Source organism: Bradyrhizobium sp. 61 (assembly GCF_023073075.1).
Lineage (GTDB): Bacteria > Pseudomonadota > Alphaproteobacteria > Rhizobiales > Xanthobacteraceae > Bradyrhizobium > Bradyrhizobium barranii.
On sequence record NZ_JADPIU010000054.1, the window covers coordinates 55785 to 103728 of the forward strand.

At 58.5% G+C, this 47944-nt stretch carries 39 protein-coding genes and 3 pseudogenes; 18 read left to right on the forward strand and 24 right to left on the reverse strand.

Annotated features, from left to right (window positions below):
* Positions 1–661: 661 nt before the first annotated feature.
* Positions 662–925 (reverse strand): hypothetical protein, encoded by a 264-nt coding sequence (locus IVB46_RS19575; RefSeq protein ID WP_247313970.1) that lies wholly within the window; start codon positions 923–925, stop codon positions 662–664.
* A 57-nt stretch (positions 926–982) separates the two neighbouring features.
* Positions 983–1471, reverse strand: a complete 489-nt coding sequence (locus IVB46_RS19580; RefSeq protein ID WP_247313968.1) for a DUF305 domain-containing protein — start codon at positions 1469–1471, stop codon at positions 983–985.
* 333 nt (positions 1472–1804) lie between these two features.
* On the opposite strand from IVB46_RS19580, the gene poxB reads away from it, so the two are divergent.
* From poxB to IVB46_RS19605, 5 genes are all read left to right on the forward strand, one after another.
* Positions 1805–3538 carry a ubiquinone-dependent pyruvate dehydrogenase gene (gene poxB, locus IVB46_RS19585; RefSeq protein WP_247313965.1) on the forward strand — a complete coding sequence of 578 codons (1734 nt, stop codon included), beginning with the start codon at positions 1805–1807 and terminating at the stop codon, positions 3536–3538.
* 25 nt (positions 3539–3563) lie between these two features.
* Positions 3564–4172 (forward strand): FUSC family protein, encoded by a 609-nt coding sequence (locus IVB46_RS19590; RefSeq protein WP_247313964.1) that lies wholly within the window; start codon positions 3564–3566, stop codon positions 4170–4172.
* Between the two features lie 32 nt (positions 4173–4204).
* Complete coding sequence (locus IVB46_RS19595) at positions 4205–5866, forward strand: NAD-dependent malic enzyme (RefSeq protein ID WP_346016136.1); 1662 nt, start codon at positions 4205–4207, stop codon at positions 5864–5866.
* Positions 5867–6045: 179 nt separating this feature from the next.
* On the forward strand, positions 6046–6723 hold the full coding sequence (locus IVB46_RS19600; protein WP_247313960.1) for a response regulator transcription factor: 678 nt from the start codon (positions 6046–6048) through the stop codon (positions 6721–6723).
* A gap of 85 nt (positions 6724–6808) precedes the next feature.
* Positions 6809–8083: an ATP-binding protein gene (locus tag IVB46_RS19605; protein ID WP_247343305.1), complete on the forward strand. Its 1275-nt coding sequence runs from the start codon at positions 6809–6811 to the stop codon at positions 8081–8083.
* Between the two features lie 307 nt (positions 8084–8390).
* On the opposite strand, the gene IVB46_RS19610 is transcribed toward IVB46_RS19605, so the two are convergent.
* Complete coding sequence (locus tag IVB46_RS19610; protein WP_247313956.1) at positions 8391–8891, reverse strand: hypothetical protein; 501 nt, start codon at positions 8889–8891, stop codon at positions 8391–8393.
* A gap of 45 nt (positions 8892–8936) precedes the next feature.
* Here IVB46_RS19610 and IVB46_RS19615 point away from each other — a divergent pair, with 45 nt between their 5' ends.
* From IVB46_RS19615 to IVB46_RS19645, 7 genes and pseudogenes are all read left to right on the forward strand, one after another.
* Positions 8937–10106, forward strand: coding sequence for an efflux RND transporter periplasmic adaptor subunit (locus IVB46_RS19615; RefSeq protein ID WP_247343308.1), 1170 nt, complete (start codon positions 8937–8939; stop codon positions 10104–10106).
* The gene (locus tag IVB46_RS19620; RefSeq protein WP_247313952.1) at positions 10103–13204 is read left to right on the forward strand and encodes an efflux RND transporter permease subunit; all 3102 of its coding nucleotides are present in this window, start codon (positions 10103–10105) and stop codon (positions 13202–13204) included. The genes IVB46_RS19615 and IVB46_RS19620 overlap by 4 nt, the downstream gene beginning before the upstream one ends.
* 213 nt (positions 13205–13417) lie before the next feature.
* On the forward strand, positions 13418–14356 hold the full coding sequence (gene rpoH / locus IVB46_RS19625; RefSeq protein WP_247343328.1) for an RNA polymerase sigma factor RpoH: 939 nt from the start codon (positions 13418–13420) through the stop codon (positions 14354–14356).
* Entirely contained in the window at positions 14344–15774 is a 1431-nt protein-coding gene (locus IVB46_RS19630; RefSeq protein ID WP_247313950.1) for a cytochrome ubiquinol oxidase subunit I, read from the forward strand. The genes rpoH and IVB46_RS19630 overlap by 13 nt, the downstream gene beginning before the upstream one ends.
* A gap of 10 nt (positions 15775–15784) precedes the next feature.
* Positions 15785–16792 (forward strand): cytochrome d ubiquinol oxidase subunit II, encoded by a 1008-nt coding sequence (gene cydB, locus IVB46_RS19635; protein WP_247313948.1) that lies wholly within the window; start codon positions 15785–15787, stop codon positions 16790–16792.
* Positions 16792–16932: a DUF2474 domain-containing protein gene (locus tag IVB46_RS19640; RefSeq protein ID WP_247343311.1), complete on the forward strand. Its 141-nt coding sequence runs from the start codon at positions 16792–16794 to the stop codon at positions 16930–16932. Before cydB ends, IVB46_RS19640 begins: the two co-directional genes overlap by 1 nt.
* A gap of 256 nt (positions 16933–17188) precedes the next feature.
* Positions 17189–18036: pseudogene (locus IVB46_RS19645) on the forward strand (HlyD family secretion protein); the annotation flags it as partial.
* On the opposite strand, the gene IVB46_RS19650 reads toward IVB46_RS19645, so the two are convergent.
* From IVB46_RS19650 to IVB46_RS19690, 9 genes are all read right to left on the reverse strand, one after another.
* The gene (locus tag IVB46_RS19650) at positions 18036–18347 is read right to left on the reverse strand and encodes a hypothetical protein (protein WP_247313946.1); all 312 of its coding nucleotides are present in this window, start codon (positions 18345–18347) and stop codon (positions 18036–18038) included. The pseudogene IVB46_RS19645 and the gene IVB46_RS19650 sit on opposite strands and share 1 nt — an antisense overlap.
* Positions 18348–18642: 295 nt before the next feature.
* A complete protein-coding gene (locus IVB46_RS19655; protein ID WP_247313944.1) occupies positions 18643–19320 on the reverse strand; it encodes a TetR/AcrR family transcriptional regulator in 678 nt (225 codons plus the stop codon).
* A gap of 294 nt (positions 19321–19614) precedes the next feature.
* Positions 19615–20121, reverse strand: coding sequence for a thiamine pyrophosphate-dependent enzyme (locus IVB46_RS19660; RefSeq protein WP_247343315.1), 507 nt, complete (start codon positions 20119–20121; stop codon positions 19615–19617).
* A 418-nt stretch (positions 20122–20539) separates the two neighbouring features.
* Positions 20540–20848 (reverse strand): EthD family reductase, encoded by a 309-nt coding sequence (locus tag IVB46_RS19665; RefSeq protein ID WP_247313941.1) that lies wholly within the window; start codon positions 20846–20848, stop codon positions 20540–20542.
* Between the two features lie 73 nt (positions 20849–20921).
* Positions 20922–22376, reverse strand: coding sequence for an aldehyde dehydrogenase (locus tag IVB46_RS19670; protein WP_247313939.1), 1455 nt, complete (start codon positions 22374–22376; stop codon positions 20922–20924).
* Between the two features lie 54 nt (positions 22377–22430).
* Complete coding sequence (locus IVB46_RS19675) at positions 22431–23282, reverse strand: alpha/beta hydrolase (RefSeq protein WP_247313937.1); 852 nt, start codon at positions 23280–23282, stop codon at positions 22431–22433.
* A 102-nt stretch (positions 23283–23384) separates the two neighbouring features.
* Positions 23385–23954, reverse strand: a complete 570-nt coding sequence (locus tag IVB46_RS19680) for a cupin domain-containing protein (protein WP_247313936.1) — start codon at positions 23952–23954, stop codon at positions 23385–23387.
* A 373-nt stretch (positions 23955–24327) separates the two neighbouring features.
* Positions 24328–25434, reverse strand: a complete 1107-nt coding sequence (locus tag IVB46_RS19685; protein WP_247313934.1) for an amidohydrolase family protein — start codon at positions 25432–25434, stop codon at positions 24328–24330.
* 659 nt (positions 25435–26093) lie between these two features.
* Positions 26094–26732 carry a TetR/AcrR family transcriptional regulator gene (locus IVB46_RS19690; protein ID WP_256468614.1) on the reverse strand — a complete coding sequence of 213 codons (639 nt, stop codon included), beginning with the start codon at positions 26730–26732 and terminating at the stop codon, positions 26094–26096.
* Between the two features lie 1344 nt (positions 26733–28076).
* Between IVB46_RS19690 and IVB46_RS19695 the strand changes: the two genes are divergently transcribed.
* Positions 28077–28328: a transposase domain-containing protein gene (locus tag IVB46_RS19695; RefSeq protein ID WP_247313929.1), complete on the forward strand. Its 252-nt coding sequence runs from the start codon at positions 28077–28079 to the stop codon at positions 28326–28328.
* Positions 28329–28349: 21 nt separating this feature from the next.
* Here the strand turns inward: IVB46_RS19695 and IVB46_RS19700 are convergent.
* The 8 genes and pseudogenes from IVB46_RS19700 to IVB46_RS19735 form a co-directional block, all read right to left on the reverse strand.
* Positions 28350–28828: pseudogene (locus tag IVB46_RS19700) on the reverse strand (IS66 family transposase zinc-finger binding domain-containing protein); the annotation flags it as partial.
* A 45-nt stretch (positions 28829–28873) separates the two neighbouring features.
* A complete protein-coding gene (gene tnpB / locus IVB46_RS19705) occupies positions 28874–29221 on the reverse strand; it encodes an IS66 family insertion sequence element accessory protein TnpB (protein ID WP_247309692.1) in 348 nt (115 codons plus the stop codon).
* Entirely contained in the window at positions 29218–29619 is a 402-nt protein-coding gene (locus tag IVB46_RS19710; protein WP_247309689.1) for a transposase, read from the reverse strand. The genes tnpB and IVB46_RS19710 overlap by 4 nt, the downstream gene beginning before the upstream one ends.
* Positions 29620–29782: 163 nt before the next feature.
* Complete coding sequence (locus IVB46_RS19715) at positions 29783–30067, reverse strand: LysR family transcriptional regulator (protein WP_247343318.1); 285 nt, start codon at positions 30065–30067, stop codon at positions 29783–29785.
* 309 nt (positions 30068–30376) lie between these two features.
* The gene (locus tag IVB46_RS19720) at positions 30377–31429 is read right to left on the reverse strand and encodes an NADP-dependent oxidoreductase (protein ID WP_247303315.1); all 1053 of its coding nucleotides are present in this window, start codon (positions 31427–31429) and stop codon (positions 30377–30379) included.
* 64 nt (positions 31430–31493) lie between these two features.
* Positions 31494–33097: pseudogene (locus tag IVB46_RS19725) on the reverse strand (acyl-CoA synthetase).
* Positions 33098–33131: 34 nt separating this feature from the next.
* Positions 33132–34364: an ABC transporter substrate-binding protein gene (locus IVB46_RS19730; RefSeq protein WP_247303311.1), complete on the reverse strand. Its 1233-nt coding sequence runs from the start codon at positions 34362–34364 to the stop codon at positions 33132–33134.
* A 148-nt stretch (positions 34365–34512) separates the two neighbouring features.
* The gene (locus IVB46_RS19735; RefSeq protein ID WP_247343321.1) at positions 34513–35619 is read right to left on the reverse strand and encodes a homogentisate 1,2-dioxygenase; all 1107 of its coding nucleotides are present in this window, start codon (positions 35617–35619) and stop codon (positions 34513–34515) included.
* Positions 35620–35746: 127 nt separating this feature from the next.
* Between IVB46_RS19735 and IVB46_RS19740 the strand changes: the two genes are divergently transcribed.
* From IVB46_RS19740 to IVB46_RS19760, 5 genes are all read left to right on the forward strand, one after another.
* On the forward strand, positions 35747–36436 hold the full coding sequence (locus IVB46_RS19740) for a TetR/AcrR family transcriptional regulator (protein WP_247303308.1): 690 nt from the start codon (positions 35747–35749) through the stop codon (positions 36434–36436).
* A gap of 358 nt (positions 36437–36794) precedes the next feature.
* On the forward strand, positions 36795–37310 hold the full coding sequence (locus tag IVB46_RS19745; RefSeq protein WP_247303306.1) for a cupin domain-containing protein: 516 nt from the start codon (positions 36795–36797) through the stop codon (positions 37308–37310).
* Between the two features lie 50 nt (positions 37311–37360).
* Positions 37361–38356, forward strand: a complete 996-nt coding sequence (locus IVB46_RS19750; RefSeq protein ID WP_247303304.1) for an NAD(P)H-binding protein — start codon at positions 37361–37363, stop codon at positions 38354–38356.
* 38 nt (positions 38357–38394) lie between these two features.
* Positions 38395–40167, forward strand: coding sequence for an FAD-dependent monooxygenase (locus IVB46_RS19755; RefSeq protein WP_247303302.1), 1773 nt, complete (start codon positions 38395–38397; stop codon positions 40165–40167).
* A gap of 1307 nt (positions 40168–41474) precedes the next feature.
* Entirely contained in the window at positions 41475–42716 is a 1242-nt protein-coding gene (locus IVB46_RS19760; RefSeq protein WP_247303300.1) for an MFS transporter, read from the forward strand.
* A 641-nt stretch (positions 42717–43357) separates the two neighbouring features.
* Here IVB46_RS19760 and IVB46_RS19765 read toward each other — a convergent pair.
* The 4 genes from IVB46_RS19765 to IVB46_RS19780 all read right to left on the reverse strand — a co-directional run bounded on the left by IVB46_RS19765 (position 43358) and on the right by IVB46_RS19780 (position 47796).
* Complete coding sequence (locus IVB46_RS19765; RefSeq protein ID WP_346016133.1) at positions 43358–44251, reverse strand: NAD(P)-dependent oxidoreductase; 894 nt, start codon at positions 44249–44251, stop codon at positions 43358–43360.
* 167 nt (positions 44252–44418) lie between these two features.
* A complete protein-coding gene (locus IVB46_RS19770; RefSeq protein ID WP_247303118.1) occupies positions 44419–45036 on the reverse strand; it encodes a VOC family protein in 618 nt (205 codons plus the stop codon).
* A gap of 268 nt (positions 45037–45304) precedes the next feature.
* A complete protein-coding gene (locus IVB46_RS19775; protein WP_247343325.1) occupies positions 45305–46978 on the reverse strand; it encodes an FAD-dependent monooxygenase in 1674 nt (557 codons plus the stop codon).
* A gap of 512 nt (positions 46979–47490) precedes the next feature.
* Positions 47491–47796, reverse strand: a complete 306-nt coding sequence (locus IVB46_RS19780) for a DUF1993 family protein (protein WP_247303122.1) — start codon at positions 47794–47796, stop codon at positions 47491–47493.
* Positions 47797–47944 lie beyond the last annotated feature (148 nt).

Sequence of the window (47944 nt, forward strand, 5' to 3'; positions counted from 1 at the left end):
GCGCCGCGGCAGCCTATTTCGGGCATCGCGCCATTCATCGCGAGCGCCGTTACTCAAACACAGATCTTCTTTAGCTTTTTCGGTGATGCACGTTCGCCGGCGCTCACGTTTCATTGTGCCGAGACGCTCACAGCGGTGGGTGCGATGATGCTGCGCGGGGGCTTCACCGTTTTCCATCGCCGCATAGGTTTCGCAAACGGCTGGGGGCTGCGACGCCAAGGCGGCTTCCGGGGTGGGCGCGCCTCCGTTCGGGACGTCGGCGTTCGGATGGTAGAAGGCGAAAGCGCCCGGCTCTTGAATTGCCGCCCTGTGCGAAGACAGGTGTTGCTGCCGCCCCGAACAAAAGGACGGCTGCGGTGAGAGTTTTGAATAAGGTCATGATGATGTTCTCCGATCGCGACCGAAGCGAGGGTTCGTGGAGAGCACCCGAAGCTCAGTCACGCTCCGGTCAACGCGCGCATTGTCGGGCGACACGAACTTCTTGCTTTCGGTCGCATCCGAACTCTTCGGATGCTTCGAGCCGGATGTAGGATGGCAGCGGCACGGACCCATTAAATTGCCATTCACAAAGCTCACTTCAGCTTGAGACGACCACGTCAGCCGAATTGTCCTTAAAGAGCGCCCTGAGCAACGAGATGATTTGGCGCGGCACCCGGCAAGGTCAGCAACGGAAGATATTGAGACTTCTATCGAGTTCTCTGTCCAATCCCTGTTGCTTGGCATTGAAACTCGTAATACTTGTCTGCTCGGCCTCATCTGCGGACGAACCAGGTGAAAACTGCGGCGCATGAGGTTGCAAGTGGCCGATCGGGGCATTGCCAAACGCGGTGATCCCGCGATCTCCAGGAGGACTACCGAGCGCTGCTTCTCCGCTCCAGATCAACGCGGCGCTGAGACCCGCGACGATGATGAGACTGGATCGCATTCGATTTGCTCCATCAACACTATCGGAAACATCTGGAGGCGGGCGCCTCTGGCAGTGTCAGTTCAGTTTCGTTGTATTTGTCGCAGCCGACGAGCGCTTCGAATCTGACTCCGCGCTGGGTTGCGGCGCCGGCGGTTCGCCGGACTGCGTGGCCGGCGCTTCTCCGACTGCATGACGCATCACCGCAATCTCATGCTGCTGTTGCGTGATGATGTTCTCCGCAAGGCGCCTGAGCTCATCGTTGTGACCGTATTTGAGCTCGGCGCGCGCCATGTCGATCGCACCTTGATGGAGAGGTATCATAATCACCACGAAATCTCGATCGATATCCCCCGTCGGCTTGACGAGCATCTCCCTGGTAATGTTGCTCATCGCCAGATCATTCTCGAACATGAACCGTTGTTCGTTGACGTCGGAGGCTGCTGCGTCGACAAGTTGAGAACTTGCTGTATCCCGTGCGAAGGCAAACGAGGTCGCCGATACGGCTAACGCCGCCGCCAACGAGATGACTCGCGTACGAACAAATGAGCGCGACAACAGAGCCATATTGACCTCCAACGGAATCGATTGCGCAGGTGGATTGCTGCCGCAGCGAAGCGGCGATTTCCTTCGAACTGGTGGGGCTAGGTGACGTTCTCAACTAAAAATAAAGTTAGGATTGAATAACCATCTTGCGAGCAGATATCTCTTTGTCCTGAACCCAGATTGCTTTCCTGAGTACGTTTTGGCCCGCGCGCTGCTTAGCCTTAGATCCAAGCGTGGCGGCCTATCCAAAACATCCTGAATTCTGACAAATAATATATTGGGAAAGTACCCACTCCATTCCTAGGTCCAAGCTCAGAAACGACGACGTGATGTCGTCACTTGAAGGAGCGGACCATGCCGACTACCGTCGCTGATCAATTCGCCGAGACGCTGGCGGCGTCAGGCGTAAAACGAATTTACGGAATCGTTGGCGACAGCCTGAACGGATTGACCGACGCAATCCGCTGCCAGGGCAAGATTGAATGGGTGCACGTGCGCCACGAGGAAGTCGCCGCTTTTGCGGCCGGTGCCGAGGCGCATCTTACCGAAAGTATCGCGGTTTGTGCCGGGAGCTGCGGACCCGGCAACCTGCATCTCATCAATGGTCTCTTCGACTGCCACCGCTCGCGCGTGCCGGTGCTGGCGATCGCGGCTCATATTCCCTCGGCCGAAATCGGTTTCGGCTATTTCCAGGAGACCCATCCGGAGAACCTATTTCGCGAATGCAGCCATTACTGCGAGCTCGTCTCCAATGCGAACCAGATGCCGCGCGCTGTAGAGATCGGGATCCGTGAAGCCCTGGGCAAGCGCGGGGTTTCCGTTATCGTGATCCCCGGTGACGTCGCGCTTCAGCCTGCGGCAGAGACGACCAAAGTCCCCCAGCTCGATCTCGTGCCGCGGCAGCCCACGGTGGTGCCCAGGCCCGATGACATCCGGGCGCTGGCGGACCTTCTAAACGGTGCAAAGCGCGTCACGCTGCTTTGCGGCTCGGGCTGCGCCAAAGCCCATGACGAACTGATCGCGCTCGGCGAGAGGCTGAAATCGCCGATGGTACACACCATGCGCGGTAAGGAGCACGTCGAATGGAACAATCCCTATGACGTCGGAATGACCGGACTCATCGGCTTCGCTTCGGGCTATTACGCGATGAATGATTGCGATGCGCTGCTGCTGCTCGGCGCCGATTTCCCCTATCGTCAGTTTTACCCGCAAGGCGGGGCGCGCATCGCTCAAATCGATATTCGCGCTGAGAATCTCGGTCGCCGCACGCCGATCGAACTCGGTCTGGTCGGCGACGTCGGCACGACTTTGCGCGCCCTGCTTCCGCTGCTTGAGGACAAGGAGGACCGCCGTCATCTCGATCGGTCGCTGACGCATTATACCAAGAGCCGCACCTCGCTCGATGAGCTTGCGACCGGCACGCCCGGGCGCACGCCGGTGCATCCGCAGCAAATCGCGAAGGCGCTGAGCGATCTGGCCGCTGAGGATGCTATTTTCACCTGCGACGTCGGCCTGCCAACGGTTTGGGCGGCGCGCTATCTCACGATGAACGGCAAGCGGCGCTTGTTGGGATCGTTCTGGCATGGCTCAATGGCCAACGCGATGGCGCAGGCGATTGGCGCGCAGGCAGCCTTTCCAAAACGCCAGGTTATTTCGCTGTCGGGCGACGGCGGTTTCACCATGCTGATGGGCGACTTTCTGACCCTGGCCCAGCTCGGCATGCCGGTAAAGGTCGTCGTCTTCAATAATGGCTCGCTCGGCTTTATTGAGCTTGAGCAGAAATCGACCGGCATCCTCGACTTTGGGACGGAGCTGAAAAATCCCAGCTTCGCCGCGATGGCCGAAGCGGCCGGCATAGTTGGCCTCCGGATCGAAGATCCAGCCGATGTCGAGCCCACCCTCCGTGCTGCTCTTGCGCATAACGGGCCGGTCCTGGTGGATGCCGTGGTGAACCGCCAGGAATTGGCGATCCCGCCCAAGATCACGACCGAAATGGCGAAGGGCTTCACCCTCTACATGGTCAAGGCGGTGCTCAGCGGCCGAACGGATGAGGTCGTCGAGCTCGCACGTACTAACCTGTGGCGATGATTGCTTCGAAAAGAGGAGACCGGCTATGGCCGTCTCGATACGGTTTCTCGCCGTGGGAACACGGGTGTTTGACCGATGGTTCAGCAGCGCCGGCGCCTTAACGCAGGGTGCCATTTGTGCGGCCGACCGAAGTCGCTTCGTCATCCGCTGCGCGACGGCCGCCTCACTCGCGTACGAATTGGCGAGGCTTGTCGGACTGCAACATCCGGTCTGGGCACCGATCTCGGCCCTGATCGTCTCCCAGGAAAGCGTGACGGCAACGCTTGACTCGATTCATGGGCGCTTCGTCGGCACGTTCATCGGACTTGCCGTTGCGCTGCTGGTCAACTCAGTCGGCCGGAGAATCGGAATTCCATTGGGATTACAGATCGGCATCGGCGTCGCCTTGTGCGCGAGCGCGGCAATGGGTCGGCCGCTGATCCGGGTTTGCCTATGGACCTGCCCTCTCATCCTCGTGACAGCGGCCACCGGTCCTGCCCCGGCACTTGTTGCGGTGATGAGGGCATCGGAAGTGGTGCTGGGCGCCGTGGTTGGCGGCGTGACGCACATCGTGGAGGAGAGAATCGGATCCGCTGCCAAAGCACACACGCCCGGCAAGCCAGAAACAGAGCCTGACGAGGGATCCGATCCCTGAATTCTGCGCATTGGCCCTCGGCTCCCCTCTTCATTTCTTCAAGCAACTCAACGAAGGTTAACGTCATGTCTTTGGAAATCGCGAATACCGGTTACGAGCTTCTCCGCAACCCGCATTTGAACAGGGGTACGGCCTTCACACTCGCCGACCGGCGCGAGCATTGTCTGGAAGGACTACTGCCGCCTGTGCCGAGCACGCTTGAGCTGCAGGTCGCGCGTATTCATTCCGAACTCGCAAGCCTAGATGACGACCTGCAGAAATACCTTCTGCTGTCCGACCTGCAGTCTCGGAACGAGACTTTGTACTATGCCGTGCTGATGTCGGATCCGGCAAGCTTCATGCCGGTCGTCTATACGCCGACGGTCGGAGAGGCCTGCCAGAAGTTCGACCACATCTTCAGGGCATCAAGAGGCGTCTATCTCCCCATCACCGCCCGGGGTCGGTTGAAGCGACTGCTTGCCAATTGGCCGGAGAAGGATGTCCGCTTTATCGTTGTAACCGACGGCGAGCGCATCCTGGGTCTCGGAGATCTCGGAGTCGGCGGCATGGGCATCCCGGTTGGCAAGCTCGCGCTTTACACTGCCTGCGCCGGCGTCCCGCCGCAATATTGCCTGCCGGTGACGCTCGACGTCGGCACCAACAACCAGGATTTGCTTGATGACCCGCTTTACCTTGGGCTGCGTCAGCACCGTATACGCGGCGAAGACTACACGGCTTTCGTCGATGAATTCGTGGAGGCTGTACGGGCTCTCTATCCGAGGTGCTGCATCCAATGGGAGGATTTCGCGAACATCAACGCCGTCCCGCTACTTAAACGCTATCGCAACTCAATTTGTACCTTCAACGATGACATCCAGGGCACGGCAGCGGTTGCCCTTGCCGGCATCTACGCAGCACTGCGCATATCCGGGCGGCCCCTTCGAGAACAGCGCTTTCTATTTCTTGGCGCCGGCTCGGCGGCAACGGGGATTGCCGAACTGATCAGCCAGGCGATGGTGTGTGAGGGCATGACCATCGCCGAGGCTCGATCCCGCAATGGGCTGTTCGACGTCAACGGTCTTCTGGTCACAGCACGCAGCGATCTCGCTGATTTCCAGAAGCCGTTCGCCTTGGATCATGCGCCGATCTCGAGCTTCGCCGAGGCGGTGACGGCGGCGCGGCCGACTGGCATCATCGGCGTCAGCACCATGCCGAAACTGTTCAATCAGCAGGTCATCGAAACCATGGCCGCGATCAATGAACGGCCAATCATCTTCCCCTTTTCCAACCCGACCTCACGCTCGGAATGCACGGCGGAAGAAGCCTACCGCTGGAGCAACGGTCGAGCGATTTTCGCGAGCGGCAGCCCTTTTCCACCGGTCGACATTGACCGAAAGACCTTCATGCCGAGCCAAGGCAATAATGTCTACATCTTCCCTGCAGTTGGCATGGCCATATTCGCAACCGAAGCGACCCGCGTTAACGATGAAATGTTCGTCGTGGCAGCGAAGGCCGTCGCAGAGCAAGTGACCGATGAGAACCTCGCAACCGGGCTGATCTATCCGCCGCGCGGCCAGATCTTCGCCGCCTCCCTTCACGTCGCGACGCGTATCGCCGAGTACATTTTCGAAAACAATCTTACGCGAAGAGAGCGTCCCAAGGACGTCGGCGCGTTGGTCCGTTCGCAAGTCTATCGGCCGGTCTATGCGGCTTGAAGTTAGGAGCTGCGGCAGGCTAAAAGCCAAATTCCCAGATTAAACGGGAATTTAATGGTGGCCTGCCATGTGGTAGAAGTACTTCGTCTTGTAGCGAATGCCTGCGAGAAGCCTGAGGCAGGATGGCTCCTGCCTCCCGACGGCAAGGCAATACGCTTTAGAGCGCCAGGAAACCTGCGATGCCGAAGGTGCTGCTAATCGAGGATCATAACGAGACGGCCAGCCAGATCATGGCTGAGCTGGAAAATCGCGGATTCGACGTCGATTGGGCGGCTACGGGTGTCGAGGGTCTCGATAAGGCGCGCGCATGCGAAGCCGACGTGATGATCGTAGACCGGCTTTTGCCTGGCATTGATGGCCTGACCATCATTGAGGTTGCCCGTCAGGAGCACGTTCAGACTCCTGTTCTGGTTCTGAGCGCTCTTGGTGCGGTGGATGACAGGGTGCGCGGATTGCGGGCCGGCGGCGACGATTATCTTACGAAGCCGTTCGCGATCGTCGAGCTGATTGCAAGGATCGAAGCTCTGCTCCGCAGGCCCGGCGACAGCCGCGAAACCCTGTTGCACGTGGGCCCACTGGAACTCGACCTCCTTCAACGGACTGCCAAACGCGACAAGCGGTCCCTCGAGTTGCTTCCGCGCGAGTTTCGTCTACTCGAATACATGATGCGTCGGGAGGACCAGTTGCTCACGCGAGCAATGTTGTTCGAGGAAGTCTGGAACTACAAGTTCGTGCCCCAGAGCAATCTGGTCGATGTGCATATCGGGCGTCTGCGTCGAAAGATTGACGCCCCTGGTGAGCCGCCGATGATTCTAAACATTCGTGGAGAAGGTTTTATTTTGCGTGCGCCTTCCTGAGTTTGCCCGTACGAGAACTTTCCGCTGGACACTCCTTCGCGGCGTCGTCGTTGCAGCGGGCGCGTTCGCAATCTGCGTGGGATTGATGATCGGCTTTATCTATTGGCCGAACTCGACCTACGTGATCGACAGCGTGGACCGGCTGATTACCGATCGCGCCGACGTGTTCTCGGCTCTTCCATCGGAGCAGCGGCTACAGGCGCTTCAGTGGCATATCGACCAGGATCCTCGTCGTGTAAAGCTCGTTGGCTTGTTCGATTCGCATGGCAATCGGATCATGGGAAATATCGAGAGCCTTCCGCGTAGTCTTCAGGTAGGCGCTCCTCCGCGCGAAACATCAATCGTGCGAATTGATGCCCTTGGACGCGCGAACGAGAGCGTTCGCGCGACAGCTCGCCGGCTTGCCGACGGTCAAATACTGATCGTCGGGCGGAATGTCGATGAGGTAGCGCAGATGGGAACTTCGGTGGAACGAGTCCTGGCGTGGGGCATCATTCCGGCCTTGTGCCTCGGGCTTGCAGTCGGGGCCTATATGAGCATCAGGACGCAACGGCGGATCGACGAAGTAAACCAGCTGGTTCAGCGAATCGTGGCGGGTGAATTGTGCGAACGCCTGCCGGTGCAAGGCACCGATGCCCCCTTCGACGAACTCGCAACGCTCATCAACGGAATGCTGGACGAGATTGAAGTTCTCCTCCGGAGCGTCGCGGGCGTCGGAGATGATATTGCCCACGACTTACGAACTCCGCTAACCAACGTCAGGATGACGCTCGAACGTGGCCGGCACAATGCGACCAGTTTTGATCAACTGCAGGCGTCAGTGGATCAGGCGATCATGGGCCTTGACCAATCGTTGACGATGATTACGGCGCTACTCCGTATCGCCGAGATTGAGCACAGCCGTCGGCTCGTTGGCTTCCGCGATGTCGAGCTGGCGGAGCTCGTACGCGACGTCGCCGAGCTTTATGAGCCAATCGCCAAAGACAAGGGCGTGGCTTTGACGGTGGAAGCCAAGGAGGAAATCGTCACGCGGGGAGACCGTGACCTCCTGTTCGAGGCGGTGGCGAATCTGGTCGATAACGCCGTGAAGTTCACCCCCGAGTGCGGCCAGATCGAACTTAAGCTGAGCCTGACTGAGGACGGCGGCACCGTACGCGTTAGCGATACCGGGCGCGGAATCCCGGCAAGCGAACGCGATCTCGTCACCCGGCGTTTCTATCGGTCAGACAAGAGCCGCGGAGAGCCCGGACTGGGATTGGGTCTCAGCCTGGTTACCGCAATTGTAAAGCTGCACGGCTTTCGCTTCACCCTTTCTCCCGCGCCGGGCGGCCCGGGCTGCGTTGCGCAAATCGCGTTCTGATTGACTGCGCGGCAATGGGGGCCGGCCGGCATTCCTATTTAGATGCTTGCTTCTTTCCAGCGCGACATCGGCTCTCGTTGCTTAGCGACGGTGGCTTGTTACCTAACCGTCGTCCGGTTCCATAAATTCGAATTTAGACTCGTGCCGGGCCCATTTAATGGCCTCGGAGGACAAGGCCGGTATGTTTGATACGAAGAATACGGTCGGCCACGTCGTCTCTCGGAATTCAAGAATCAGCGGGAGTTTCCATGCGAACAGGATTGGTGATAGTGGCGCTCGCGATGCTCGGGAGTTGCGCTGTTCAGGCTCAAACCTCCATCAGCCCCTCGGCGATGGGAGCGACTTCTCCACTCGGTGTGTTGGGCACGAGCGGAACTACTGTCTCTGGGATCCCGCTTGGATCAACAGAGATCGATCCGGGCGGCCTTAGCCCAGCACCTACTCCGTCCTGCGGCGCCAGTGGCTCGACCGGTTCGCAGTCCTCTGGAACGAACAATACGACATCAATGACAGCTGCCGGCACGACCTTCGACGGCGGTGGATTGGATATGAGCTCCGGCTGCACTTCGTCGTCCGCGGGCGCGACTGGTTCGTCAACACCGGGAGCGAGTTCGAGCGGGTCGGTCATTGGAAGCTCGATCCCGCTCGGCGCCACAGAGACAGGTAGCACCGGCGTGAGCCCGTTGGTTACGGTCCCGCTGCCCAGCGCCTCCACAATGACGTACGGCTCGACCATACCGGGGACGACGTCGCCATGTTTGAGCTCGACGACGAGTGACTCCTCTTCGACCGCGGGCACCAGCGCCAACGCGGTTACATCGGCATCCGGCTGCTAAAGGAATCGGAGGGGCGCATGCGCAAACTATGGATCGCACTTGTCGTCGGCTTGATTGGTGCCGGCGGCGCCGCTTTCGCCGCGCGACAATTCCGTCAACCAGCGACAACGCAGCTGAGCGCCATCCCGCAACCGGTGCCGGTCGTTGCGGCAACGGTGCTCAGCCACGACGTGCCGATCTACCTGCGTGGCGTCGGTACGGTGATTGCCCACAACAACGTAATCATACGCAGCCAGATCACCGGACAGCTCGTCAAGATCAGCTTCAAGCAAGGCCAGACCGTCAAAAAAGGTGACATACTCGCCGAGATCGACCCGCGCCCGTACCAGGCGCAGCTTGATCAGGCGATCGCAAATCGCGACCGGGATCAGGCACAGGTCGTCAATGCCCAGGCTAACCTGAACCGATACGAACCACTTGCTCAAAACGGCTGGGCAAGTACCCAGCTGGTCGATACCACAAAGGCTCAGCTGGCCCAGCTTCAGGCGATGGTGAAGTCAGATGAGGGAGTTATTGCGCAGGCAAGAACGAACCTAAGCTACACGCAATTGACTTCGCCGATCGATGGCGTAACCGGCATTCGCCAGGTCGACAACGGAAACATCATCCATCCAACTGACGCAAATGGCCTCGTCGATGTCACGCAAATCCAGCCGATCTCGCTGATCTTCTCGCTCCCGCAGACGGATTTCGTAGAAATCCAGCGCCAGATGACGAACCGGCCGCTCAAGGTGCTTGCCTACAGCCAGGACGACAGTACTGAACTCGATGAAGGCAAACTTGACCTAATCGACAACCAAATCGTCCAGACGACCGGGACGATAAGGCTGCGGGCGGAATTTCCGAACGCCAAGCGCTTGCTCTGGCCAGGCGAACTTGTCAACGCACGGCTGCTTCTCGAAACCCGCCACAACGGGCTGACAATCCCGGCCTTCGCAATCCAGCAGGGACCGCAGGGCTCCTTTGTCTGGGTCATCGGACCCGACGATTCCGTGGCAACGCGTTCCGTCAAGGTTGCCTCGATCAGCGATGGCGACGCGCTGATCGATTCGGGCCTTCAGGCCAACGAGAGGGTCGTGGTTGACGGTCAATATCGTCTTCAGGCCGGTACACATGTGACGGAGCTGGTCGGCGCGGCTGCGCAAGGAGCCAATCTGCAGAGCTCCGTCGAGCAGGAAATCCCATGAACATTTCCGCACCATTCATTCAGCGGCCAATCGCGACCGCGCTGCTCATGATAGCCCTCCTGCTCAGTGGGCTTGTCACCTACCGACTGCTTCCTGTCGCTTCTCTGCCGAACGTCAATTTTCCGACGATTCAGGTACAGGCACAGCTGTCGGGCGCCGATCCGCAAACCATGGCGTCCTCCGTCGCAACGCCGCTTGAGCAGCAATTCTCGCAGATTCCCGGAGTGATCCAGCTCACCTCCGCAAGCGTGCTCGGGGCCACCCAACTTACCGTGCAATTTGACCTTAGCCGCGACATAGACAGCGCTGCTACCGACGTTCTTGCGGCGATCAATGCCGCAAGTCCGTATCTGCCCCAAGGCATTCCCTACCCACCGACGATCCGGAAAGTAAACCCCGCGGACACGCCGATCCTGGTGCTTGGCCTGACATCCGAAACCTTGCCGCTGACGACCGTCGATGCCTATGCCGAGAACATTCTATTGCCGAAGATTTCGCAAATCGCAGGCGTGGGCATCGTAGGCATCGGCGGCCAGCAGAAACCCGCCATCCGTGTTCAAGTGGATCCCCAGGCGCTCGCCAATCGCGGCATCGGCCTGGAAGACGTCCGTAACGTCCTTACGCAAGCAAATGTCGATCAGCCAAAAGGCACGCTGACCGGTCCGCGGCAAAGCTTTACGCTCGGCACCAACGATCAGCTACTCAAGCCCGACGCCTACAAGGATCTCATCGTCGCCTACCGGAACGGCTCGCCGGTATTTATACGTGACATCGGCAACGTCATTGAGGCAGCAGAGAACAATCTGGTTGCCGGCTGGTTCAACAAGAAGCGCGCGATCATCCTGTCTGTTCAACGTCAGCCCGGCGCCAACGTCATCGCGACGGTCGACCGCATCAAATCGCTGTTGCCGCAGCTGCAGGCATCGCTCCCGCCCGCAATCAAGGTGAACGTCATCTCTGATCGGACGCAGACGATCCGTGCGTCGGTTGCCGACGTGCAATTAACTCTGCTGCTGACGGTTGCGCTGGTCGTAATGGTGATCTTCGTATTCCTGCGCAATTTCTGGGCAACCATCATCCCGGCCGTCACCGTGCCGCTCTCGCTGATTGGCACCTTCGCGGTGCTCTATGAAATGGGCTACAGTCTCGACAACCTGTCCCTGATGGCGCTTTCGATCGCGATTGGCTTCGTGGTGGATGACGCCGTCGTCGAAATCGAGAACATCACACGCCATATCGAGGAGGGTCTCTCGCCGTACGACGCGGCGATGAAAGGGTCCGGCGAGATCGGCTTCACTGTGATGGCGATCACGTTCTCGCTCATCGCCGTGTTCATTCCGCTGTTCCTAATGGGCGGCTATGTCGGATTGCTGTTCCGCGAGTTCGCGATGACGGTAAGCGTTTCTCTCGTTATCTCGCTGGTGATCTCGCGGACGCTCACGCCGATGATGTGCGCATACCTCCTCAAGCCGGAGAGCCATGAGCACGGCTGGCTTTACAGATTATCCGAACGCGGCTTCGATGGCCTGCTCTCAGTGTATGAGCGCGGACTAAAGGTAGCGCTGCGGCATCGCCTCATCACGCTGATGACGCTGTTTTTCGCCATTGGCCTCACCGGCTATCTCTATACGGTGATTCCAAAGGGCTTTTTTCCGCAGCAGGATACCGGCATGATCGCGGGGATTGCGGAAGCTGCACAGGACATCTCTTATCCGGCAATGGTTGAGCGCATGCAAGCTGTGATCGACACCGTTCTGAAGGATCCCGCCATCGCCTCTGTCGGCGCCCAGATCGGAGGCACCACCACTCTCAACCAGGGACGGATGTTTATTGCACTCAAGCCTCAGGACCAGCGCAAGGCAAACGCGAACCAGGTGATCGCCCGACTCCGCACCAAGCTTGCGGCCGTGCAGGGCATCACCCTGTACATGCAGGCCGCACAGGACATCACCGTGGGCGCGCGACTGTCCAAGACGCAGTATCAGTATACTTTGACCGATGCCGATTCCAACGAGCTCAATCACTGGTCAGCCATTTTCCTGGAAAAACTCAGGAACATTCCCGGAATTATAGACGTAACCACCGACCAGCAGAACGCTGGACCACGCTTGAACGCGACCGTCAACCGTCGGGTAGCGTCGAGCTTCGGCATCTTGCCCGCGAGCGTGGATAACACGCTGGATGACGCCTTCGGTCAACGCATCGTCTCCACGATGTTCACCGCGCTTAACCAGTACCATGTCGTGTTGGAGGTACTCCCGCGCTTCCGAGCCAGCCCCACTGCGCTTCAGCAGATCTATCTCAACTCTTCTAGCGGGCAGCAGGTCCCGCTGAGCACGCTTACCAACAGCACGATCACCGCAGCGCCGATCGTGATCAATCACCAGGGAATGTTTCCATCGACCACCATCTCGTTCAACCTGAAGCCTGGCGTGGCGCTGGGAGACGCGGTGGCAGCCATCCAGCAGTTCGAGCAGCACAGCGGCAAGCCGGCTTCGCTAACCGCTACATTCCAAGGCAACGCGAACGCGTTCCAGGCGGCGCTGGGTGGGGAGTTGGTTCTGGTGCTGGCGGCGTTGGTGGTGATCTACATCATACTGGGTGTGCTGTATGAAAGCCTTGTTCATCCGATCACAATTCTCTCCACCCTGCCCTCGGCCGGCATCGGAGCACTGCTCTTGCTGATGGCGGCCCATATGGATCTGAGCGTGATCGCCATCATCGGGATCATTCTCCTGATCGGCATCGTTAAAAAGAACGGCATCATGCTGGTTGACTTCGCGCTTGAGGTCGAGCGTAACGAGGGCGCAAGTTCAGAGGAATCCATCTACCGGGCCTGTATGCTACGCTTCAGGCCGATCCTGATGACGACGATGGCCGCAATCCTGGGCGGCGTACCATTGATGCTCGGCACCGGCGCCGGATCCGAGATACGACAGCCGCTCGGCTATACGATCGTTGGCGGCCTCATTCTTTCTCAAGTCCTGACGCTGTTCACGACGCCAGTCGTGTACCTCTACCTTGATCGGTTGCAGCAGTTCATCGCCAGCAGGCGCAGCCGCGAGCCGCAGGCTGCTCCGACCGTTCACACGACGTGATTAGCAGAGTGCTATGAGCCCCTGCTGCGCCTTGCGATGAGCCGAGGCGCAGAACGTCGATGATTGTGATGGCGCAAGAGTATCTGGCCAACATTAAAGGCAAATTTAATCTGCCAAATTCCTATTTAGTGGCACCTCCCCTGCGCTCGTTCCTACAGTCCATTTGCCGGGCTGAAACTATCGGAGCAAAGTATGCAGGAGAGCAGCATAGCTATGGCGCCCAATGAGTTTGAAATCAACGGAATAGCGCGCAGCAATTCGAACGGATACACCGCGGCGATCAAGCGATACGACCTGCTTGAGGAAGAGCAAGAGCAACAGCTTGCACGTCGCTGGCAGGATCTGGGTGATCGCGCGGCAGCGGACGCTCTCGTCACCAGTCACCTGCGGCTCGCGGCAAGCGTGGCACGGCGCTACAGGCGATATGGTCTTCCCCTCGCGGATATCATCTCTGAAGCAAACCTCGGTTTGGTTCTTGCCGCGCAGCGTTTCAAGCCTGAGCGCGGCTCGCGTTTTTCGACCTATGCACTCTGGTGGATAAAAGCCAGCATACACGACTACATTCTGCGCTCCTGGTCGCTGGTCAAGATTGGAACAACAGCTGCACAGAAGAAGCTGTTCTTCCGTCTCCGAACGGAAATGAACAAGCTTGCGAGCGGGACAACCGAACTGTCTACGCAGGCGGCTGAAGTCATTGCTCGGCGGTTGACAGTCGACGCCACTGAAGTAATCGAGATGGACCGTCGCCTGCGCGGCGACCTGTCGTTGAACTCGCCTGTCAATGACAGCGAGGGTAGCGCCGAATGGCAGGATCTTCTGATTGATCATTCGTCGAACGCGGAGTTGATCCTGGCGCAGCATGACGAAGGCGCCCGGCAAGCCGGCGCGCTTCAGGCAGCGCTCGATCTCCTGACCAAGCGCGAACGACGAATATTGGAGGCGCGGCACCTGACGGAGACTCCTCCGACCCTCGAGGACCTTGCGCGGGAGCTGTCGATTTCCAACGAGCGCGTGCGCCAAATCGAGAGGAGTGCCTTTGCCAAGGTCAGGAGCGCAGCCAGGAAATGTTTCAAAGGGGAGAACCCGGCAGCGCGCTACCGCCCGCGGCCCGCCCTGCAAGCTGCGGAGGGAGAGCTCGCATGTTCGCGATAACTCCACTGCAGCTCGCGCGCATCCAGTTCGGGTTCACAGTTTCATTCCACATCATCTTCCCGGCGATCACCATTGGGCTTGCGAGCTATCTCGTTGTCCTCGAGGCGCTATGGTTGTGGCGGAAGGACGAGGTGTATCGGACGCTCTATCATTTCTGGTCCCGAATCTTTGCGGTAAACTTCGCGATGGGCGTGGTTTCCGGCCTCGTCATGGCCTACGAGTTTGGCACGAACTGGAGCCATTTTTCGGCTGCAGCAGGCAGCATTACCGGTCCGCTGCTCGCCTATGAAGTGCTCACCGCCTTCTTTCTGGAAGCCGGATTTCTCGGCGTCATGCTGTTTGGCTGGAACAAGGTGGGACCCGGCCTGCATTTCTTCGCAAGTCTCATGGTGGCGATCGGCACGCTGATCTCGGCGACCTGGATTCTTGCTTCGAACAGCTGGATGCAAACGCCTCAGGGCTTTGAGATCGTCAATGGCCGGTTCGTGCCTGTCGATTGGCTGGAAATCATTTTCAATCCGTCGTTTCCCTTCCGGCTCGCCCACATGACGACGGCCGCTTATCTCGCCACCGCCCTCTTCGTCGGCGCGGCCGGCGCATGGCACGTGTTGCATGGCCGCACGAGCCGGGCTACCCGCACCATGCTGTCGATGGCGATGTGGATGGTGCTGATCGTGGCGCCCCTTCAGATCGTGCTTGGCGATGCGCACGGGCTCAACACGCTGAAATACCAGCCTGCCAAGATCGCAGCGTTGGAAGGTCATTGGGAGAATACCCCCGGCCAGAGCGTTCCACTTACCCTGTTCGGGTTGCCGGACATGAAGGCCGAGACGACCCGCTACGCCGTACAGGTACCCTTTCTCGGAAGTCTCATTCTTACCCATAGCCTGCATGGGCAGGTCCCGGGCTTGAAACAGTTCGCACCGGATGATCGTCCCAATTCGACAATCGTGTTCTGGACCTTCCGCGTTATGGTCGGACTCGGTCTGCTGATGGTCCTGCTCGGCGTCTGGAGCCTGGGGCTGCGCTGGCGCGGGCGCCTGTTCAAGTCGCGCCTGTTTCTGCAATTTGCCTTGCTCATGGGACCGACAGGGTTGATTGCGATTCTTGCCGGCTGGATGACGACGGAAATCGGGCGCCAGCCCTGGGTCGTCTACGGACTGCTGCGCACGAAAGATGCCGTTTCGAATCATTCCGTCCTGGCCCTTTCGATAACTTTGATCGTCTTTGTCGTCATGTACTTCGCCGTATTCGGCGCTGGCATCAGCTACATGCTGAAGCTGGTCGCTAAGGGGCCTGACGAAACGGAAGCCGGAGGTGCACGGCACCGGAGCGGACAGTCGCTGCGTCCGGCACGGCCCCTCTCTGCGGCTCCCGACGATGTCAATCTTGCGATCGAACCCCCAAAACAGAAATAGGTCTAGCGAGATGGGCATCGATCTTCCCCTTCTTTGGGCACTGATTATCGGCTTTGGCCTGATGATGTATGTCGTGATGGACGGATTCGATCTGGGTATCGGCATTCTCTTTCCGTTCATTCCTGATCGCGAACGTCGCGACGTGATGGTCAATACGGTGGCGCCAGTCTGGGACGGCAACGAGACGTGGCTGGTTCTGGGCGGCGCAGCGATGATGGCGGCCTTCCCGCTCGCCTATTCGGTCATCCTGAGTGCCCTCTACCTGCCGCTGATGTTGATGCTCGCCGGCCTGATCTGGCGTGGAGTCGGGTTCGAATTCCGCTTCAAGGCGGACCTATCCCATCGGCCGTTCTGGGACAGGGCTTTCGCCTTCGGCTCCTACATCGCCACCTTCTGTCAAGGCGTTGCGCTGGGCGCCTTCATCAACGGCATTGCCGTCACGGACGGCTCCTATGCCGGCGGCACGTTCGATTGGGTTACACCATTCAGCCTTTTCACCGGGTTTGGCCTCCTGGTGGCCTACGCGCTGCTTGGCTCGACCTGGCTGATCATGAAAACCGAAGGCGCGTTACAGCGTCGCATGAAGGTTCTCGCTAGAGCCGCAACACTCGTCCTGTTGCTCACGATAGCCATCGTCAGCCTTTGGACGCCGCTCTCACATCCTGATGTGGCGGCGCGATGGTTCAAGCTACCGAACTTCCTGTTCTTCTCACCCGTTCCGCTCCTCGTGTTGCTTGTGGCGTGGGCGATCTTCCATACGCTGAAACGCGACACTCATGCTACGCCCTTTCTGCTGGCGCTGCTCCTGCTCTTTCTCGGCTACAGCGGGCTCGCCATCAGTCTGTGGCCGCACATCATCCCGCCGGCGATTTCCATCTGGGACGCCGCATCGCCGCCCCAAAGCATGGGTTTCGCCCTGCTAGGTGCGCTGTTCGTTATTCCCTTCATCCTCGGGTACACGGCTTGGGCCTACTACGTGTTCCGCGGCAAGGTGAGGATCGGCGAGGGTTATCACTGATGGAGCGGCGAACTTCCTTGCCAACCTGGCCGTGGCGGATCGGCTGGCTGGTCCTGATCTGGACGGCGAGTGTCGTGAGCTTGGCGATCTTATCGATCGCATTTCGCATGTTGATGAACCTTGCCGGGCTAACGGGATGACCGCTCCCGCCGGCAAAGCGAAGATTGTTCGGACGTTCAACATCAGGAGCCTGAGCCATGAAGTTAGAGACACAGGAAATCAGTGCTGAAGCTTCCACCGATGCCGCCAACACGACCCTCGTTACGAAATCCGGTCGCCGATGACCTGCCGACCGGGGATGGGGATGGGATCGTGGACCGCGTGCCAATGCCGCAGGAGCGCGCGCCCGAGCGCCGCACCGTGGAAGCTCCGGAAAACGAGGGCGATCATTCACAAATGGATGGTGATAGCGGCGATGCGCATCGCGCAGGTTTTCTGCGGCGGCGCCCGTTAGCGTCCGTACTTGGATTGATACTCGTCGTGATGGCGACGGGGCTCGGCTACCTGTACTGGGACTACGCCCGGCATTTTGAGACAACCGACGACGCCTTCATCGCGGCCCGGCAGTTTTCGATCGCCCCAAAGTGTCCGGCTACCTCACGGCGGTTCCGGTCACCGACAACCAGCACATCGCCGCCGGCGACGTGGTCGCGCGCATAGACGATCGCGATTACCGCATTGCGCTCGCGCAGGCGCAGGCGCAGGCGGCGGCCGCGCAAGCCAGCATTCACAACATCGATGCGCAGATCAGCGTCCAGCAGGCGCAAATCAACGCCGGGCAGGCACAGGTGGAACAGGCCCAGGCGGGGCTCGTATTCGCGCCGGAGCAGGCAGCACGCTATGACGACCTTGCGCAAAGAGGCGCGGGCACGATTCAGAATGAACAGCAGTATTCCTCGCAACTCCGTCAACAGCAGGCGGCGCTCGCGAGCGCGCAGGCGACGCTGAAGGTGGCGCAGCGCCAGCTTGAATCGCTAAAGGCGCAGCGCGACAGCGCGGTTGCAAACCTCACGCAGGCGCAAGCCCAGCGCGACCAAGCTCAGCTTAACCTGTCTTACACAACTGTGATGGCGGCTCAGGCCGGGCGCATCGTCGATCTTGGCGCCGCGGTCGGCCAGTTCGCGCAGCCGGGCACCGCGCTGACAATGTTCGTGCCGGACGACGTTTGGGTCACCGCGAACTACAAGGAGACCCAACTCGACGCGATGCGGGCGGGCCAGCCGGTAACACTTAGCATCGACGCCTAAGCCCCCCTGCCCTGATCGGCGAGCGCGGTCTCGCGGGCGGCGCGCAGCGCGGATTCGGCGGACTGGATGTCGGGATGGTTGCGGACCGCTTCATCGACGAACCCCGTGAGCTTGCGCGAGCGGAAGAGCGTCCACCAGATGCCAGAGACGTCGCTGCCGGGCGAGAAGGATTGCGAATTGCCGCCCGGTGTCCTTGTGCTCTCCGTCGAGACGAGTTGAGGCTCGCGCGTGTAGCGACTGGCAGCCGGAGCGTCGGGCGTGATGAAATTCGGCCCGACGGCGCAGGAGGCGAGCAGAATTGCCGGCATGGCAACGCTGGCCGAAAACCGCGCGCGGACGACCATCGACGCACGAACACGGCCTTTGGCCCGCCGCTCCGATAATTCCCGTGTCTTTTCAAAAATGATACTCTTTCGCCAGTAATAGAACCGTACGGTTCGGTACCGATAACTGCGGCAATCTGCCCTGTCAAATAACCGTACCGTGAAGTTCTATTGCTGGACCCAAAATGTGAGAGGCGGGCAATGGCCATGCCGCATCAGTGCAGAAGGGATCATTCCGTGACCGGCTATCGCGTTCGATGACGACGAGCTGAGCCGCTCGCTAGCGACCGGCCCCGCCGCTGCGACAGGCCGCCAAGAAGAACGCAACGCTCTCCGCGACATGTGTGCGGATCTGCGATCTCAGCGACCTTGGATCTTCGCCAATCACCGCCCGCAACAGCAGCGGCGCGACCACGAGGTCGAGGAAGACCTGCGCGGTTCTGGGCAGACGTTCCGGCGCGAAGGCTGCAAGCAGCCTGTCCTGCTTCGACAGGGTCACCTCCTGCAAGATGGTGGTAGCGTGATGGGTGCCGCGCTCGCGCATCATGCGCCCGACCTTGGCCAGATCGGGAAAGCGGCGCGCTTCGGCAGCGGCCAGGCGCATGAAATCGATGCTGTCGGCAGCGAGCACATGCTTAAGGATCTCGCTCGCCAGAGCTGTGAGCCGCTCCTCGATCGTATCTCCCGGCGACGAGGCGTTCTCGAATCCCAGTTGCACCTTCTCCGAGTTGCGGATCGCGATCGCGGCGAACAGAGCCTCCTTGGTGCGGAAGCGCGCGTAGATCGTTCCCTTGCTCGCATGAGCAAGGCTTGCGATCTCCGCGACACTGACGCCGGCGAGCCCTCGTGCCAGGAAGAGATCACGCGCAGCGTCCAGGATCCGCTCGTCAACTTCGGCGGCCAGTTCCTTGGGGGGACGGCCGGTTCGGACAGCCCTCTGCGGAGCCTTTGCCCTCATCACCTTCTCCATTCCCTCACCTCGATGACGTTCGCTCGGTCAAGGCCATGGAGCAAGACCGATCCTTGTCTGCACAGGGATTTAGCGAAACGCGCAGCGGAAGTAAATGGAACCCATTGGTACACATTCCCCTGCGGGAGTTTGCCGGGGCCCAATCGGTCGACCATGATCCGATCACGCCTTCGGTGGATTGAAAAGATCTGTCGTTGTCTCATCGACAGGCGATGTCGACCAGCGTGGGGCCCGTTGCCGCCAGCGCCTCGCCGAGGATCCGGTCGAAATGCGTGACGTCCGTTACGCGGTTGCCTGGGCAACCAGGCCCTTGGCGAGACGGACGAAGTCGAGACCGGGCAAATCGATTCGGGGCGGGCGGTGTACCTGCATGATCAGGCTGAGCGCGCGCATCGCGCCGTGGCCGGAACTGTTCATCACCACAAAGGTGATGGGTAGCCCGTGTTGCGCGGCCGTCCAGATCGCCTGGGTGGAATACATTGTCGATCCGTCGCCCGATCGGGCACACGATGCAGTTGCCCGGCCGCGCCAGGGCCACACCGACGGAGGCGCGTAGAAGCTGTCCGCGCCGCGCATGGACAGAAATTGCTGGATCGCTGGCCGATGCGACGGCGCGTCCTCCACCGCGATTGCGTCTTCCGGCATCAGGACGGAGAGACGGCTCGGCGCATAGGCGGGAGGTATCGGGTTTGCGGCCGCAGGAGCGGCGGGCTTGGTGCGCGCCGCGGGCAGTGCTCGGTCGGCGCGATCGGGCAGCATCAGCAGGAGCGCATCAAGCGCCTTGAGCAATGTTGCTTTGCCCCGGCAGCGGAACGGGACGTGATCGGTCTCTGCGACGAAGCTGTCGGGGAAGGGGCGCGCGCGGGCCTTGTCGCCGTTAAGATCGCATTCTGGTCGGCAACGCTAAACGCGTTCGCGGAGCCTAGTGTCACCGCGGTGCTTGACCTCGGCCCGGGACATGCGCTGGCAGAGATGATGCAGGCTTCTCAGCCGTCGATGCCGTGCTACGTCATCGACGGATTTCATTCAGTGAATTGCTTACGAAGTTGGATCGCTTCCGAGTAGTTGTGGATTGTCGGAGGGATCCTTCTGGCGCGGCCAGCACGACCGACTGGCGCCGACGCCTTGCATGAATAGGATTGCAATCGAAGCACAAGAGTTACCGACGATTGCATCGTCCGGAAATCGCAGTCCAGTTGACGAACGATCAGGACTCGGGCTCGACCGAGCACCTCAGAATAATCGGAGGAACCTGCGCGAACCTCGGGACGTCTTGAACTACCGCATGACCTTCCGGGGATTCCATTGCCGCACCTAGGGCTGCGGCATCGGCGAACTCGGCTTCGAACACGCAAAAAAAGCTCGCTTCGCCGCCAAGCGAGTGCACATCGAAGCTGTAGCGAGATGTCCGTAGGCCGGGTAACTTACGTACCAGCGGAATGTGGTTCGACACATAATAAGCCTTGAACGCGTCCGGGTTCGGTTGATCCGGATAGAGGACGAAAAGCTTTTCCAATTTAACATCCCTTCTGCGGTTTATGGGAACGGCACTTCCAATCATGTTCCTGGTCAATGGAAGGCTCGGCTGATCAAGTTTTTCCGTCCAATAGCATTGTCTTGGTTTCGAGATATCCGGAGAGACCTTGCTCGCCACCTTCACGCCCGATGCCTGATTGCTTAAATCCGCCCCAAGGCAGCGAGAAGTCGGCTCGCAATCCGTTCTGAGCGACATTCCCAACTCTCAGCCGCCTGGCGACCGCCGCCGCCGCATCCGCGTCGTGCGTTAAGACCGACGCGTTTAGGCCATAGATCGAGTCGTTTGCGATCCGGATCGCATCATCGGTGTCCTCGCAAGCGATGAGGCAAAGCACTGGCCCGAATATCTCCTCCTGGGCGATCGTCATATTATTCTTGACGTTCGCAAACAGAGTGGGCTCGAAGAAAAAGCCGCTTTCCAAGTGAGGTGGTCTGGCTCCGCCAGTTACGAGAGTGGCGCCCTCTGACACGCCGGTTGCTACGTAGTGTTCGACACGCTCGAGCTGTCGTTTCGTTGCAAGCGGCCCCATCTGCGCTTCAGGGTCATCGGAGTGACCTATGCGAATCTGTTTCATCTCAGCCGCGACCGCGTCCGCGATCGCGTCGTGACGGTGGCGGGGCACGATCGCACGCGTCAGCATCGCACATATCTGCCCACTCAGTGTGACAATTGTATTGGTCAGCGTCTTCGCTGCTTCCTCATCTGAGAAGTCGTCCAGCACAATGGCCGCGGACTTTCCTCCCAACTCTAATGAGCAGCGTCGGATGCTTTCCCCGCAGACCTGCGCAATTTTCCGACCGACTGACGTTGAGCCAGTGAATGCGATCTTGTCGACGCCCGGATTGCGCATCAAGTGGTCGGCCGCTTCGCGCTCGGAAGGAACGAGATTAAGCACGCCGGGGGGCAATCCCACCTCATCAGCGCATTCTGCGATGATGTAGGCTTCGACCGGCGTTTCCGGCGCTGGCTTCATTATCACAGTGCAACCCGCGATCAGGGCTGGCGCAATCTTCGCCGTCATCAGCATATAGGGAGTGTTCCATGGTGTGATCGCAGCGACGACGCCCACTGGATCGTGAACGACCCGCGCCAACGTGGCGACGGCGCTCTGCGGATTCATCTCGAACCGGAACTCTCGGCCAATCTTGATAGCATCCAATAAATTTTGAGTGCCGTAGCCAACGACATGGGATGCAAGAGCCGTCGGCCCACCCATTTGCACGGACCAAGCTGCGGCGAGTTCCGGCGCTCGGCGCCCCAATGCATCGGCGAGCCGCTGCACGGCTTCGATGCGTTCGAGTACGGGTTCCGTCGACCACCCTCCCCGGTCAAAGGCCTCACGCGCGGCTGCAACGGCTCGATCCATGTCGCGCGGACCGGCACCAGCGACCCGAAACACGATCTGCTCCGTATCGGGAGACACGATGTCAATTGGGCTCCCATCAAGAGACGGTACCCATTCTCCCCCGATGTAGAGACGATCAGGATGCTTCACACGGAACGTCATTGTTCAGTACCTCCGAACGCGCAAAAAGTCCTCGCCACGCCTAGACCCCAGGCCTTAGCTTGCCCCATTGCTCGACAGGAATGTTTCGATTGCCTTTGCGGTAGCGACGGGATTCTCAAGCTGAAGGGCGTAGTGCCCTTCGATGTCCACCACGTGCGCATCTCGCCAGAAGCCTGCGATTTCGTCAGCCTGCTCACGCGTGAGCGCGTCGCCCAGGCTGCCGCGCAGAATCAAGACGGGACACTCAACGCGAGCGGCGTATGGCCGCAGATTATAAGTCAAATGACCGAGCCCCTGCGCGACTCGAACCTTGTCGTAGCGGGGAACTAGCCGACCATCCTTCAGATGCACGTAGTTGTGAGCGATCCGATGATGAAGCCCCACATCGGGATCATGGATCCAGGGCCTTCTGGACCGGAGAAAAGAAAATGCCTCCTCTTTCGACCCAAACTCATCGGGATAATTTATCGTGGCGTACATTCCCTCGATGATCTTTTGCGCACTGTCGCGGGTGCCATAGAAATTGGTGAGGTGAGGGCCAGCAATCAGCGCAAGGGCCGACACGCGTTGCGGATATCGGGCCGCAAATACCTGAGCGACACGGCCGCCCAGCGAATGCCCGACAAGCACTGCGCGATTGATCCCCAATTCCTGCATGAAGAGATTGAGGTCTTCGGCGTACTCTTGGGCCGAATAGTCCCCATCGGCCTTGTCAGTGTAACCGTGCCCCCGCTGGTCGGGGGCGTAGATGTGAAACTTCCCTCTCATTGCGTCCGCCATCCACTCCCACATGCGACCGTAGCCAAGGGAGGGATGAAGAAAGATCAACGCGGGTTTCGGCCCCGCCCACTCGTAGTAGTGCATCGAGATGCCATTCGGAAGTTTAATGGTAAAGGCACGCGACACTAAATTCCTCCCACTGGCAGCGAGTTCATCAGCCTTGCGTATTGGCAAAGAGGTCTCGCGTTGGCGCGTCATCGACGAGCGTCGAAATGACAAGCACGATCTTTACTTTGTTTCGCGCTCGGGCAGCGCAAGAAGCACAAATGCCATCCGGCACATTCTGCCCGATCGATTGGACCAGCTGTGGCTGGTCGCACGCTGTATCAGAACATCGCCAGCCCGCATGAGCGTCTCGCCGACGTCCATCATGGCGTATATCTCGCCCTCGAGAACGATCGCGTAATCCAAGGAAAGCGTCTTGTGGAACCAGGCATGTCGACCAGGCTTCTCGCCCAGGACGCGGTTTTCCGCCAAAAACTTCGCGAGCTTCGCGCTATCGATCTGCTCGTCCGGCGCAAAGTCAGCGATCCTCAAGAGCGAGCCGCCGTCGGAGTGGAATGCAAAGCGGTGCCCCGCCGGCGCCGGGTCATCGCCGGGGGCAACACCGGCGCCCGTAGCCCACACGACCTGACCAGCGCCGGATGAGAAAGTGGGGAAAGCCACGTTTGGCGTAGGCCCGTCGGACACGATCACGGAGCGCCCCTGATCGTCCTCGCCGGTCACGATGCGCCGGACAGGCCGGTACTCGCGTTCCGTGATCGGAGTGGACGTTTGCCTTCCCCTTAAATCGCTCATCGCTTTACTCGCTTTAAGTTGCGTTGTTGAACTATTTTAGATACGATGCGTTTCATATTGTCAAGGACCACATCGACCACCCGATAGAGGATGCTTCAATCCCCCCTCGATGAGGTGGCGCGAAGTCGGGACGCGCCCGCCCGCAAGTGCTTGGGCTGAACTGGGGACATTTCGATCCTGCCCCGCGGAAATCCGGCAATCGATTCACGACGGCAAGGCCGGCAAGCCGAAACAGGCGCGTGACTAGACAATAGAAATATCTCGGGAAGGGGATTAAGACATTGGTCCTCGTACAACTTCCCCTTCTTCAATCCACGCATACCTTTTAGCACAATCGTCACGTGGCTGGAAAAATGACCTCTGCCTTCGATCGCTACGTCTTCAGACGAGGGATGAGTCTTTGCATATTACCGCTTTCCACCTGCGCCAATTCCTTTTCGTCAAAGAGCTTGGAATCTGAGAGAGTCTTCACGTGCTCCGCTATGGTTCGGAAAGGATAGTCGGTTCCGAACACGATCCGTGACGCGGGGACCAGCTGTTTGAGTGCTGTCAGCGAAACAGGATTGGACGCTTGAGCGACGTCGAAATAATATTCTCTGATCTGGTCTCGGAAGGTCCGTGGGCGCGCGCCCCTGTACGGCGGAATGGTTTCAAGCCAGTCAAACCGCTCGATCAGCGACGGCATGGTGCCGCCGGCATGGCTCCAAATCATCTTGATGTCGGGAAATTTCTCTGCAGCGCCACCGAACGTCCAACGCGCAATCGCTCGAGTCGTGTCGGTGCCGAATTCGATGATGTTCTCATAGATCCCGGGAATGATATTTACGCAGCATGCGGATAGCGTTGGGTGAATATAGACGACCATCTTTCGCCGATTCAGTTCGGCAAAGACACTATCATACGTCGGATCGCCGAGGTATTTGCCGTCGTAGCTAGTCATCAGCACGACACCGTCGGCTTTCAGCTGATCCAAGCTATAAGCGAGTTCGGCGAGGCTGCCTTCTGCATCGACCAACGGAAGCGAAGCGAACATGCCAAGTCTTTTCGGATTGGCTTGCACCAACTTAGCGGCAAAATCATTGGCCTCGCGGGCAAGCCGTCTGCTGCCCGCAATGTCTCCCATCCAGACTCCGGGCGTTGCGACGGACAGCAGCGATACCGAGATGCCGGCTCGATCCATCTCATCGAGATGGCTAGCGATGGACCAATTCGCGGTCGCAGGTAGAATCTTTCCAGCGGGAGCCAGTTCGGCAATGTAGCCGGGTGGCGAGAGATGGGCATGAACGTCGATGCGTGGTGGCGTCACTTGCGCGCCGGCCTTAGGCACAAAGCCAGTCAAGCCAGCGGTTAATGCAGCGGCGCCGCCCGCGAGAAATCCACGGCGATCGATACCACAGTTGCAGCGTGACGGGCGGCATGGATCGACCACTTCTGCGCTGAAAGCATCTCTTCTAGCCGTCGCCCTGGTGAAAACATGCATGACGCTCTCCCAACGATTGTCGCGTGGAATACCCGCAATTCGATTTTTGGATCTAGGTGAAGACCCCAAATGGATTGCATCGATCTGTCGAGCCAAGCACTTCAGCGAACGGGTTCCACAGCCTGAAACAAGCGAGAATTCCAGGCGCTGGCGATCACGCCGAACAACGGTATGCCATCCGTACCCGACCGCGCCAAAGGTCATTCTGCGAAAACGGCTGCGCGGTCCATACTTGGCCTTGCATCTCGCCCAGTGTCGGGCATTTTATATTCTAGTAACGAAACGTATCGTTTCGATTATTACTCGTCAACTGCTCGCCCCCGTTGAGTACTCCAAGGGTCTGAACCGGCTTGATCCCGCCGGGGGCCTTGACGGTTGGCTGCCGATACCTTGAAGAGGTTGCGACGCAGCAAGGCTAGCCTTCCGGCGCGGCCGCAGTCGGCAGTCTGACAGGGCTTACAGCGAAAAGCATCGCCGGCGGCATAGATGCTTTCGAAGAAAGCCACAGAACCGCGCAGGCCGATGCTACAGTGCGCGTTCTTTCGCATGGGGAAGCAGTTGTAACGCGCTCTCCGGGCTCAAGCACTAATTTGTCGCCGGCCTCGTGAATGCGCGATTGTTTTCGTCGCGGCCCCCGCTCCCGCTCAGTGCAGATTCAGCTAGGGTTTGCGAGCGGAGCTTTTGAACAATCCGAGCATCGTCTTCGCGTGCCCTTCGGCAAAGGATCTACTTAGTGGAGGACTGCCGAGCAAGAGCCGGAAGTATACCGGAGCATAAAGACATTCCGCCATTACTTTGGCGGGAACATCCTTGCGCAATTCGCCGCGTTTCTGGCCTGCCTCGATAACCCGCAAAACGAGCTCGGATCGATCATCCGCGAATCTTTCGCGGAATGCCTTGAGCACAGCAGGATCATTTTGACCTTCGGCGATGATCTGAGCAACGAGTCGTCCGGACCTGCTGTCGCCATACTCTTTGACCAACAAAACGAGATGAGCAGTAAGGGCCTCGACGGCAGGTAACTCCGAGTCCATTGGAGTACTGACGACGTGGTGCTCCATAAATGCATCAATCACTACTGCGGCTTTCGATGACCACCAGCGGTATATGGTTGCTTTGCTTACGCCTGCCGCTTTTGCGATCGCTTCGATCGTCACCGACTGAATGGTCACCGTGCGCAGCAATCGGAGTGTAGCCGCCAGGATCGCGCGCCGGGTCGAATCGCTACGGGGCCGCCCGCGTAGTCGCTTGTGCGACGCCGACTTCTTCACAGGTGTGGGATGGTTCGGATTTGACATTTCAATCAGTCTATCTTCGTATCCTGAGGCCAGACACGGGCCACCGCTGCGAAAACGGCTGGGATGAAGATAGACGAAGACGTGGCTGAGAAGCTAGTGCTCATCTCGTGGCAATGGAGCAGGCGTGGGATAGTGTAGAGTCAATTGCGCTATCGGTTCGCGATCTAGAGAAGCAGGTCGATCGTCCGTCCAAACCGTCTGGGCACGATGAAAGTGTTTGCCCCAGCTCGTATGCCATCTTGAGCAAGGATCGGGATCGGCTACGCGACGACCAGATTTCGAGTTTTCGATGATGTCGTGGCTATGCAACCCATTTCGGGATGCTTCGCTTAGTTCGCAAATTCCCATTTCGATTGTGCTCCGCGACTTCTACCTGCTCCTGCTGTCCTTACTTGGCCAACTCGCTGAACTAGATCAAGTGCCTACCCGCGATCGCCTTCGTCGCCGGAATAGCGATTTCAACTCTCATACCGTCACGCCGACCGCCGCGCGTAACTCCGGTGACTTGCTTCTGAATCCCGACGATGCGCATTTGTCCCGCTATCTCAGCTCGCAAAGGGGGGTATGAAAGGAAGCGCATCTCTTATCCAGAACGGTGGGATCGTCCTTCCGGATTCTGTACGGTGTCCGGGCGAACCGGAAGCTCGGATCAGAAAACACTCTTCCGCGGTCGAATCGAAGATCGGAAAAGGTCCGACGACAGCGCAATCTATGAGGTTCGGTGACATGCACTGGAGCTCTCGCTTGCTCTTTATGGCATCGTTCGATCCAGGTTCTTGGGCGCATCCGGACCAAGATGAAGGCTGGATGCTGATCGAGCGCAAGTTTGCGGAGTCCACCTATATGGGCGGCCGCCACCAAGCCGAGCGCATGGACGGCTGCGTCGCCGTACCAATAAGGTTTTACATCTCGTCCAGTTGTGCTATCGTTCGCATTACGTCGCGAGAGAGCTTGCGGTTTAGCGCTGACCCAGCAAGCAGTGGGAGGTCGCGTTCCTCATGCTCATTATTCCTCGTCAGATAAAAGCGGCCCGCTCGCTAATCGGATGGGAGCAATGCGAACTCGCGAGGAACTCGGGCGTGGCGATTTCGACAGTACGACGCTTGGAAGCTCTCGACGGCGCGATACGCGCGCGAAGTCGGACGATCGAGAAGATCCGAAGAGCGTTCGAGAACAGCGGCGTTGAATTGTTGGGGGATCCAAGTCCAGGCGTTCGATTGAGGCCTGGTTGCGGTTAGCTGACAACAATTCGCTTCAAACGAAGCGAATTCGGCTGATGACGCTAAGCTGCGTGAGCCCTTCCCGTGCTGCAATCAACAGCTAAGCCGCGCGTAAGAAACAGGAATGGCGTTCGGATGCATGGTTGCGCGAGCAGCGCACCCGGTTGATTTTCTCGTTATCGACGACTGTCATGAAGTCGGCGCGGAAAACTGGGCCTTGCTCGCGTCGATCGTCGCCACCTGCAAGCTCAACGACGTCAACCCGGCCGCCTACATCGCCGAAACACTCGAGGCGATCATCGACGGCCATCCCGATAGCAGGATCGAAGACCTCATGCCGTGGCGATTCCGCAAAACGTCAAGCCAGCATCAATAGGGTTGCGGCTAAGCGCTTACCGATCACCTTGAAGCGACGCGGGATCTCCTCCAGCGTCTTGGTCACATCCTCCCCGATCTTCGCCAGCCGCGATCCACCGCAGCAGGGGCAGCTTGTTGGAGCCTCGATGACGACGCGCTCGTGTTCGATGTCGTCCGGCCATGGCTGGCGAACCGACCGCTTGCGCATGAAGGGGCGGACGTTCTGCGTCTTCGCCGCTGCGGCCTGCGCGGCAAGCTCATCCTCGCTCGCCGTCGTGACGAGTTCCTCGAGCTCCAACTCCAGCTGCTCGATCAGCCGCGCCGTGCGCTCGGATCGCTGCCCGTGCAGTTCGCGCTTGAGCTTCTCGATCCGCAGCTCGAGATGCGCGATCAGCGCCGCGTTATCCGACAGCTCCGCCTGCGCGCTGGCAGCTATCGCCTCGGCTCGTCACGCTCGGCTTGCAGCGCTGCCAAGGCACTGACAAGGTCCGACGGGAGGTCGTCCGGCTTCGATATCATGAAGCCATTGAATCAGATCGAGCAGCAGATTCAAACCCAAAACGGTTATCCGACCCGCGTCGGACGCTGGGTTTCTTGCGGATTGCGCCAATCGATCCCGGACAGCAGATAGCTCAACTGCGCCGGCGAGATCGTTACCGATTCACCGGCAACCGATGGCCAGATGAACTTTCCTCTCTCGAGTTTTTTTGTGAACAAGCAGGCTCCCTGGCCATCGTGCCAGATCGCCTTGACGAGATCGCTGCGGCGACCGCGGAAAACGAACAGATGACCGCTGAGCGGGTCCTTGTGTAGCACCTCCTGCACTTGGAGGGCCAGCGACGGAAAGCCTCTGCGCATATCCGTGTAGCCTGTCGCGAGCCACACTCGCACATTCCCCGGTATAGAAATCATCGGCGTCCAAGCACATCGAGGACCCGCGCCAGCGCCTCCGGATCGACGTGCGCATCCACCCGGATGCACCGTCGGTTGCCGAGATCGATCTCTATCAATCCAGTACGCGCGGCTGCCACCGAGCGAACTCGGCCATCGACCGTAGGCAAGAGCTTCGGAGGTTCCTCAGCCGAGGGCGCTACGGCGGCGATCTGCACCGGCGTAAAAGATGGTACAACTTGTTCCGATGTCCGTGCTTGTCGACGCCAGGTAAACACCAGGCTGGCCGCTACTCCGTTGCGACGCGCAACCTCAGTTACCTTCGCGCCCGGTGTCAGCGTCTCCTCGACAATCCTTGCCTTGTCGTCCTGCGACCAGCGCCGCCGCCGCTCCAGCCCGCCCAAAACCTCGATCCGCATCGCCTGATGACCTTAAAGCTAGACTTAAGGTCACACGCTTCGCGAATTACCACCCGTCACGCAAGACGGCCCTCGTCGGAGGCGTACTATTCAAGCGGAATTTGACGATCACCTCCGGGATGGGTCACAAGGATGGGAACGCGAGTCTTCTCGACCACGCCGGTCAGATCCATGCTAGGTGCCCAAGCCATAAATGCGTCGAGCGACCGTCGCGAAGCTCGACCGCCAGCCGCTGGGTGTGCTCGATCGCAGCGAACATACTCGCAACTTCCGCGAAAAGCGTCTGCGCCTCGGTCGTCGGCTTCAGCCGTTTCTTCTGGCGCTCGAATAGTCTGAATCCGAGACGTTCCTTCGCCTGTTGCAACATGCGACTGACGGCCGGCTGGAAAATATTTAGAGCGGTGGCCGCGTTCTTCACCGAGCCCGATTGCATCACGCGCAACCGCAAGATGCCTTGCGAGCCGACCGTCAGCCATTTTTTGCAGCGCCGCCGCCCGATAGGATGCCGCTCCGCGGGAACAGCGCCGCCGATTAAGTTCGGCGTAACAATTCGCTAGAGGCGCAATTTCGAGATGAAGCGCCCGTCCGGAGCGGTCAACAGCGCTCGGGATCTGCGATCGGCCTAGCGTTCTGGATACATCGCACACGTCTAAACACTCAAACTTCCGCATATGGCGCGTCCGTCGCGTTCACCCGGCGTCGCTTTATCCGTGTTGCGCGGCTAGGCCTGCTGCTAAGTTGCGCCTCCTAGCCCGCATTATGCTCGGTACTCGTCGATTGCGCCTTTGTCGGTCTCGACAAGGACGGTTCCTTCGTTGGTGCCATCAAGCAGAGACAGAAAAGCGATGGGCAGCAGTTCAAAGCCTGTGTGCGTGTGCTCCCGATGGACCAGCTTGCCGTTCTGTGTCCAGCCCCTGAGATCTTCGATCGCCTCCGCGAACAAGTGCTGAAACTGGGAGCAGAGAAATCCCTGCATTCTGATGCTCCGGTAGATCAACCGCATCATATTGCGCGGTCCTTCAGGTTGTTTCCCGGTATCGTAGGTCGAGATCTGTCCGCACAACACGATGCGACCGAAATGCGCCATATTGTTCACCGCCGCCTGCAGAATCTCGCCGCCAACATTGTCGTAGTAGATATCAATACCTCCCGGGGCGAGGATCTCCAGTCGCCGTGCAACGGACTCCGTCTTGTAGTCAATGGTGGCATCGACCCGGCATTCACGGTGCAACCAGTCGCACTTGGCAACGCCACCAGCGATGCCAATGACCCTCATTCCCTTGATCTTTCCAATCTGAGCGACAATGGAGCCGGTAGAGCCTGCGGCCGCGGACACAACAAGAGTTTCGCCCGGCTTTGGCTCACCGACCCGAAGCAATCCGAAGTAAGCAGTCAATGGATTGAGCCCATAGCGCCCCAGCGCATCCAGATAGGTCGTCCTAATGGGGATCTTGGTCGCGCTGCCGAGTTCGGCTGCTGTGAGTACCGCATAGTCCTGCCAACTGGAAAGAACCTGCAGGCGATCGCCCACTCGGAAGTCGGAATTCGCAGACTCCAGGACGAGCCCGGCCGTCGGCCCAATCACTGGCTCACCCACGGGCATCGAAGGATAGCCACCGTTTCCGCCCTCCTCCATCCAGTTGCGCATCGTCGGGGCACACCTGAAGGCAACGTTCCGGATCCGCACCTGTCCATCTCTCAAAGGCAGGTCTGGGATCGAACTCTCCCGATATCCAAAATTGTCGAGAGTTAGCCGATCATGTGGCGGCCCAGTCAGGATCCATTGCCGGTTTATCGCTTCTGTTGACATCGCCGTTCGCCAAATTACCGCCCGATTTCAGTACGCCCAACCGACATCCGCAAATTCAGCAAGCTCACCGTCCGAAATTGCCCTCGGCAACTCTCACATTTTCAGCAAAGCGCTGACGCAGTTCCCGCTTTAGCAATTTTCCGCTCGGATTCTTCGGTAGGCTATCGATGAAGATCACGCGCTTGGGTACCTTGAAAGGCGCCATCGTGTTTGCGCAATGGTCTATCACGTTATCTTCGGTCAGATTCTCCCCAGACCTGACAACGACGATCGCAGTCACCGCCTCGATCCAACGAGCGTCTGGCAATCCGATAACCGCCACTTCAGATACCGACGACAGCCCATAGATGGCTTCTTCCACCTCGCGGCTAGCGACGTTCTCGCCTCCGGTCTTGATCATGTCCTTAACGCGATCAACCACCGTGATGTAACCGTCGGAGTCGACGGTCGCGAGATCGCCGCTGTGAAACCATCCATCGCGGAAGGCGGCGGCAGTCTTATCCGGATCACTATAATAGCCAGATAGGAGCTGAGGTGAGCGGTGCACAATCTCGCCGATTTCACCTACGCTGACGTCCTCCATCGCACTGTCGACAACGCGCGTCTCAACATTGATCGCCGGTTTTCCGGCTGCACCGGCTTTTCGTATTTGGTCTTCCGGCTTCAGAACGGTTGCGAGCGGAGCAATCTCTGTCTGTCCATAAAAATTCCAGAACTTCACCCGTGGTAGCCGTCGCTGCAGTTCAAGCAGGATCTCCACCGGCATGATCGACGCTCCATAGTAACCCTTCTGGAGTGTCGAGAGATTGGTCTGATCGAAATGCGCAGACCGGAGCATTGCGATCCAGACAGTCGGTGGCGCGAAAAACGATGTGATCTCGTGCGTCTCGATCAATGACAAGATGTTGTCGGCGGTCGGCTTGGCCGTGATAAGGCTGCTCGCCCCGAGGTAGATTGCAGGACCGAGAAAGACATCAAGCTGTGCACAATGGTACAGCGGCAGCGCATGTAACACTCTGTCCTCTGTCGCCATGCTGCCCTCAAGGACGCAGCTGACATACTGCCACATGACTGCGTGATGCGTTAACACCGCACCTTTTGGTAATGACTCCGTGCCGCTGGTGTAGATGATTTGGGCTGGATCCTCGCCGTCGACGAAATCGTCGAGCTGTGATCCGTCAGAGTGCAGAAGATCGTCGAACGTAATCATTCCGGGAGGCGGTAGTGCCGCTCTTCGCCTGGCATCCAGATCAAGGCTTCAACCGCACAACCTTTTGCGACGGCCGCCCGGGCGGACTCTACAAAATCCGCGCCCGTTGCCAGAATCCTGGCGCCGGAATTGACCAGAATAAAATTGATTTCGTCCGATTTCAGCATGAAGTTGATTGGAACCAAGATCGCGCCGATGCGCGCGACGGCAAAACGCATGGCAGCAAAAGCGTGCGAATTGCGTGACAGGATCGCGACGCGATCGCCTCTACTTACCCCGGCTCGACGCAGTCCGCGCCCGAGCCGATTGCAAATCACATCCAACTCCACGAATGTCCAGACCTCCCTGCCACAAATCACGGCCGACTTGTTCGGAGTGCGACTGGCCGATCGGCGCAGCAGGTCGCCTATTGAATGCTCTCGGGCCTTCCGGATTGTTGCTCGAAACTCCTGGCTCACCTCGTGATCTCCATACTCACTCGATAAGGTGACATTAGCCGCCGACGTCCGTGCTGAGCAGGTCACCGAACAGCTCCCATGTCTCGCCCTTGAAGCGCATTAAGCGCATCCGCGATAGCGGAGCGAAGTTGGACGGACTGGTGTTCATTTTGATACCTGGCAACAGGCCGGCAAGCTCATAATCCCGAATGTTGGCGGCCTGCTTCATTACGTTATCGCGTGTGAGGTCGTCTCCGCACTGCCTCAAGACGCGCTCCAGGGCTTGCGCTGCGGCATAAGCGTTGACCACCGCGAAATCGGTTCGATTAGCTTCCGGATAGTACTTATTTAGAAACTCGTTCCAGGCCTTCATCGCCGCGTCTGTTTTCCATTGCGGGTCGGTGGGATCTTTGAGGTAAGCGGAGGAAACGATGGCCTGCGAATTCTCGAAACCGGCGGGCTTGATGACACTGCCTATCGACACCGAGATGCTGCTGAGCAGGTGCATCGGCTTCCAGCCGCTCTCACCCATCTTCTTGATGGCTTGCGCAGCGAATTTCGGCGTGGTGAAGTCGAGAAATACGTCCGCTCCGGACGATTTCAGCTTGACGATCTGCGAGTCGATGGTCGGTTGGGTGACCTCGTAGTTTTCCTCCGCGACTATCATCGATAAGGCCTTGCTACCAAGGCCATCTTTCAGACCCTTGACGTAGTCTTTTCCAAAATCGTCATTTTGATAAAGGATTGCGATCCTGGCATCGGGCTTCTCGCGCAGAATATACTGCGCGTAGATTTGCGCCTCACCTCGAAAGCTGGGTGAAAAGCCCATCGTCCAGGGAAAGTCCTTCGGATTATTCCACTTGGACGCACCGCTGGAGACGAACAATTGCGGCACCTTCTTGGCGTTCAAGTATTTCTGGATGGCAGAGTTCTGCGGCGTTCCCTGCGGGTTGAAGATCAGGAGAACCTCATCTCCCTCCACGAGCTTTCGTGCCTGCTCAACGGTCTTTGGCGGGCTATAGGCGTCGTCATAGGAGATGAAGTTGACTTTACGACCATTGATACCCCCCTCTGCGTTGATCTTCTCGAAATATGCCGCTTCGGTCTTGGCAATCACAGCAAATGCAGACGCGGCCCCCGAGTAAGGCGCGATGTTGCCTATCTTGATCTCCGTGTCGGTTGCGCCTGGGTCGTATTTTTTCTGGGCGACGGCTTCTATTGAATTAGTGCCAATGAGTAGCGCGATTGCGGCAGCAAGTGCCGCCCGTCTCCATTGTGCTGCCGACATGAACTTTCCCTCCTTTGGATTGGGTCGCCGCTTCTCTTCGGAAGCTTGCGAGACGCAGCTGGATTGAGTTCTCCATCCAGCCCTTAGAGAGCACTACGCCCACCGGCGCCGCCGAGGCCGATCGGTCACAGCCCTGAATCTTACGACATCAGCGACAGTTGATTTCTGTCGTCTCACCGTCAGCGACGGCCAACATTGCAGGGGTTGGATTCAGTGGCTTGAACGTATCGACGCTGACGCCGGTGAGCATCGTCTGCATGCCTTTGACACGCTTTCTATTGAACTCTCGCCTAAAGGCGTCGGGAGGACCATGATGGATCCCTTGCGGTGAAAAGATGAAACTAGCCCCTTCCCGCCCCGTGTCGCTATGAACGAAAATCGCCTCATCGCAATCAATGTTGCGATGTGACGAAGGCAACTCCTCCGCGTCCAGATCGTTTACCGAAGGGCGCGGCAAAAATGTTACGACGACGAAGCCTGGCGCCTGAAACGTTGCCCAAGAGGTCGGCGCGATATGAATTCGCTCCGAGCTCAGCGTATGGATATCGCGCATGTTGATCTTGAAGGGGAACAGATCACCCTTCCAGCCGACCACGTCGAAAGGCGACTTCTCAAAGAAGACCGAGGTGAGCTCGCCCTGGGAGCGGATACACAGCTCCCACTCGTCCTGCTCCGGCCAAGCGTACTCTTCCGCGGACGGAACTGTGATAAGCTGCGGATCGAACGGAAAATGTCGCCCCTGCTGAGGATGTGCCGCGAAATCGATTGGTTGTACTGACTCGATGACGAAGGCATATGTCAGGCCATCGTTCGGCATTTGGCGGAAGGTCGTGCCCCGCGGCAGATAGATATAGTCGCCGGGTTCGTAAGGGATCGGACCATATTCAGTCGCCATCACCCCCGTCCCCTCATGAATGAAGTACAGGAGGTCCCCGTCGGCGTCACGATAGGCGTACGGCATCGCCGACCGCCGATTGCTGACGCTGAGGGTGACGTCGGAGTTGGTGAGGAATGGTAAGGGTAGCCCCCGACCGTCGTTGCCTTCGCCGGCCATGAGCTTGCGGGTGGAGAACATACGCGGCTTCAGCTTGCCGACGATGCGCAAGACGTCTCCGGGCGGCCGCGAGTGATAGAGCGTCGCGGTCGGACCTGCAAATCCCTGACGTCCGAAAAGCTCCTCGCGGAGCTCGCCAAGCCCCACTCGAGCCTGACGAACATACCGGCCCCGGGCCAAGTGGATCCATGACGGCTTCATCGTCCTCTCCTACATTAATGTCAGTTTGGCACTAGTGCCATATTTTTACATTCCTCGCAAGCCTTCCGATTGTTTGCCACTCGTGTATCCGGTAGGTTCGGTCCGGCAGGAAGGGATTGAGCGTCGAATGGAGATCATCAAAGCGACACCGGCGCAGCGGAGGCGCGAAGCACAACGTGACCGAATCATCGCCGAGGCTGTGCGGCTGTTTCAAGAGAATGGTGGCGAGCGGGGCGGCGGTTTCGAAGCGACAACCATCGAAAGCATTGCCGAGCGCGCCGACATCTCGGTCCGTTCATTCTTCCGTTACTTTGATAGCAAAGCGGACGTGATCTATCTCGACATCACCAGGTCTCTGGAAGACCTGCATCGCGCGGTGCTCGCGCGGTTGGAAATCGATCTTCCACTACACGCCGTGCTGAATGGCGCCCTCGATACCTTCAACGCATTCACCAATAATCCGGTCAACAGGGCTCGTCTGGCCCTGGCCCTAACCTCAAGCAATTGGGCGGACCGCCGGGCCGTTTGGATGATGCAACGACGGAAAATTGCAACTGATATTCTTATGTCGTTCTGTGATAAGACCGCAGCCAATTATCAGCGCGCCCAAATGGGGGCGAGCCTTGCACTCTCTCCAACCGATGTAGCTGCCAGCACTTGGGCACGTTACCCCAAATCCGATCTGCAGGATCTCGCACGGGCCGAGACGGTCCGAGTTCTCAAGCTTCTGAACATCTACGAGCTGGAACAGCCATCTCGCGAGAGGTCCGGCAAGCCGCGCCCCCAAACGCCGCGGCGAGCTCAGGGGACTTCCTGACAGACCGCCCTCCGGCACGGCGGTGCCCGTCGACTACATCGGACGCCATACAAGTGAGCGCGTAGAGGTTAGCCCCGCCGATCAGGAGACCCGGGACGCCTCCGGCTCCGGCTCCGACACGGCACGTCCTATCAACTGACTCATCGAACAAGTACTTTACCCGTCTCGGTATCGGTTTGCGAAAGGAGGGCAATCCGACAGCATCCGCCGAGCGGCGAGGCGTCAAACGCTCAGAATTGACACCCGCACCATAATGGCAGTAATGTTATTTTGGCAGTCATGCCAATATTGCAAAATCGACACTCGATGCGGAGCGGCGGAGAACGGTTGGCCGAGCTCAGAGTGGAAGCGAGGAAATATGAGCTTTTCTCATGACGATCCCCGCCCCGAGCACCCGAGCTCCGCCTATTGCATCGGTCCCGGCATCTCCCTGCCGGATGGGGAGATCCGCATGCGGAGCGGCGCCGTATCCCTTGCGAAAGCGACGGCACAATCCACTGGCGGCGTAATGAGCGTATTCGAAATTACGGTCGCCGGCGGCCGACCGCTGCACCTGCACGAGAACGAGGATGAATGCATCTACGTTCTTTCCGGCAAATTGGGCGTCCGTGTTGGCAAGGAGACATACGAGGCTGCAGCGGGAAGCTTCCTTTTCTTGCCGAGGCGCGTCCCGCACCGATTTTGGTCGAATGAACCGGGGACTAGGCTGCTCCTTCTCACGGTGCCTGGTGGCGTCGAGGAATTTGAACGGGAGCACGTCGCTGCGAAAACGGAGGACGAGCGTCAGCTCGTTTATGCGAAGTATGGAATTCGCTTTGTGTCCGAGGACGAAGGCGATCCGCCGATTAGTTCGAACGCCGACTCGTCTCGCTAGTTGCGCGATCGATGGGGATCTCCGACTGAGGTCGAGAACGAGGGGGAACGATGGAACACAAGAAGAAGGTGCCAAACAGCATCGGCATTTTCGGCGCGAGTGGCCACATTGGCGGCCCTATGGTGCGTTGGTTGCGCTACAACGCCCCGGATGTCAGATTGCGACTAATCAGCAGCGGTGAAGACAAGTTGGCGCAGTTGCGGGCGAGCTATCCGGACTGCGAAATCGCCATCGGCAACTATTATGACTTGCCGTCCCTTACCGCGGCTGTAAGCGGCATCGAAGGGCTCTTCGTCATCGCGCCCAACGGCACGCGCGAAGAGCATGCTATGACGAATCTTATTTCTGCTGTTCGCAATTCCGACAGCTTAATTCACATGATTCGCGCGGTCGGTGTTTTTCCTTCCGTCAATCCCCGGCGAATGCCCGAGGCGCTAACGAACATCGGATGGGGGATCGCGACCCAGCACCCGATCGCGCGTCGGCTTCTAGATGAATCCGATCTCCCAGTCACCTATTTCAATATCGGCGCGAGCTTCATGGACAATTTCCTGAACCCTCGCTTTCAGATGTTGTCACCCGGCAAGGTGACATGGCCGAACCGTCGAGTACCGTTCATCGACCCGCGCGAAATCGGAGAAGCGGGCGCGCGGATATTGCTCAGTGACAACGCACGGCATCTCTATCAATTTCACACTCTCAACAATGGATACGACAACCTTTATGTGGGCGATGTCGTCCGGATGATGGGTGAAGTGCTCCAGACGGATATTGCCTACGACTCCACCAAGGAAGGGCTGATCGCCCTTTTCGAATCGGCAGCAACGCGCGACCGGGTACGGTCGGATTTGGCGGAGTATCTGTGGCAGTTCTTTCGCTATGAAGATGCGAATGACGTGGCGTGGACATTGAACGATTTTCTGGAGCGAACGCTTGGCCGCAAGCCGACTACGGTCCGCGCCTGGCTTCAGGAGCATCAACAGCAGCTACGGGAGAGGCTGAAAGATCGTCGCAGTCGGAGCCCGACAGCCGATTTCGTGAGGTGAACGCGCGAGCGACCGCAAGCGCCAACGAAGGTAACGACATGCGTAAAGTCACAACTGATGTGCTCGTGATCGGGGCCGGGCCGGCTGGTCTGGTAGCCACCTCGATCTTAGCCATGCACGGCATCTCTACCCTGACGATAGCTCGGCACAGAGGCACAGCGCATGTGCCGCGGGCGCACATCACCAATCAGCGCACGATGGAGTTGTTTAGAGATCTCGGCATTGAGGATCGCGTTCGCGACGTCGGATATCCGCTGTCAATGCTATGCAACAATCTCGTGGTGACATCATTGTCTGGGCTCGAGATCGCTCGCTTCAAGAGCTACGGTTCGGCACCCGAGCGGCTATCCGACTACGCGGCAGCAAGTCCTTGCACGGCCGTAAATGCACCCCAGCATGTGCTTGATCCCGTCCTTCTCGCAAGTACGCTCGAAAGAGGCGCCGATATCCGCTTCATGAACGAACTAGTGCATATCGAGCAAACACCTGACGAAGTGCGAGCCGTGGTGCGCGAACGCGAGAGCGGGACGGAGTACGTGGTGCACGCACGATACGCGATTGGTGCTGACGGCGCACGCTCGCGGGTCGCGGAGCAACTGGGGCTGGGGCTTGAAGGTGAAGCAGGCCTTAGGGGGATGGCCAATAGTTGGCTTGAGGTCGACCTAACGAAGTACACAGCTCACCGGCCGGCGGTGATCTATTTGGTTGCGCAACCTGGCCGCGACCAATGGTTTGGAACAGCGAGTTGGGTTAACGTCCGGCCGTGGAATGAGTGGAGCCTGTTGCATCCCTGGAATCTTGATGAAGGACAACCGTCGGAGGAGGCCGTACTCGCCAGAGCGCGGCTGACGCTCGGTGATCCCGATCTCCAAATAAAGGTCAAGGCAATCAGTACCTGGCAGGTCAACAATGTCGTGGCCACAGAGTACCAAAAAGGCCGGGTCTTTTTGGCAGGCGATGCCGCGCACCGCCACCCGCCCACGGGGGGCCTCGGCACCAACACGTCGGTGCAAGACTCGTACAACCTTGCCTGGAAGCTTGCTTTTGTCGTGGCCGGAAGGGCGGGTCCTGGTCTGCTTGGTAGCTATGGCGCGGAACGCCGGCCTGTAGGACAACACGTCGTCGAGCGTGCGATCAAGAGTTGGCACAACATGGCCGTACTGAACAAGGCACTCGGTTTCGAGCCGGATCAGTCGACCGAGGACGGCTGGGCAGCTCTTCGGGAACTGTATGCCGATTCACCGCAGGCATCGCGGCGGCGCAAGCGGTTCGCTGAGGCTCTTAAGCTGCAGAACTATCGGGCGAACGCACTCGGAGTAGAGCTCGGCCAGCGGTATACCTCGTCCGCCGTCGTTGACGACGGCACCCCTTTCCCGGAGGTGCAAGGCGACGTGGACCTCTACTATCAGCGAACGACGCACCCGGGGGCATATCTTCCCCATGCATGGGTGGAGCACGAGTGCCGACAGATATCCACACTCGACCTCGCCGGACACGGCCGCTTTTGCCTCATCGTGGGTATCGGTGGCAGCTCCTGGGCACAAGCCGCAGTCAAAGCCAGTGATGAACTCTGCATTGATCTGCCCGTTTTCGCCATTGGACTCCGTTGTCCCTATGACGACGTCCTCGGGGATTGGACTGCGATCCGGGAGGTGAGCGATTGGGGTGCAATCCTAGTGCGGCCTGATCGACACATCGCTTGGCGATCCATGGACATGGTCGAGTCACCGGCGGACGTCCTTACGTCTGCCTTGGGTCAAGTCCTGTCAGTCAACTCTTCAGGCATAGGTGTTCGAAACCATCCGGGTTAAGAAATGCCCGCTCGTAGTTCGACCGCAACAACCCAGGACTCCATCATCCGCTCTTTTGTCACGCGCTCCCTCTCAATGAGTTTTTCAGAAAGAGATTCGTGTCAGGAGCACGGTCAGCTTAAATATGGCGGCATGTTGAGACAGAGCCCGCCATCTCGCTGAGTGGCAGAGAAGCATCATAAGTGCTGCAGCACAGACCGAATGCGACTAATCGCTGCTTTGGCACGTTGCGAAGAGAGCTTCTCGGCCTTGTAGATTTAATGAAAGGTGAGCTTGGCGTGAGGGGCACAAGACGCAAAATGGCCTCCTTCAGAACACGGCGCACGGGGCGACGTAAGATCAGCCAATCAACCCACCAAGGCGAGCCCAAGGTCGTTATTGCGACCACCCCTCGCAGCTGCTTAAGTCTTGGTTGTATGGCACCAAGATCGGCTGCGTGATCATATGCAACGCCGGGCGCCCACGCCCTGTCGAACCATCCCTTTAACATTGTCGGTGGTCCGAATCACCACGTGGGAAAGATCTGCACAATGGCTTCGGCCCATAGCAAGTCGTCGACCTCCTTAGCCACCTCGGCAACCGAAAAACTGGAATAATAGCTCGCACGTTCTGTCGCCGTGAAAGCCGGCGTGAAGCCGGATTAATAGAGGTCAACCCGCCTGCACTCGTGCTTTGCTTCCATCTGCGTGTCGATAGATGTGCGCGCGAATGCGCGGCAAAGGCTCGCATAGTGGATGGGCCGTGACTATATCTGTTTCGTGTCCTGAGGCTAGACTCGGACACTACGTTCCGACGACTGCTGCCGCTGCGAAAACGGCTCGGGGAAGATAGACGAAGACACGACCGAGAGGCTAGTGCTCATCTCCCCGCAATGGCACAGCCGCTGGACAGTGCAGCGCCCCCCCTTGCGCTACCGATCACGACGCTGCGAAGCAGGTCGATCACCCAAAACCTCTTGTTACGCGCCTCAACTTCCAGTCTCGTAACCTGCCCCGGCCAGTCACTGTGTTGCACGGGGCTGAGGCCCTGCACCAGCAGAGGTCGGTCAGCGGAGCAAAATGCGCGCCTCAACCCGAATTGTCGGTTCGCGCGGAGGCAGCGGAAGCGAAGCGTTAACGTCACGCCAACGGCTATGATACCCGCGGATAGCTATCACGGTGTTCGCATTTCTGCTCGACCTCGCGCCTTGGCTGCATGACGACGGCCTTTGGTCACTGGAGCGGCGCTTGACAGCCAATTTACGAAACGTTACGTTTTGTAAATAATCAACAAAAACAAAGCCGTTGGGATAGCGCAAGGAGACTAGGATGGACACCGGAACGATTTTCAAGGGCGAGTTTTGGCGCGGCCGAAACGTAATCCTGGGCTGCCTGCTCGGGATGATGATGAGCTATAACTCCATTTTCTTTTATAGCTCCGGTCTGTTTCTAAAGCCGCTCGCCGCAGAGTTCGGTTGGGGGCGTGGGGCAGCTTCGCTCGGCATTCTCGTGCCGCTCATAACCGCCGGCATCCTCAGTCCGTTTACAGGCCGATTGATCGACAGATACGGGGCCTTCCGAATGGCGCTTTTGTCCGCGGTGGGATTATCACTATCGTTTCTATTGCTAGGTATCGCAACTGTGGGACTATTGAGCTTCCTCGCTCTCACCTTTCTTCTTGCTCTCCTAAGCAACGCGACATCGCCTCTCTCGTATGGACGCTTCGTCTTAGCCAATTTTCCAAGGCACTTGGGACTCGCGTATGGCATCGTTTACATCGGACCAGGTCTCGGAGCGTTGGTGTTTCCGCCCCTAGTCACAAAATTGATGAGCATCTACGCATGGCGAGGTGCTTATGTCGGACTTGCGATCGTCGTTCTTGTTTCCGTCCCAATTATAGCTTTGCTACTTAAGAATCAGTCCGCACGCAATGTAACCGACGCTGGAACTGCGAATAGGCAATGGAACTGGAGCTTGTACACTGATCGGCAGTTCGTGCTTCTGGCAGCGATCTTTCTATTTGCCTCAACGGGGATATTCGGAACCGTTGTTCACCTCGTTCCCATGTTAACTGATATTGGTCTTTCGCCTGCAAAAGCAGCTGAATTCGCAGCACTGATGGGCTTCGCGGTCATTGCCGGGCGGCTGATTACAGGGTTTCTCCTCGACCGCATTGAGGCGAACCTGCTTGCGGCAACCATCTTTGCGCTGTCTGCCGGCGGCATAATGTTGCTGGCAACAGGCAACATAGCAGCGATTCTTCCAGGCATTTTGGTTGTCGGCTTCTCCATTGGATCAGAGATCGACCTTGCTTTCTTCATTATTGGTCGACGTTTTCCGTCGATACATTTCAGCACGTTTTTTGGCGGTATCCTTTTCGCCGTTTCAATCGGTGGCAGCTTGGGGCCGACGGTTGCTGGGATTCTCTACGACGCGGCCGGCAACTATCTTCCCTGGTTTGTCATAGCGACGACCAGCATGGTCGGTTCATCCATCCTCTGTCTCGTTGGTCGTCGGTCATCGCTTCGATACGGCGTCACCGATCGGGTAGGCCAACAAGCCATGCCGTGACCTATACCACGTCTGCCGTCTGCGATAATTGTCCAGAAAAGGTGTAGCTGCGAACTGCCAAGAGATTGTCCATTCGGACCTGACCACGAACTTCGAAGTCGCGGACACTAGGTTCGGGGCTAGCCGAATGGGCGTCCAAGAGCAGCTCCGCTGCCCCGAAAGGTCGAAAAGCCAGGGTACTGAGGAAGGAGAGTTGAGCAAGGCGGATACCGCGCGCCGAACTTGCGGTCATTCTGAAGACGGCCGCGAAGCTGAGCTGTCGTTTCCGTTCCAAAGATCGCGAAGCTTGCAGAATCGCTCGTCTCGGCTCATTCAATCCCAAGTTAAATCGCGATGGCTCCGTACGCTGGAAACGGTATTGCTGCGCCTCGCTTGATCGAAACCACCATCTTTCACTTGCCTCACATCATGGACAGCGAGTGGAAGTTCCGCACGTCAGGTTCAGCAAGGCTGATCATGTGGCCGCCGCCACTTGCCTCGCCCAGAAGCGCGGCGGGTGGTTGTGAACGCCTCCCCAGCTAAAGAAATGGCGAGAGCGACAAATATGTAATCGCTCTCGCCTAGTTGCTCGGGAGAAATGACCTTACGGCGACGTCAGGCACGAAGGCGCTGCCGCGGTCGAGGGTTGACGCTTCGGCTCACTACGCAGGCGCGCGTGGAACAGAGGCGGCGGCGTAGCTCGCCCCCGGAGGCAGCCGAACTTGCGGATCTACAAAAATATCTGGTTGCAGTGCGCTGGCGGGATCGTTCCGGTAGCCGTCAAAGTTGGTGATTCCCTCCTCGGCTAGAACGTCGTCGTCCAGTACGAAATTTCCGGTGTAATTGCGCGAAGAGCGGCACAGAATGGCATAGGCCGCATCAGCCATAATCTCCGGAGTGCGCGAACGCCGCAACATCCCGTCGTCGTCCAGCGCGAACTCAACTGCCGCCGTCGCGACGGTGGTGCGTGGCCAAAGCGCATTACAAGCAATGCCAGCCTCGCGCAGCTCGCTGGCCAGTCCGAGCATGACCATGGACATGCCGTACTTTGACAACGTGTAGGGAAGATGCTGAGCAAACCAGTCGGCTCGCATCACCAACGGTGGCGATAGCGCCAAGATATGCGGGTTGCTGCTACGACGCAAATGAGGGATACAGGCACGGGAGGTGAGGAACGTCCCGCGCATGTTGATCTGCTGAATTAAATCGAAGCGCTTGAGTTCGATGTCCTCGGTCTTTGCCAAGTTAATAGCTGAGGCGTTGTTGATGCAGGCGTCGATGCCGCCAAAATGCTCCGCTGCCTTTGCTACAGCGGCATTGACCTGTGCTTCCTCACGTACGTCGACGATGAGCGGAAGCGCTCGTCCGCCGACATCCTCGATCGCCTCAGCGGCACTATAGATCGTGCCGGGCAGCTTGGGGTGCGGTTGGGCAGTCTTGGCTGCGATCGCTATGTTCGCGCCGTCACGCGCGGCGCGTAGCGCAATGGCCATACCGATCCCCCGACTCGCGCCGGTGATGAACAAGGTTTTCCCCTGTAGTGGCTTCTCGCTCACCCTCGCGCTCCAGCCTCGACGCCACAGCCCCACATATCAACCATCCATCTTAGCGCAATGCAAACGGTCGCCCTCAACGAGGGCGAACCGAACCTACGGAAGAACACCCAGCTTACAGACCGCGCCTTCACGACGGTCAGTGCTGAAGACCGACGCCTTTTGTCGAGCTAGTGCGCCGCCGCCATGTTGCGAGCGTGGCTGGCCGACGCCGCTAATTCCTGCAGCGCTTTGACGGGGTCTTCGCCTTTGCGCACGGCTTCAGCCTTGGTCTCACACCACCGCTTCAACGCTGCTTCGCCGTTCTGAATCTTGTTAGTCCAGTTCTCATCAACGTTTCTGGTGATCTCCAGGCGCACCCCGTTGGGGTCGCTGAAGTACAGACTCTCGATGATGCCATGATCCGTGCGAATGACGGAAACCCCATTTTGGATCAGCCAGTTGTGCCAGTTCTCAATCTCTGCCCCGGTATCCACCTGCAAAGCCACATGGTTGAACGCTTTGTGGACCGGATGATCTGAAAATAGCGGAAGTTCAGGGATACCTGCAGCTTCAAAGAATGCGAGTGCGGAACCATCCCCTAAACTGAAGAACAGATGCAAATAGGTGCATTCTTCGCCGGTCGACGGAATCTTGTCGTCCATCACCGCGGCGATCAAAGGCATACGCATGATGCGGGTATAGAAATCTGCCGTCTTCCCGGCATCGTAGGTAACGTAAGCCAGATGATGATGCCTTTGTGGAGGCCCGAGCGGCACGCGCAACTGAGTTTGAGAATTGTCTGTCATTTGATTTGATTCCTTTTCAGGTAGGTTGAGACGGGATAACCGCTCGAAGAACCCAAGGCGAGCTACTGAATTGCAGTGGAATTCATACCTCTCCTCGTGGTCAAACGAATATTTTTAATTGGCTCATGAATTTCAGATGCGTTGGCAAAGGAGCAGAACTGCTTGAGTGTTAGATTTGTCATATTCGTTTCGTACAGAATCGTAAGAACCAACTACGACACGGCAGTCGGCGGGAATATACCTGCTCCCCGCAAACTTTGTGATGATCTCACGCAAGGGCGGTAGCTCTCTTGCAATGATGACCGTCGCGCTGGTGCGCCGATACTAGTACGCGCCCGGTTAGCGTTTCTAAGACCGCGCCCGGCGTAGGACTATCGCCCTTGGCTCGCCAAGCGATGATCTGGTCCGGCCGGACAAGAATGGCAGACGCACCAAGCAGCTCGTTCAGTTCGGGTTGATCGATGCGATGAATGACCAAGGGAATGAGCCTCTCGGCCGCTGCAGCCTTGAAGGCACTGGAAACCGTATCGTCGCCAATCTCAATGAGCGTATAGACATCGCCGACCAGATCGAGCGTCGAGCGTCCATCCGCAAGCCAGGCATGAGGGATACGATGGCCCGGTCGAGCCGTACGCGTCAGTTGGACAATATCATCCGGTGGCTCTGGCGTGCCGTCATCGACGATGACTGGCGATCCACTGTATCTATATCCCAGCGAAACGCCCATCGAATTGTATTCTCGCTTGAAGGTCTTGCTGATGAGTTCGCCGGCACGCTCACGAGCGGCAGCACCTTCGGCATTATCCTGGTTGAGAAGCCAGAGAGACTGATCGATAACCGGCTTGATCTTACCCCAATCCGCGTAAAGCTCGCCGGCCATGGCTGCCGTTCGTGCAGCCCCTTTCTTGCGATCGAACTCATAACTGTCGAGCAGGGGATCATCAGCCCATCCCTGAAGCACTGCAGCCAATTTCCAACCGAGGTCGAAGCCATCCAGCACACCGGTATTCATTCCATGCCCGCCGGCGGGTGGCATGGTGTGCGCGGCATCTCCGGCAAGAAAGACTCGCCCAGCACGGAATCTTTCAGCGACCCTCTCGCGATTGATCCACGGCAGGACTTCGGTCAAATATGTATAATTCACCTTGCGGCCCACGAGTTGATGAATCCCGTTGTCCATCCGGGCTCGGTCGACTTGGCTGGGCTCGGCCACAAGGACGATCCGAAACCGATCAACCCCGTCATACGGAAGCAGCGTTACCGACACTCCGTTGTCGGTAACGGCCGTGTAGCGACCGCCCATCCGCGGGCGCGCGAGATCGGCAATCTCCCGACTTTCAATAATGGCTTCAGCCGCGTAGCCGTAGATCCCCGAACTTTGGTATTCAACGCCGACTTGCTCTCTCACGAAGCTGCGTGCACCATCGCAACCTACGAGATATTTGCAGCGGATGGTCTTGACCGCACCGCCCGCCTCTACCGGTTGCACGTCGACCAAGACTCCGTCCTCATCCTGACGCAGCCCAAGGAACTTGTGCAGCCAAAGAAACTGCACCGTCTCGAAGCGGCCGGCGTAGCGATGAAGAATGGGATTGAGCCAACTCTGCGGGCAGCGTTGAGCGAAAGTTGGACTCTCCGGAGGAGGTACCATCTTGGAGATCGGCGCCCATGGGAGACGGGCCAACTCATAGCCGACGAGTGACGTTAGGTACGAGGCATCCTGGGGGTGGTCGACAGGCCAACCGCAATTGCGTAAGTCGTCCGTGATCCCCCACTTTCGAACGAGCTCCATGGTGCGGATGCTGACCGCGTGAAGGCGAGGATCCTTGAAGACTCCGTCGGTCATTTCGACGACAGCGCACTTGACGCCTCGCCTTCCCAATTCCGCCGCCAGGCAACTTCCGACAGGCCCAGCACCAATGATGACGACGTCGGCTTCCATGGAAGCGGTCTCCTCACCCTTCTATCTTCGATTCATGTTGACGGCAGCTCGGGCGCCGCCAACAGCGATATTTGCGCTATCGTTAGCATAGGCACGATGGCGCGTCTATGCTTTAGCGACCCCCGAAGAGCATTTTAGTTCTGCATGGATGGACATTTTCGGGCCAAAGCACGCTAGGGCATTCGAAGCTGACAACGGTCGGATTAGGCTAACGTTCGCAAAATAAGTGAATGTTCGGTTCCATCAGCAACCAACTGCCTCTGATCGCAGTCGGCATGAGGCCTCTTCCTGTGCTCGCCTCCAAAGCATCGTCCAATGTAGCGGACCATCCGCCATGCGCTTGCACCGGCGGCAACGTACAGACGCTTGCGGTCATGCGAGGCGCAATGCGGCCATTCCGGACTCCTCGGCTAGCCCCACCTCACCACAAATGAGCTTTGACTGACCCGATCCACTCCACCACCCTCGGAAGCAGATCTAGAGCTCGTCTCGGCTTGGAGACTGGAGCCCGCCTACACCCGGTGGCGCAGCTTGCCCAGGAAGTCGATCTTGCCGACAGCGACGCCCTGTGCCCGCAAAATGTCGTATGCGGTCGTCGAGTGAAAATAGAAATTGGGCTGCGAGAAGGACAAGAGGAAGTCCTCTACGAGAAAATTCAGTTTGTATGAACCGGCCTCGAATCGTAAATCGCGCCCCAGGAATCCGTTGACCTCGGCCCGGCTAAGGGCTGACAGCCGGTCAATGGCAGTGGCCACCTGATCGCGGAGCCCCGCAAAGCTATCTGGCCAGGGCGACCGATCGGGAAGGTAGGCCCCCATACGCGCTCCTTCCAACGCACCGATAGAATGCACAACGGTGGCCTTAACCGTACGCCTACGACGAAGGCCGCCTGATTGTCGCGTGCGCGCGGGCACGGCGAGCTATATGTGATGGCGTTGGGTGAAGGTCAGGCGGCTTGCTGATCGT

Bases quoted from the DNA above. Each gene is read 5' to 3' on its own strand.
- IVB46_RS19575 (WP_247313970.1), bottom strand. From the start codon at position 925: ATGCGATCCAGTCTCATCATCGTCGCGGGTCTCAGCGCCGCGTTGATC.
- IVB46_RS19580 (WP_247313968.1), bottom strand. From the start codon at position 1,471: ATGGCTCTGTTGTCGCGCTCATTTGTTCGTACGCGAGTCATCTCGTTG.
- poxB (WP_247313965.1), top strand. From the start codon at position 1,805: ATGCCGACTACCGTCGCTGATCAATTCGCCGAGACGCTGGCGGCGTCA.
- IVB46_RS19590 (WP_247313964.1), top strand. From the start codon at position 3,564: ATGGCCGTCTCGATACGGTTTCTCGCCGTGGGAACACGGGTGTTTGAC.
- IVB46_RS19600 (WP_247313960.1), top strand. From the start codon at position 6,046: ATGCCGAAGGTGCTGCTAATCGAGGATCATAACGAGACGGCCAGCCAG.
- IVB46_RS19605 (WP_247343305.1), top strand. From the start codon at position 6,809: ATGATCGGCTTTATCTATTGGCCGAACTCGACCTACGTGATCGACAGC.
- IVB46_RS19615 (WP_247343308.1), top strand. From the start codon at position 8,937: ATGCGCAAACTATGGATCGCACTTGTCGTCGGCTTGATTGGTGCCGGC.
- IVB46_RS19620 (WP_247313952.1), top strand. From the start codon at position 10,103: ATGAACATTTCCGCACCATTCATTCAGCGGCCAATCGCGACCGCGCTG.
- rpoH (WP_247343328.1), top strand. From the start codon at position 13,418: ATGGCGCCCAATGAGTTTGAAATCAACGGAATAGCGCGCAGCAATTCG.
- IVB46_RS19630 (WP_247313950.1), top strand. From the start codon at position 14,344: ATGTTCGCGATAACTCCACTGCAGCTCGCGCGCATCCAGTTCGGGTTC.
- cydB (WP_247313948.1), top strand. From the start codon at position 15,785: ATGGGCATCGATCTTCCCCTTCTTTGGGCACTGATTATCGGCTTTGGC.
- IVB46_RS19640 (WP_247343311.1), top strand. From the start codon at position 16,792: ATGGAGCGGCGAACTTCCTTGCCAACCTGGCCGTGGCGGATCGGCTGG.
- IVB46_RS19650 (WP_247313946.1), bottom strand. From the start codon at position 18,347: ATGCCGGCAATTCTGCTCGCCTCCTGCGCCGTCGGGCCGAATTTCATC.
- IVB46_RS19655 (WP_247313944.1), bottom strand. From the start codon at position 19,320: ATGAGGGCAAAGGCTCCGCAGAGGGCTGTCCGAACCGGCCGTCCCCCC.
- IVB46_RS19670 (WP_247313939.1), bottom strand. From the start codon at position 22,376: ATGACGTTCCGTGTGAAGCATCCTGATCGTCTCTACATCGGGGGAGAA.
- IVB46_RS19680 (WP_247313936.1), bottom strand. From the start codon at position 23,954: ATGAGCGATTTAAGGGGAAGGCAAACGTCCACTCCGATCACGGAACGC.
- IVB46_RS19685 (WP_247313934.1), bottom strand. From the start codon at position 25,434: ATGCATGTTTTCACCAGGGCGACGGCTAGAAGAGATGCTTTCAGCGCA.
- IVB46_RS19690 (WP_256468614.1), bottom strand. From the start codon at position 26,732: ATGTCAAATCCGAACCATCCCACACCTGTGAAGAAGTCGGCGTCGCAC.
- IVB46_RS19695 (WP_247313929.1), top strand. From the start codon at position 28,077: ATGGCGTTCGGATGCATGGTTGCGCGAGCAGCGCACCCGGTTGATTTT.
- tnpB (WP_247309692.1), bottom strand. From the start codon at position 29,221: ATGATTTCTATACCGGGGAATGTGCGAGTGTGGCTCGCGACAGGCTAC.
- IVB46_RS19710 (WP_247309689.1), bottom strand. From the start codon at position 29,619: ATGCGGATCGAGGTTTTGGGCGGGCTGGAGCGGCGGCGGCGCTGGTCG.
- IVB46_RS19720 (WP_247303315.1), bottom strand. From the start codon at position 31,429: ATGTCAACAGAAGCGATAAACCGGCAATGGATCCTGACTGGGCCGCCA.
- IVB46_RS19730 (WP_247303311.1), bottom strand. From the start codon at position 34,364: ATGTCGGCAGCACAATGGAGACGGGCGGCACTTGCTGCCGCAATCGCG.
- IVB46_RS19735 (WP_247343321.1), bottom strand. From the start codon at position 35,619: ATGAAGCCGTCATGGATCCACTTGGCCCGGGGCCGGTATGTTCGTCAG.
- IVB46_RS19740 (WP_247303308.1), top strand. From the start codon at position 35,747: ATGGAGATCATCAAAGCGACACCGGCGCAGCGGAGGCGCGAAGCACAA.
- IVB46_RS19745 (WP_247303306.1), top strand. From the start codon at position 36,795: ATGAGCTTTTCTCATGACGATCCCCGCCCCGAGCACCCGAGCTCCGCC.
- IVB46_RS19750 (WP_247303304.1), top strand. From the start codon at position 37,361: ATGGAACACAAGAAGAAGGTGCCAAACAGCATCGGCATTTTCGGCGCG.
- IVB46_RS19755 (WP_247303302.1), top strand. From the start codon at position 38,395: ATGCGTAAAGTCACAACTGATGTGCTCGTGATCGGGGCCGGGCCGGCT.
- IVB46_RS19760 (WP_247303300.1), top strand. From the start codon at position 41,475: ATGGACACCGGAACGATTTTCAAGGGCGAGTTTTGGCGCGGCCGAAAC.
- IVB46_RS19770 (WP_247303118.1), bottom strand. From the start codon at position 45,036: ATGACAGACAATTCTCAAACTCAGTTGCGCGTGCCGCTCGGGCCTCCA.
- IVB46_RS19775 (WP_247343325.1), bottom strand. From the start codon at position 46,978: ATGGAAGCCGACGTCGTCATCATTGGTGCTGGGCCTGTCGGAAGTTGC.
- IVB46_RS19780 (WP_247303122.1), bottom strand. From the start codon at position 47,796: ATGGGGGCCTACCTTCCCGATCGGTCGCCCTGGCCAGATAGCTTTGCG.